Here is a 54,583-nt window from a genome sequence, read left to right as displayed (position 1 = left end):
AGGCCCGCAAGCCCGCGATCAAGCTGAAGATCGACTTCGGGCCGGTGATCGGCGTGAAGAAGTCCTCCGCCCAGATCACCAAATACTACAGCCCCGAACAGCTCGTCGGCCGGCAGGTGATGGCTGTCGTCAATTTCCCGCCGCGCCAGATCGGCAAGTTCATGTCGGAGGTGCTGACGCTCGGCTTCCCCGACGAGGAGGGCGCGGTCGTGCTGGCCGCGATCGATCTGAAGGTGCCGGATGGTGGCCGGCTGTTCTGAGCCGCCGGCTGTCCCCTACGGACGCTCCATCAGCCGCGCCACCTCCGTTAGCCCTTCGAGAATGACCCGCCGCCTGCCGGCCGGAAGTGCGGCGTACCGGCCGGCGAAGGCTTCGCCGAGGGAGAGCGGTGCCGACGCGACCATGGCTCGGCCCTTTTCCGTCAGGCGCGTGTAGACGACCCGCCGGTCCGTTGTGGAACGATAGCGCTCGACGATCGCCCGACCCTCCAGGTTCTCCAGGATCATCACAACCGTCGCCGGGCTGAGATCGGCATAGTCCGACAGCGCGTTCGTGGTGACCTCGCCCAGTTCGAGCACGCCGGTCAGCACCGCCAGCTGCGGCGCGGTGAGGCCGCTGGCGCGCGCGAGCGCCCGCGAGCGCACGTCGTTGGCCCGCACGATCCGGCGCACCGCCTTCATCAAGGTCCTGAATTCGCCTGCGAGATCCTCCGGCGGGTGGAACCCTTCTTCTTCCGGCACGTTCGCCACTTCGTCGCCCATGGACGTGTCGCCCTATCATTTGACTTCTAATGATTAGGGTTATAATTATCACGGCGACGAAGACAAGATCAACGACAACGGAGGCTCGGGCACGCATCGATGTGCGGAATTTGTGGTGAGATAAGACTGGACGGCACGGCGCCGTCTCCGATCGCGATCGCGAAGATGACGGACGTGATGGCGCCGAGGGGGCCGGACGGGGCGGGGCTCGTGATGCACGGCAATGCCGGCTTCGGGCATCGCAGGCTCAAGATCATCGACCTTTCGGAGCGCGCGCAGCAGCCGATGGTCGATTCGGGCCTCGGCCTCACGATCGCCTTCAACGGCTGCATCTACAACTATCCCGAACTGCGAGCCGAACTGGAACAGAAGGGCTATTCCTTCTTCTCGACCGGCGACACCGAGGTGATCCTGAAGGCCTGGCGCGAATGGGGCGAGGGCTGCGTGGAGCGATTCCACGGCATGTTCGCCTTCGTGCTGCAGGAGCGTGACACCGGCCGCATCGTCATGGCGCGCGACCGCTTCGGCATCAAGCCGCTCTACCTGTCCGAAACGCCGGGCCGCATCCGCTTCTCCTCCTTCCTGCCGGCGCTTCTTGCTGCCGGCGACGTCGACACGTCCATCGATCGGGTGGCGCTGCACCATTACATGAGCTTCCACGCCGTCGTGCCGCCGCCGCGAACCATCATCGAAGGCGTGCGCAAGCTGCCGCCGGCGACGATCCGCGTGATCGAGCCCGATGGAACGACCCGGGACAGCATCTACTGGAACCCGCCCTTCGGACGCGACCCGCACGATGCCGCCGTCTCGCGCGAGGAGTGGGCGGACCGCGTGCTCGAAGCGCTGAGGCTCGCCGTCAAGCGGCGCATGGTGGCGGACGTGCCGGTGGGCGTGCTGCTTTCCGGCGGCGTCGATTCCTCGCTGATCGTCGGTCTGCTCGCCGAGGCGGGCCAGCACGGGCTGATGAGCTTTTCGGTCGGCTTCGAGGAGGCCAATGGCGAGAAGGGCGACGAGTTCGTCTATTCCGACCTGATCGCCGAACGCTACGGGACGAAGCACCACAAGATCTTCGTCCCCTCCGACCAGCTGATGGATGCGCTGCCGGGCACCTTCGCGGCGATGTCGGAGCCGATGGTCTCCTATGACAATGTCGGATTCTACCTCCTGTCCAAGGAGGTGTCGAAGCACATCAAGGTGGTGCAGTCGGGGCAGGGTGCCGACGAGATCTTCGGCGGCTACCACTGGTACCCGCCGCTGATGGATTCCGACGACGTGGTGGGCGACTATGCCCGCGTCTTCCTCGACCGGGATCATGCGACGCTGAAGACGCAGCTGGCGCCCGGGTGGATCGACGGCCGCGACCACAGCCGCGACTTTATCGCCGAGCGCCTGCTGCGGGCCGGCGCCGACACGCCGGTCGACCGGGCGCTGCGGCTCGATTCGACGGTCATGCTCGTCGACGACCCGGTCAAGCGCGTCGACAACATGACCATGGCCTGGGGGCTGGAGGCGCGCGTGCCGTTCCTCGATCACGAGCTGGTCGAGCTCGCCGCGCGCATCCCGCCGGAGGAGAAGATCCGCGACGGCGGCAAGGGTGTGCTGAAGGACGTGGCGCGGCGGATCGTGCCGTCGGAGGTGATCGACCGGAAGAAGGGCTACTTCCCGGTGCCGCAGCTCAAATATGTCGACGGGCCCTATCTGGACCTCGTGCGCGACGCGCTCTCCTCGCAGGCCGCGCGCGACAGGGGCCTGTTCCGGCAGGAGTGGCTCGACACGCTGTTTGCGAACCCCTCCGACCACATCACGCCCCTGCAGGGATCCGAACTCTGGCAGGCGGGTCTCCTGGAACTGTGGCTGCAGACGCACGGGATCTGACGATGGCGAAGACGAAGACGGCGGAACCCCGCCGCAACACCGGCAAGGCCGAGCGCGCGCTCGGCCACCGGCTCAAGCGGCTGCGCACCGAATCGCAGAAGCCGCCGATCGGCCCGCATGCGGGCGAAGCCGGGCCGACGCGGCATTCGGTGGCGCTCGACTGCGGCTGGGGACGGCTCCTGTTCTCGCAGACCTATCCCGACAACCCGTCCATCATCGACGCCCTGTCGCACGAGGGTGACAAGCGGCGCGACATCGCCTTCTACGTGCGCGACCCCCATGTGCTGCTGTCGCTGGCGCCGCAGGAGACCTTCCTCGACCCCTCGCACACCTATCGCCTCGACCTCTCGACCTACCGGGCGAGCCGCCGCAAGCCGAAGAGCTTCTTCATCCGTCGCCTCGCCTCGCAGGTCGATGCGGATGCCGTCAACACCATCTATGCGGCGCGCAACATGGTGACCGTGAGCCCGGACTTCTTCTGGGCCAACCGCGACAGCCGTTCCATCACCTATATCGTGGCGGAGGACGAGACGACGGGGGACGTGATCGGCACGGTGACGGGGGTTGACCACCAGCGGCTGTTCGGGGACCCGGAGCGCGGTTCCTCCCTCTGGTGCCTTGCCGTCGACCCGCAGTGCCGTCATCCCGGCGTCGGCGAGATGCTGGTGCGCCGACTGGCCGAGCATTTCCAGGCGCGAGGTGCGGCCTTCATGGACCTGTCGGTCATGCACGACAACGAACAGGCCATCGCGCTCTACGAGAAGCTGGGCTTCCGCCGCGTGCCGATCTTCGCCGTCAAGCGCAAGAATCCGATCAACGAGAGGCTCTTCGCCGGGCCGATCCAGGGCTATGACGAGCTCAACCCCTATGCGCGCATCATCGTCGACGAGGCGCGCCGCCGCGGCATTCAGGTCGAGGTCACCGATGCGGCGGGCGGCTTCTTCAGTCTCGCCTATGGCGGGCGCTCGGTGCACTGCCGCGAGAGCCTGTCGGAAATGACCTCCGGCGTGGCGGTGTCGATCTGCGACGACAAGGCCGTGACGCGCCGCGTGGTTGAGCGGGCCGGCTTGAAGGTCCCGGACCAGATCGCCGTCGAGAGCGATGGCGACGAGGCCATCGCGGCGTTTCTCGCCAGGCACGGCAGCATCGTGGTCAAGCCCGCGCGCGGCGAGCAGGGGCGGGGCGTGTCGGTCGGGCTCGAGACGCCGGAGGACACGCGCGCGGCCATCCGGACTGCGCTCGAGGTCTGCGACAGGGTGCTGCTGGAAGCCTGCTTCCAGGGCGAGGACCTGCGTCTCGTCGTCATCGACTACAAGCTGGTCGCCGCCGCGATCCGCCGCCCGCCCTGCGTGATCGGCGACGGGGAACACGACCTGCGCACGTTGATCGAGCGCCAGTCGCGGCGGCGCGCGGCCGCGACGGGCGGCGAGAGCACCATCCCGGTCGACGCCGACACCGGGCGGTGCCTGGCAGGCCAGGGGCTGTCGCTGGACACGGTGCTCGAGGCCGGGCGCGAAATCGTCGTGCGCAAGACGGCCAACCTCCACACCGGCGGCTCCATCCACGACGTCACCGGCATCGTCCACCCGCGCCTGGTCGACGCCGCCTGCGCCGCGGCCCGCGCCATCAAGATCCCGGTCGTCGGCATCGACTTCATGGTCCGGCGCGCCACCGAGCCGGACTACGTCTTCATCGAGGCGAACGAACGGCCGGGGCTCGCCAACCACGAGCCGCAGCCGACGGCACAGCGTTTCATCGATCTCCTGTTTCCGCATTCCCGGCCGATTCCCGCGTCGCAGTCGCCATCCGGCCGCCCGGAGCAGTCGCCGTGACGAAGCTTTCCATCGACACCGGCTATCTCGCTGCGCAGCTGAAGGCGCTGCTTTCGATCGACAGCCCGACGGGCTTCACCGACACCGTCGTGCGGCATGTCTCGCGCGAACTCGAGCAGCTCGGCATGAGCGTCGAGCTCACCCGGCGCGGCGCCATCCGCGCGGTTCGGCAGGGCAGCCGGCGCCAGGGCGCCCGCGCCATCATCACCCATCTCGACACGCTCGGCGCGCAGGTAAAGCGCGTCAAGGAGAACGGGCGGCTCGAACTCGTGCCGATCGGCCACTGGTCGTCGCGCTTCGCCGAAGGGGCCCGTGCCAACATCTATTCCTACGAGGGCAGGCATCGCGGCTCGATCCTGCCGCTGATGGCATCCGGCCACACCTTCAACGACGGCGTCGATACCCAGCCCGTCGACTGGGCCCATATCGAGCTCAGGATCGACGCGCGCACCACGAGCAAGGCGGAGACGCTGGCGCTCGGCATCGACATCGGCGACATCGTCGCGATCGATCCCGAAACCGAGTTCATGGACAACGGCTTCATCGTCTCGCGCCACCTCGACGACAAGGCCGGCGTCGCCGCGTCGCTGGCCGCCCTGGAGGCGATGGAGCGGGCACAGGCGCGTACGCCGGTCGACATCCACTGGCTGTTCACGATCGCCGAGGAGGTGGGCGTCGGCGCGACCGCGATCGTGGCCCCGGAGGTCGCCTCGATGGTCGCCGTCGACAACGGCACCACGGCACCCGGACAGAATTCTTCGGAGTTCGGCGTCACCATCGCCATGGCCGACCAGACCGGACCCTTCGACTACCACCTCACCAAGAAGCTGATCGACCTCTGCCGCGACGGCGATATCCCGATGCAGCGCGACATCTTCCGCTTCTACCGCTCGGATTCCGCCTCCGCGGTCGAGGCCGGCCACGACGTCCGCACCGCGCTGATCGCCTTCGGCGTCGATGCCTCGCATGGCTACGAGCGCATCCACATGGACGCGCTGGTCTCGATCGCCGAACTCATCACCGCCTATGTGACCAGCCCGCTGGAGATCAAGCGCGACATCGAGGAGATCTCGGGCATGTCCGGCTTCACCGAACAGCCGAGCGCCCCGCATGACGGAAGTTCGGGGGAGGGGTAGTCCGACCGTCCCCGGAGCCAGGTTCCGTGGTGCCGGAACAAGAGCCGACGCCGGCGTCTCCCTCCCCTTCGAGGGGAGGGTAAGGGTGGGGGTTCGGACGTGAGACGGACGCAACCCGGGCGTCGCCGGGCTGCATGCATTCCTTGACTTGGCCCTGCGGGCCCACCCCCACCCCCACCCCTGACCGCTGCCCACAAGGGGGAGGGGGACCACCACCCTCTCAATCCGTCGTCACCACATAGTCCGCACGGCCCTCCCATACGAGCTTCCAGCGCGCGCCGGGCCGCACGTTCTGTACGCTGTGCGGTTCGAAGGCGACGAGGCAGGTGCCGCGGCGGCGGCGCGCGGACGGGTAGATCAGGCCGCGGCTGCCCGCCTCGCGCAGGCGCCGCGCCAGCGCCTGCCCGGCCGGATAGGCCGTCGCGGGATCATGGCCGAGGCAGTCCAGGGGGGCGGTCACCTTGCGCAGATCGTGGAAGTCGCCGATGAAGCCGGCGAGCAGCGACTGGTAGACCGCCTCGTCCTCGAAGCGGGCGATGCGGGCCAGTTCCCGGGTGCGGTGAAAGCCCACCTCGGCGATGGCGGTAAGCTCGTCGAAGGCGCAGTACCAGGCGCCGCGGTCGCCGGCGTTGAAGCGGTTGCCCTCGGGCCGCGTGTAGGCGAAGGCGGCGTTGATAGTGGTGTGGCCCCAGGCGCGGAACACCGTCTCGCGTGGATCGAGCGAGCCCGCCCCGACCGTCTGCGCCTTCAGACGGCGGTTGGTCAGCCCTTCGATCTCGGCCAGCAGCGCGAACTCCTCCTCCGTGTCCACGAGGGCGCGCAGCACCGGCGGCTTGAAATAGGCCGTGGAAATGAGCCTGACCGTCGCCTGCTCCGCGATCGTCGTGAGCGGCGGTATCAAACGCCGCCCCGCAGGGCGTCGACATGGTCGCGCGTCGACAGGATGGCGGGCAGACCGCCGTCGATCATCGCGTCGAGCGGGCTGCGGTTGCCGAAGGCGGGACCGGCGTTGGGGAGGCGCACCCAGTCGTCCGCGAGCGGCTCGGAAAAGTAGAGATGCAGCGCCTTGTACAGCCCCACGACCCCGCTCGCGCGCAACATCTGGTCGCGCGACAGGCGGCCGCTCCATCCGCCCGCCTTCATACGATTCCAGGTGCGTCCCGACACGTCGAGCAGGTTGGCGGCGTCGTCGCCGCGCAGTCGCCAGGCCTCGGCGATCCGCACGAAGGCCTTCGCCGCCACGGCGGCGGCTTCGGCGCTGCCGTCCAGCTGGCTCCCGGTCCGGATCCCGTCTGCGACTGCGGTCTGGGCCATCACCCTCTCCTTGCCACCTGGCTAAGTTTAGGGTGCCATTTGGCGAAGTTCAAGAGGCCCGGACTCCGAACGCTCAGGCCGGCAGCCGGATGGTTGCGCGCAGGCCGCCCATCGGGCTGTCCGAGAGCATGATGTCGCCGCCATGGCTGCGCGCGATGTCGCGGGCGATGGACAGGCCGAGCCCGGTGCCGCTGGCATCCTGGTTGCGCGCGTCGTCCAGCCGGACGAAAGGCTTGAAGACGTGCTCGCGCTTTTCCGACGGGATGCCGGGTCCGTCGTCGTCGATCACCACCGTCAGCGAGCCGCGGGTATGGGTGGCATGCACATGCACCGACTTCGCATAGCGGAAGGCGTTGCCGACGAGGTTCGACATCAACCGCGTGAAGGCGGCGGGCCGGACCAGAAGGTCGGGCGATCCGGTTATCTGGGTCGTCAGCTTGCGCCTGCGCAGCCGCGCCTCCTCCGATAGGCGCTCGAACAGGCTTTCGATGTTGAGCTGTCCGGTGTCCTCCGACGCCTCGCCGCGGGCGAAGGCGAGATAGCCTTCGAGCATCGACTGCATGTCGTCGATGTCCTGGTTCAGCGCCTCGGTCTCAGGCCGCTTGCCGGCAATGGCGAGCTGCAGCTTGAAGCGGGTGAGGATCGTGCGCAGATCGTGGCTGACGCCTGTGAGCATGGCGGTGCGCTGCTCGATCTGCCGCTCGATGCGCTCGCGCATCAGGATGAAGGCGGTACCGGCGCGCCGCACCTCGTCGGCGCCGCGCGGGCGGAAATCCGGCGGCGGCGGCCGGCCCTTGCCGAAGCTCTCCGCTGCCGCTGCGAGCTGCTGGATGGGCCTGATCTGGTTGCGCAGGAAGAGTACGGCGATGACGATCAGCACCAGCGACGTGCCGACCATCCACAGAAGGAAGATGTGGGTGTTGGAGGCGTAGGCCTGGCTGCGGCGGGCGAAGACGCGCAGCACCATGTCGTCCAGCCGGATGCGGATCTCGACGATGGCCGAGTCGCCCACCGTGTCGAGCCAGAAAGGACGATTGATCTGCCGGGTGATCTCGGCCGACAGCACCTGGTCCAGAATCGAGAAGAACGGCTTCGGTCCAGGGGCGGGGAGGGGGTCGGGCGGCATGATGTCCACCTTCAGCCCGAGCCGTTCCTGCGCGATGCGCAGCACGTTCTGGTAGCCGTTCTGGTCGGGATAGGTTTCGATCATGTCGATGATGGCGGCGATGTCGCGCGTGACCGCCATCGACAGGCGCTGGGTCACGGTCTGCCAGTGGCGTTCCATGAAGACGAAGGCCACCACCGACTGCAGCAGGATCATCGGCGCGATGACGATGATCAGCGAACGGGCGTAGAGCCGCTTCGGCATGAACAGCGAGACGCGGCGCCAGAAGCGGCGCCAGCCATCCGGCAGGATGCCCGCCATCCGGAGCAGCAGTGCGCCGCTCTCGTCCTTCCGTTCGCTGCGGGTCTCGCTGGTCGCCATACCGTCCTTCGTGCGTGCGGCGCGGCCGGTGCCGCGTCATGTCGCCACGCAGTGTAGTCGAGGGCCTCGCCCGACGGAACCGGCCGGAGCGCCGGCCGCGCCTATTCGACGCTGAGGCGATAGCCGACGCCGCGCACGGTCTGCAGCCAGACCGGATTGGCCGGGTCGCGCTCGATCTTGCGGCGCAGCCGGTTGATCTGCACGTCGATGGTGCGCTCGCCGACCTCGGCGTCCCCGCTCACCAGTTCGTGGCGGGGAATCGTCTCGCCCGGACGCTCGGCGAAGATCGCCAGGATGTCCTGCTCGCGATCGGTCAGCTTGATCGCCTCGCCGGCGTTCTTCAGCTCGCGGCGGGCGATCTGGAAGGTGTAGGGCCCGAAGACGATCTGCTCGGCCTTCGGCGTCTGCGGCGGACCGCCGCGGCGCAGGATGTTGTTGATGCGCAGGATGAGCTCGCGCGGATCGAAGGGCTTCGGCAGGTAGTCGTCGGCGCCCGCTTCCAGGCCGGCGATGCGGCTGTCGGTCTCCGACAGCGCGGTCAGCATCAGGATGGGCACTTCCTTGCGCTCGCGCAGCGAGCGGGTGAGGTCGACGCCGCTTTCGCCCGGCATCATCACGTCGAGCACGATGAGATCGAAGTCCAGTCCCTCGAGCTTGCGCCGCGCCTCCGCTGCGGTGGCGGCGACCGTGACGCGGAATCCGTTGGACGACAGAAACTGCATCAGGAGGGTCCGGATACGCGTGTCGTCGTCGACCACCAGCAGATGCGGCGCGTCGTCCGAGGGAACCACCATGTCATCGACCATCGTTCGCTTCTCCCTCGACCACCGGCGCATCGCCGTGCGGCAGCCGATCGATCTGCGCACGCAGCTCCGGGTTCACCATCGCCTTCAGGAACCGGCCGACGACGGCGCGTTCCTCCGGTCCGGTCTCCTGCAGAGCGGAACGAATGCGACGCGACTGTGGCAAGGCGAGGGCAAGCGCCAGGGCGCGGCCTTTCTGCGTCGGATAGAGTTCGCGCTGGCGGCGATCCTTCGGCCCCTGGATCTGGACGACGTGGCCGGTATCGATCAGCTGCTTGAGAACGCGCGCCAGGCTCTGCTTGGTGATCTTCAGAACGTCCAGGAGTTCGGCCACCGTCAGCCCCGGCATCCGGTTGACGAAGTGGAGGACGCGGTGATGGGCGCGGCCGAAGCCGTCGGTGGACAGGATCTGGTCGGGATCCGACGTGAAGTCGCGATAGGCGAAGAAGAAGAGCTCGATCAGGTCGAGTTCCAGCCCCTCGCGCGCGACGAGCGCTGCGCGAATGGGGCCGCCGTCGCCCGGAACGTTCTCCTTCATGTCGACTCCGTTTTCCGAAAAATATGTCAGCCATGTTGACATATCTCCGGCCCACTGGTAATTTTCATCAAGCTTTTCGGCAGATTGCGAACGAAAAGGCAAGTCTGGAGCGTCGTGGCGGCGGGTCCGACGGTTTGCTTTTTTCCCTCGATCGGCAAGAATGCTCCCCGCCGCAGGAGCGGCCGGGCCATATGGGTCATTGTTCCAACGATAGGCGGGCTGCGGCCCGCGGGAGGTCAGCATGGCATCCGTTCCCTTCGATCAGCTCGACGGCTACATCTGGATGAACGGCGAATTCGTGAAGTGGGCGGATGCGAAGATCCACGTGCTGACGCACGGCCTGCACTACGCCAGCGCGGTGTTCGAGGGCGAGCGGGCCTATGGCGGCGAGATCTTCAAGCTCACCGAGCACACCGAGCGGCTGCACGAATCGGCCCGCATCCTCGGCTTCAAGATTCCCTATTCGGTCGCCGAGATCGACGACGCCTGCCGCACGCTGCTGAAGAAGCAGGGCTTCACCGATGCCTATGTCCGGCCGATCGCCTGGCGCGGTTCGGAGATGATGGGCGTCTCGGCGCAGAACAACCGCATCAACTGCGCCATCGCCATCTGGCAGTGGCCGAGCTATTTCGATCCGGCGCAGAAGCTCAAGGGCATCCGCCTCGATCTGGCCGAGTACCGCCGGCCCGATCCGCGCACGGCGCCGTCGAAATCCAAGGCCGCCGGCCTCTACATGATCTGCACCATCTCCAAGCACGCGGCCGAGGCCAAGGGCTACGCCGATGCCATGATGCTCGACTGGCGCGGCCAGGTGGCCGAGGCGACCGGCGCCAACGTCTTCTTCGTCAAGGACGGCAAGCTGCACACGCCCAAGCCCGACTGCTTCCTGGACGGCATCACGCGCCGCACGGTCATCGACCTGGCGAAGCGCCGCAATCTCGAGGTGATCGAGCGGGCGATCATGCCCGAGGAACTGGAAGGCTTCGAGCAGTGCTTCCTCACCGGCACGGCCGCCGAAGTGACGCCGGTTTCGGAGATCGGACCCTACAACTTCGTCGTCGGCGAGATCGCCAGGACGCTGATGGAAGACTATTCGGCCGAAGTGCAGCCCCGCCGGGCGCTGGCCGCGGAGTAGCGTCGACAGACGCGATTCCCCTCCCCTTGCGGGGAGGGGTTAAGGGGGTGGTTGCGACACCCGGAAGGCAAGAAAAGACCCTTGCCCGAGCCGAGCCATCGCCGGTTCGCACCTTCGCCCCGACCCCCACCCCCGGCCCCGCAGGGGCGAGCCACCCGTCCCGCCCGTCCTTCGGACCCCCGCAAGGGGGGAGGGGAGCCCGGCGCGACACCCTCATCCCCCCATTTCCCTGTGGACGCCTCCGCCCCTCCCGCCTATGTCGGGGCGAACGCGACAGAAGGAAACGCCATGGGACAGCTCAACGCCGGGATCGTTCCCGTCACGCCCTTCCAGCAGAACTGCACGATCCTGTTCGACGCCGACGACAAGACCGCTGTCGTCGTCGATCCCGGCGGGGACGTCGACCGCATCCTCTCGGCCATCTCGGAGAACGGGCTCGACGTGAAGGCGATCTGGCTGACGCATGGCCACATCGATCATGCCGGCGGGGCGATGGAGCTGAAGGAGGCGCTCGGTGTCGAGATCCTCGGGCCGCATGCCGACGATACCCCGCTGCTGGCCAATCTCGAAAGCCAGGCGCAGATGTTCGGTCTCGGCGGAGCCGTGCGCAACTGCACGCCCGACCGCTTCCTGACGGAAGGCGAGACCGTCTCCTTCGGGGGGCACGTCTTCGAGGTGCTGCACTGCCCGGGTCACGCGCCCGGGCACGTCGTCTATTTCAACCGCGCGGCCCGGTTCGCCCATGTCGGCGACGTCCTGTTCGCCGGGTCGATCGGCAGGACCGACCTGCCGGGCGGCAACCACGACCAGCTCATCGCGTCGATCAGGAACAAGCTCTTCCCCCTCGGCGACGACGTCGGCTTCATCTGCGGGCACGGGCCCGGCGGACGGATCGGCGAGGAGCGGCGTACGAATCCCTTCCTGCGATAGGCTGGAGCCGCACGCGGCCGCGAGCCGGGCGACCGGCAGGCCGCCCGGCCCGGCTTCAGTCGGCCACGCAGAAATGGTCGTATCCGTCATAGCCGCGGAACGTGCCCGTCTGCGGATCGAAGGACCGGTAACGGGCCGCGCAATAGCGGTACCAGTCGCGGGTCCAGGGCTCGATCTGACCCTCATAGGCGATGGAATAGTCATCGTAGGGTGCCGGCGGATAGTCGTCCGTGCCGTAGTCCGCCGGTGCGTCGTCGATCGCGGTGGCGGCGATGATCCCGATGGCCAGCCCGAGCACGCCGGCCGCCACCAGATCGGCGGTGGCGTCGTGACGGTGATGATGCTGCGGGTGACGCGGCCGCTGCTCGCGCCAGCGCTCGCCCGCGCTCGCTTCCAGGACCGGAACGAGGGTGGCGGCGGCCGCGGCGGCCGACAGGACGAGGGTTCGGGCGAGACGGTTCATCGTGATCTCCTTGGGTCTGCCGGCCCCTCTGGTGGCCGGCGATGACGGGAGATCTAGAAGGGGGTTGCTGAATGCTGGCTGAATGAGCCGGTCACCTGCCGTTCGGGTGTCTTCCGGGAGGGGCCGGAACGCCTGCCGTCGCATCCGTGCCGCCGGCCCGGCGCCTCGCATGCCTCGCCCTCGCGCGACCGGCAGGTTGATCGCTCCGGGCCTCCGAGACATGTGGCGATCCCTCGGAAACGCTCCGCAGGCTTCAGGTCTTCGTTTCCGCGCAAGTCTCCAGCCCGAAGCCGACGCCTGCCCGCGGGGAGACATGCCGTCAGCCGCGCCTGCCGGGCAGGGGGCGAAGAAAGCGGTCTTGCGGTCCTCGATGCCGTCGGGCGCCGAAGTCCCGTAGCGCTGGCATGTGGACGAAGACGTACTTGCCGCCATCGTCGGGAGGGATGGAGCCAAGCCCGTGCTCTCGTCGAAGAACCTGACCTTTCCGGCCACCCAGGCCGCGGGCCTTGCCCTGTTCCGTCAAGTTGCCGCCGCGACGAGACCCCCGATGTCCGCCGCACCGTGTGCCGAGGAGCGTCTGCCGCCACCCGCCGGCGAGCCCTCCGCTCCGCGGCGCATGCTGCCGCGGCGGGAGACGTCCCGGCGGCAGGTGCATCATAGCAGGGAGGGCGATCAGGGGACGACGACCGGTGATCGATTGTCCGGACGGCCGGGCAAGATTTGTGGCCGCGCGTCGAGGCGCGGCCGTGCAGGTGCTGAAGACGATACGGTTCCCGGGCGCAGGCCCGAGCCTGCGCCATGTTTGCGTCCGTCGTGTTCTTCCGGCGCGCGCCTACGCGGGACGAAGGTTGACCGCCTTCGGCCCCTTGCCCATGCGATCCGGCTCGGTGTCGAACGTCACCTTCTGACCTTCGGCCAGCGATCCCATGCCCGACGCCTGAACGGCCGAAATGTGGACGAAAACGTCCTTCGCGCCGCCGTCCGGCTTGATGAAGCCGAAGCCTTTTTCGTTGTTGAAGAACTTGACAGTGCCCGTCTGGGGCATGGGAAACTCCTCTTCCCGTCGTGGATCGAAGGATCGGCGCCAGGCGTTGGCCACGGAGCCGGTCCGGGTCAGCGTTCGCGTCGAGTGTTCACACTTTCGGGGAAAGGTCGTCCTCTAACGTTCCAGTCTCCGGGCCTGCACATAACCCGAACAGTTCGGAACGTTGCACGAAAATCGGCGATTGGCAAGACGAGTCGTCGTTCACGGGATCGGGAGCGAAAGTAATTCTGAAAACTAACAGCGACTTATCGTGCCGATCGTCCGGCCGGCGGCCGGTCTGAGCCGACTTACGGCAACCGGGACCCGGGTTCGCTCGACCGGGTGACCCGCCGGATGCTGCAGTCCTGGCCCACGTGGCGGTGAAGGACGACGCCGAGACCGGGCACGAAGTGACGCTGCACGTCGCGATGACAGTCGAGCGGGACGATTTTTTCGCGTGCCGGTACCGGGCGGCAGTCGCCCGGCAGGTGACGGTGGCGCAGCGTCTCGCGAAACGCCGGCACATGGTGCCGCTGAACGTCGGAATGGCAGCCGCCGACGAGAACCGGTCGATGCCCATCCTCCAGCGCGGACGCTCCGCCGGTGGGCACTGAAGCGAGGACAGAAGCGAGGGTTGCGAGTGCGGCTGCGGCGATCATGGCGGAAAGCATGACCGCGCAGCGGGCGCGATGCAAGCCCGCGCGGCTGCTGCCGGTTCGCCCGGTGCGGCGGGTCGGTTCCTGTCATTCGTGCACTGCACCATCACGCGGTGGAAGCGCGGGTAACGGTTCTGCGGCAAAGTGTGATGGAAAGGGCCTGTCGCTTTCGCGCGATTGCGCTACACTGTCGGCGAGTGGGCATGTGTTCCGTCGCGATCGCGGCTGAACCGCCGGGCGTCAACAGAGGAGGCCGGTCATCATGAATCTTCTTCACGAAGACGGCCAGACCAAGACCAAAGGCACGGAAGTTCTCGCGGACGACATCCGGCCGGTCGTCGACGCCGTCTGCAACGAACTCGGCATTGCGGCACGCGAACGCCGACGCCGGGCAGCCGTCGAGGAGCGCATCCTCGTCGCGTGGCGCCGAGGTCCGCGCCAGCCGCTCGATCTCGTGCGCGCCGGCCTCGAGGGGTGAGGCGCCGCCCGTTCGATCGGGGGCGGGACGGGTCCGGACAATGGGAGAGACGCGGGACGCCGCCTCCGAAGTCTCGGCAATGAACAGATACCTGTTGCCGGACCGATCCTGGATGTCTCCGGCATGAGGGAGTTCAGGCCGGGAAAAGCCACGAAACTGCGGCTTGCCGGTTAAGATCGCTTTCCGGCTTGCAACATGGGCCGAACTGCCCCATATTGGAAGCAAGCGAGAAACCGCTTTTCGGGCGCAGGATGACCTGCAGCCGGAAATGCCTCCTCTGAACTGGGGGCGAGTGGTTCCTCGCCGGTGAGCGGAAGGGTCTGCCCGAGGGCGGGCCGCCGCTGAACCGGACGACCGCCGAGGGAACTGACCACGGATGTACTGGCAGCCTCCCGACGGCGGTCACGCGCCGGATCGCGAACCGGAAGCGGGGCACGGCCCCGCTTTTTGTTTTTCCGGAGGGTCGAAACGGAGGTCCGGTCGCGCGTACCGTGAGCGTGGCACGGCCGTACGGCCGCGTCGTGCGTTCATCCAGTTTCCGTGATCGGCATCCTGCGGCCGGTCGCCGTTCGGCATCGGAATGTGTCCGCAGGAGGACGGGACGGACAGGCGAATCGCGGCCCGCACCCGGCTCACAGTGGCCGGCGGGTTGCTATCCGTGGCGTTCATGACGGTAACGAAAGGGGACATGAGATGGCCAAAGGCCAGTTGCGCAGCAACAAGGAAGTTCGCAAGCCGAAGAAGGACAAGAAGGCGGCACCCGCCCCGACCCCCTTCGGCGCGCAGGTGAAGCAGGCCAACGAAGCGGCCGCCAAGAAGAAGTGAAGAACCGCCGGTCCGCCGGCGCGACCAACCGACGATCAGGACAAAAGGACAGGATATCCCTTGCAGGTACTCGTACGCGACAACAACGTGGATCAGGCCCTTCGGGTGCTGAAGAAGAAGATGCAGCGCGAAGGCGTCTTTCGCGAAATGAAGGCGCGCCGCTCTTATGAGAAGCCGTCCGAGAAGCGCGTCCGCGAGAAGGCCGAAGCCGTCCGCCGCAGCCGCAAGGCCGCCCGCAAGCAGGCGCAGCGCGAGGGTCTCCTCCCGGCGCCGAAGAAGAAGGTCTTCGCCGCCCGTCCGGGCGCGGCCCCTTCCACGCCCCGCTACTGATCGCTGAGCGGCCGCGCGACCATGCGCGCGGCACGCTCGCACCGTGGCGCTCCTTCCGGGCGCCCGTTCCCCAGACGGAAAGGAGACAGGAATGGCCTCCATGACAAAGGAAAAGCTGTTCAAGCCGACGGAAGCCGGCCGCAGCAGCAAGTCCGACACCACCACCAATGCGTCGCGCGCCATCATCGACGCCGAAGTCTCGGCGCGCGAGAAGAAGACCGAGCGCCTGCGCAAGCTGCGGCTGGAGCAGGAGGCGGAGGCCGAGGCGCGCGGCGAGACCGCCGCACCCGTGAAGAAGCCGGTTGCCAGGAAGGCGCCCGCGACGAAGCCCGCGCCGCGCCGCGCGATCACCCAGCGGCCGCGCTGATACACCGATATCCCGGACGCTCAACGCTTCGCGCGGCTCGTCTTCCGGAATGACGCGGGCAAGGCGGCAGGCCCGGAGACCGCCTCCGCTCCCGCACGGCGCCGGAAGGACCGGTGCGTCGTCCGCGCCGTCCCGCCTTTCGACGACGTCCGAGGCATGGATCCCGGGTCTGCGCCTCCGCTGCGCTCCGGCTTCGCCCGGGATGACGACGGTGAAAAAGCCGCTCCGCTCCGGCTTCGCCCGGGATGACGACGGTGAGAGGGGCGCCGCCCCTCCGCTTCGCGCCGGATGACGACGGTCAAGAGCCGCCGCCCCTCCGCTTCGTCATCCCGGAACGGCGTCCGAGCGCAGCGAAGGACGACGTATCCGGGATCCATGCCTCGCCGTCTGCCGTCGACCGGGACGATGGAGAAGGACCGGTGCGTCGTCCGCGCCATCCCGCCTCTCGACGACGTCCGAGGCATGGATCCCGGGTCTGCGCCTCCGCTTCGCTCCGGCTTCGCCCGGGATGACGACGGTGAGAGGGGCGCCGCCCCTCCGCTTCGCTCCGGCTTCGCCCCGGATGACGACGGTCAAGAGCCGCCGCCCCTCCGCTTCGTCATCCCGGAACGGCGTCCGAGCGCAGCGAAGGACGACGTATCCGGGATCCATGCCTCGCCGTCTGCCGTCGGGCGGGACGATGGAGAAGGACCGGTGCGTCGTCCGCGCCGTCCCGCCTTTCGATGACCGCCGAGGCATGGATCCCGGGTCTGCGCCTCCGCTTCGCTCCGGCTTCGCCCGGGATGACGACGGTGAAAAAGCCGCTCCGCTCCGGCTTCGCCCGGGATGACGACGGTGAGAGGGGCGCCGCCCCTCCGCTTCGCGCCGGATGACGACGGTCAAGAGCCGCTTCGCTCCGGCTTCGCCCGGGATGACGACGGTGAGAGGGGCGCCGCCCCTCCGCTTCGCTCCGCTCCGCTTCGCGCCGGATGAGGACGGTCAGGAGCCGCCGCCCCTCCGCTTCGTCATCCCGGAACGGCGTCGAGCGCAGCGAGAGGCCGCGTATCCGGGATCCAGAGCTTCACCCGTTGCTTCGCGTCTCCCGCCCGGCCCGCGGTCGTTCCGGGAACCGGCGCTGCCGAACGCGCTGCAGATTCTTCTGCTCCGCCCCGGCTCATGCCGCCGGGTACGCGCCGGGACCGGGCCTATCCCCCGTTGACCAGGTCCAGGATCAGCCGGTGGACATTCCCGCCGGGGCTCATCTCCTCGCGGTCGAAGGCGTTGGAGCGTGCGCGCTGCTCCAGCGAGGCTTCGCCGAGCGGCGTCTGCAATTGCTGCCTGATCTTCCTGCAGCCGGGATCTTCCGGCACGTTTACCCCTACCGTCGTTGCGATGATGCGATCGACCATTTCCTTGATATGGTCGCCATGCACCTTCTCGTGCGCGGTCATGCCGGTGATGAAGCGCTTCCAGTTCGCCGCCAGCGGCGCCGACAGCTTCTGTGAAGGCTTCGGCAGGCGGTAGGTGATCGTCAGCCAGGGCTTGCCCGACACCAGCGAGCAGGATCCGTCCGGCTGCGGCCGGTAGTCGCGCGACCACTTGAGGTCGAAGGTCGTATAGGCGATCGCCCGCGTTCCCCCCGACAGCAGCGGCCCTTTCGCGCCGATCGAGGCGTAGAGTTCCATCCCGGTCGTGCCGGTCACCGCATAGGTCTCCGTCTTCTCCACCGCCGTCCAGTCCGCGGCGATGGCCGGTAACGGGAGGAGGAACACCGGTGCGAGCGCTCGGGCGAGGCGAAGCATCATCTTCATGGCGCCGTTCCCGTCGTTTTTCTGCCGTCCGGTGCGTAGACGCGTCTCATCCGGCACGCAAGCGCCACCTGGTCCGGGCTGCGGCCAGGTCTGCCTGCGAATCCGAGGCTGCCGTTCATCCGCCCGCCTGATCTGCAATTAAGAATAGAATTCCATCCCCGCAAATACAGTCGTTGATAGAAAGCGCGGATTAATGCTATTATTGGTTGCGTTTCGGAAGAGTGCAACCTGAGGAAGCTGTCCGGCCGCATGACAACGACGAAGGAGCATGGTGATGGCCAGTTACCCGGAATTCGACTCCAAGCAGATCGCGGCGGCACTCGATGCGGCGCGTAGCTTCCACGACGTCGCCAGCCTGCAGAAGGCCGGTCCGGCCGCCGCCGTCGCCGACGACGGACATCTGGCGCTCGCCGGCGGCTGCATCTCGGTCACGGTCAGCAACGGTCAGGTCTGTCTCAACCTGCCGCTCGGTTTCGGCAGCGTCTGCCTGCCGGTCCCGGGCTTCATCCCCAACGGCACGGCGGCCCAGGCCTGCATCCACATCTGCACGACCTTCGGCATCCCCACCGGCCTGACCGTGACCGTCAGCGTCGCCGGCAACATGATCGTCCAGAAGTCGTTCGGAAAGTGCTGACTCCCGGCCGCTGACGCTGCGATGCCTGTGCGCCGCGATGCCCGTCGGGGCGTCCGGCGCACGGGACGACCGCGCCTGCGGCACAGGCTTGCGCGGTCCCGCTACCGCCCCGGCCGCCCCGTCTTGCCCGGCCGCCGCTTCTGCCGTTTCTCGTCGGCCGGATCCTCGTAGGACCCCGCGCCGACCTTGCCGCGCACCAGCGGGCGCGGGTCTTCGAGGGGCTTGGGCGGCTTGACCCCCTCCACCGGCTTTTCCGTGCGGCGCACGGTCATCTCGTCCAGCGTGTTCTTGCGGAACAGCGAGCGGTCGACGGCGCCGGCCGGCGTCGCGTGGTCGCCCGAGGTGCCCATTTCGTCGAGCGTCGGTTTGGCGAACAGGCCGGCGGGCTTTTCCTTGCCGATCTGGCCCGCCTTGCCGGCCGGACCGGTCGGCTTGCCCTGCGCCTTCGCCTTGCGGCTCGCCTGCGTGTTCTCCACGCCGGTGTCGCGCGCCATCGGGTCGTCGAGCACGGCGAGTTCGGTCTCGCGCAGGCGCTTGATCTCGTCGCGCAGGCGGGCTGCTGTCTCGAAGTCGAGGTCGGCGGCGGCGTTGCGCATCGCCTTCTCCAGGTGCTCGAGATGTGCCTTGAGATTGTTGCCGACGAGATTGTCCTTGCCGCTCTCGGTGAAGCCCGAAATGTCGGCGCGGACGTGGTCCTTCTCGTAGACCGAATCGAGGATGTCGGCGATGCGGCTCTTCACGCTCTCGGGCGTTATGCCGTGCTCGGCGTTCCAGGCCAGCTGTTTCTCGCGGCGGCGCGTCGTCTCGGCCATCGCGCGGTCCATCGAGCCGGTGATCTGGTCGGCATAGAGGATGACCTTGCCGTCGACGTTGCGGGCGGCGCGGCCGATGGTCTGGATGAGCGAGGTCTCCGAACGCAGGAAGCCTTCCTTGTCGGCGTCGAGGATGGCCACGAAGCCGCATTCGGGAATGTCGAGACCCTCGCGCAGCAGGTTGATGCCGACCAGCACGTCGAAGGCACCGAGGCGCAGGTCGCGCAGGATCTCGATGCGCTCCAGCGTGTCGATGTCGGAATGCATGTAGCGCACGCGAATGCCCTGCTCGTGCAGATATTCGGTGAGGTCCTCGGCCATGCGCTTGGTCAGCACGGTGCAGAGCGTGCGGTAGCCCTTGCGCGTCGTCTCGCGGATCTCGCCCAGCACGTCGTCGACCTGGCTCTTGGCGGGGCGCACCTCCACCGGCGGGTCGATCAGCCCGGTCGGGCGGATCACCTGCTCGGCGAAGACGCCGCCGGCGGCCTCCATTTCCCAGTTGCCGGGGGTGGCGGAGACGGCGACGGTCAGCGGCCGCATCGCGTCCCACTCCTCGAAGCGCAGCGGCCGGTTGTCCATGCAGGAGGGCAGGCGGAAACCGTATTCGGCCAGCGTCGCCTTGCGGCGGAAGTCGCCGCGATACATGCCGCCGATCTGCGGCACGGTGACGTGGCTCTCGTCGATGAAGACGATGGCGTCGTCGGGAATGTATTCGAACAGCGTCGGCGGCGGTTCGCCTGGTGCCCGGCCGGTGAGATAGCGCGAATAGTTCTCGATGCCGGCGCAGGACCCTGTCGCCTCCAGCATCTCCAGATCGAAGCGCGTGCGCTGCTCCAGCCGCTGCGCCTCCAGCAGTCGTCCAGCCTTTTCAAGCTCGTGCAGCCGGTGCTGCAACTCCTCCTTGATCGACTTGATGGCCTGATTCAAGGTCGGGCGCGGCGTCACGTAGTGCGAGTTGGCGTAGATCTTGACGCTCTTCAGGTCCCCGGTCTTGCCGCCGGTCAGCGGGTCGAACTCGGTGATGCTCTCGATCTCGTCGCCGAACAGCGTGATGCGCCAGGCGCGGTCCTCCAGATGGGCGGGGAAGATCTCGATCGTGTCGCCGCGCACCCGGAACGAGCCGCGCACGAAGTTGATGTCCTGGCGCTTGTACTGCTGGGCGACGAGGTCGGCGAGCAGCTGGCGCTGGTCGAGCCGGTCGCCGACCTGCATCTGGAAGGTCATGGCCGTATAGGTCTCGACCGAGCCGATACCGTAGATGCACGACACCGAGGCGACGATGATGACGTCGTCGCGCTCCAGCAGCGAGCGGGTGGCCGAATGGCGCATGCGGTCGATCTGCTCGTTGATCGACGATTCCTTCTCGATGAAGGTGTCGGTGCGCGGCACGTAGGCCTCGGGCTGGTAGTAGTCATAATAGGAGACGAAATACTCGACCGCGTTGTCCGGGAAGAACTGCTTGAACTCCCCGTAGAGCTGCGCCGCCAGCGTCTTGTTGGGGGCGAGGATGAGGGCAGGGCGCTGCGTCTCCTCGATCACCTTGGCCATCGTGAAGGTCTTGCCCGAACCGGTGACGCCGAGCAGCACCTGGGTGCGCTCGTTCTCCTTCACGCCCGAAACGAGGTCGCGGATCGCCGCCGGCTGGTCGCCGGCCGGCTGGAACTCCGCCTTCATGACGATCTCGATGCCGCCTTCCGACTTCTCCGGCCGCGCCGGCCGGTGCGGCGTCCACAGCTGGCCGTTCTTGTGCAGCGGATTGCCGCTCTCGATCAGGTCCGACAGCGCCTTCACGGTCGCCGTCACGCCGCTGTTCGACAGCGAGGCGGCGTCCTCGAGCGAGATGTCCATGCCGGCGACCGGGTTCAGGCCGGCGGCCGCCCGCTCCCTGGCCGTCGCAGCCCCGCCCATCGAGGTGCCGCGCGCGGTCCTGGTGGGCGCGGCGGACCGCTCGGGGATCTTCTTGCCGGACTTGCGCGCGACCTCCGGCTCCGCCATGCCGGCAGCCTCCTTCTCCGCGTCGATCGCCACCTGCACCCGGTGCTTGCCTGCCTTCGAGCGGATCGCGCGCATCTCGGAGGCCCGCAACTCCTCCTCTGCGGCGCGCTCCATCTCGCGCGCCCAGTCGGAGACCGAGCCGCTCAGCGGCATGCCGGACAGCCCGGCCTGCGGCGCCTCGCCGAAGCCCTGCGGCTCCAGCGGCTCGGAAGCGTCCATGAAGTCGAGGATGGGGCTGCGCCGCTTTGCGGCGGACGCGTCGCGCTCCGCCCGCAGAGGGCGCTTCTTTTCGGGAGATCGGGCCATGTGTCGAATATGGAGAGAGTCACCCGAAATGGAAAGGGCGACGCCGGACGCAACGTGCAGGCTGCCGGTGCTCCTGACGGGAGGGTGTCAGGAGGTGCCGCCGACGTCAGAGATCCCTCGGCCGGACGAAGTCGGTGAGCCGGGCACCGCCGCCGGCCAGGTTGCGCCATTCCGCCTCCACCACGAACCGCGCCAGCGCGCCGGTCGGGAACTTTTCACGCAGCAGCGCCAGCGCACCGGCATCGGACCGGTCCGAGGCGAGGATGGCCGCGAGGTCTTCCAGGCCTGGATTGTGGCCGATCACGAGAAGCCGCCGCGCACCGGGCGGCGCCGCTCGGATGGCGGCGAGGATCGCCGTCGCCGAAGCGTCGTAGAGGGTCTCGTCGTAGCGGGTCGCGACGTTGCCGAGGGCAGGGCGCGCGAGGTCCCAGGTCTCGCGCGTGCGGCGCGCGGACGACGCGATCACGTGGTCGGGCCGCCAGCCGCGCGCGTCCGCCAGGGCGCCCATCCCGGGCGCGTCCCTGCGGCCGCGTGCGGAAAGCGGGCGGTCGAAATCGGCGAGCGAAGGGTCGTCGCGGCTCGACTTGGCATGTCTCAGCAGCAGCAATTCCCTCATGCCGTCTCCGACCTGTCCCCGGGGCGCGTGATTCGTGGTCGGGCTCAGGGTGGCCGAAGCGGCGAAGGGGCGGAAGAGGCGGGCTCAGCCGTAGCGAAGCTTGAGGCCGACGATGGCCAGCACGAAGGCGAGCGTCACCGCGTTGGCGACGATCACCGGCCAGGAACCGATCATCAGCCCGTAGATCAGCCACAGGAAGACGCCCGACGCGAAGACCGCGTTGGTGGCCAGCGAAATCCCCCCGGTCTGCCGTTCGCGCAGGATCTTCAGCGTCTGCGGCAGCCAGCACAGCGAGGTGATGACGGCGGCGACGGCGCCCAGAAGTTCGACGGAGAGAGGCACGGCGGGACACTTTCCAGAAGAGATTTGTCGCACCGCAATACACCCTTTGCGGTGGGCGCCGGAAGGTGGTGCGGCCGGCATTTCGTCGCGCCGTCCGGCGCCGGGGAGAAGCCGCCGTTCCTGCCGTCAGTCGATGACGCGCAGCCGGATCGCCTTTGCGACCGCCTGCGTGCGGTTTGCCGCGCCGAGCTTGTCGACGCAGCATCCCACGTGGTGCTCCACCATCTGCTCGGACAGTTCCAGGATTCCGGCGATTTCGGCCGCCGTCTTGCCCGCACTGGTCCACATCAGGCACTGCCGTTCGCGCAGCGTCAGCCGGAAGTCTCCGGTATGGCGCTCCTCGTTCTGGATCGTGACGATGCGGTCGAAAAGGCCGTGGGCGAAGAGGCTGAGCAGCGCCGTTTCGGCGAGCGGAAGGAGGGGCCTGTCGCCGCCGAACATGACCACGCCGCGATCGCCGCCCCGGCCGGCGACCGGCAGCGTCACGCCCATCCGTACGCCCGCCCCGGCGAGCACGGCGCGGGGGTGGTCGAGCCCGCGCGGCGGGGGGATGTGCCCGTCCCACGCGAAGGGGCGGGCCGCCGCGCGGGCGGCGGCCATGGAGCGGCTGCCGCTCGCCAGGATCGCGCGTTCGTAGGCCATGACGATCTCGCGCGGAAAGCTCGTCAGGGCGATCTGGCGCGTCGGCCTGCCCTGCGGCTCGGGATCGAAGCGCAGGACGGCGTGATGAAGGAAGCCGTGGTTCCGCGCGAGCAGGCAGAGGAAATCATGCGCTTCTCCGAGTGTCCGGAGGCCGTCCAGATCATCGAGCAAGACGCCGCGGAGCGGTGTCGCGGCGCAGGTCGCCGACATCATCATCTTTGCCCTCCAGGGGGTCTGCATCGCAGGGGGAGCGCTTCATCTTCGTCCATGACGGAAGCAACGCGCCAATACAGGAGAAGGTTCTCTCCGCGAAGAGGCAATGCTGCATTGCAACCATGCGAAAACATGGAGCCGGTGCCCTGGAGGATGCTGTCGGAAGCCGGCCGTCGACGCCTGCGTCGGCGGAATTCTTCCGGCCCGCCCACCTTTTCTTTCCGGAAGGTCCTCCTCTTGGTCTCGCCCGGCCGTCGCCGTGACGCGACGTCGCGTCGCCGCTGCCGGTTAGGCCGGCGACCGATCCGGCGTCCGCCCGCCGTCAGCCTTCCGCGTGGGCGGGCGTCCGGGTGCTCCCGGCTTCGGCGGCATCGAGCAGGACGTCCGGTGCGCGCAGCGTCCAGGCGACGCCGGCCGGCTCGAACGTGTAGTCGACGGTGCCGGAAAGGTTCTGCGCGGTCAGCCTCTCGATCACCACCTGTCCGAAGCCCGAACGGGTGGGTTCGGCGACCGCGGGTCCGCCGCGTTCCAGCCAGGACAGATGGATCCCGGTGGTGCCGACCCGCTGCCACCGCACCGCCACCATGCCCTCGGATCCGCTCAGCGCCCCGTACTTGGTGGCGTTCGTGGCGAGTTCGTGCAGGGCAAGCCCGAGGCTCTGCACCGCGCCCGTCTTCAGCCAGACCTCCTCGCCGTCGATCTCGACGCGATCGGAATCCGTGTCGACGAAGGGGGCGAGCTGGCGACGCACCAGCTCGCGCAGGCTGCCGCTGGTACCGGCCGCGCCGAAGAGCAGATCGTTGGAGCGGACGAGCGCGGCGATGCGGGCGTCGAAGCTCTCCTGGAAATCCTGAAGCGAGGTGCTGCGACGCAGAATCTGCCGCGCGATCGACTGCAGGACGGCCATGACGTTCTTGTTGCGATGGGCGAGCTCGCCCATCAGAAGCCTGATCTCGTCGACCTGCCGGCGCGACTGCTCCTCACTGGCCTCCAGCGCCTGCGTGCGGTCACTGATGATGTTGGCGGCCTGACGGATCGCATCGACCACGAGGTTCGCCTCGGCGATCGGCTGGGGAGCCGCCTCGATGGCGCGGCCGGCCGCGAGGTCGCTCGCCGCCACGCGCAGCTTGACCATGGACAGGGAGATCCGGCTGGCCAGGACGGTCGCCAGCGCGGTGCTCGCGAGCCCGACCAGCAGCGCCAGCGCGCCGAGACCGGTCATGCTGTTCCAGAACGGCGCGTCGAGCAGCGACCGCGGCACGCGCACGGAGGTCCGCCAGCCCGTCGTCGGCGACCAGCGGTAACCCTCCACCCATTCGGTCGCGTCGGCCCCGGACCGTTCGATGATGCCGGATCCGTCGTTGGGCAGGTCTTCGATGGACCTGGGCACGGCGATCTCCGTGCCGTCCAGCCTCTGCGCCAGCACGTTGCCCTTCCGGTCGGTGACGCTGACGGTCCAGCCCCTGACGAGCTGCTCCTTGGCGATGATGTCGCCGATTCGCTTCGGCGAGAAGGTTATCAGCAGGATCTGCTCCACCCGTCCCTCGGAGAAGACCGGAATCTCGACGTTGACGACCGTCTCGCCGGAGACCTTTCCGGTGAAGACGTCCGAGACGTAGGGCCGGCCGGTGCGGAAGACCGACTCGATGCCGTCGGGTTCGCCCACTCCCGGCAGCGGCGTCCCAAAGGGAACACGCGTATTGAGGAGCTGCCGGTGATCGCGGTCGACGAGAATGACGTGGACGTCGCGGTTGCGAAGCGCCGCCCTGGCGCGCGCGTGGAAGCCGGCGAGGTCGCCCGCGCGCAGAAGCTCGGAGGTCGCGAGCGTGTCGAGAACGGTCAGCCAGCCGATGACGTCGCGGTCGACGGAAGCGGAAATGTCCTGGGCCAGCCGCTGCAGACGGGCTTCGTTGGCCGAGAGTTCGGCCTGCGCGAACCAGCTCACGGCCAGCGCGGCGATGACGAAGAGCGGCAGCACCAGGATCGCCGCGAAGGCGATCAGGTGAAACCGCAGCGTCCTGGGCGCCGACGTGAGCCGTGCCAGATGGCGCGATAGCCGCAACGATCGGTTCCTCTCCGCCGTCCGGCCACGCCGGACGTTTCCCCGTGTCGAGGCCGCCGACGCGCCGGACGACCTCCCGGATGACTTTATGCCGCCCTCGACCCATGGATGCAATGGAAGCGGCGTGGACCCAGCGGAAGCAGGGTCCGGCCGGCGGGGCAGGACCCGGGTCAGCGCGCCAGCAGCGCGAGCGCGCGGGCGGCGCCGCCCTGGACGCGGTCGATGGCCCAGCCGAGGCCGTCCCGGACGGCGACGACTCCGTCGGCCGTGCGATAGACGAGATACTCGCCGGTGCGGCCGGCATAGGCGAAGCCGTTGCCGAGAACGCCGCGGCCTTCGTCGCGCCCCGCGTCGCCCGCGGTCTCTCGCGGCGCCTCCGCGACGAGCAGGTCGGCGTCGTCCTGGCGTTCGCACTGCGCCTTGAGGAGGGGATAGAGGCGGCCGGTTTCCGACTCCACGGCCGTCGCCAGCGCGGCCTCGCACTCGCCGATGGTGGCGAAGTGCCGGACCGGCGCGTCGATCGGCACGCAGAGGTGCTCGTCGCAGTCGCATCCCATCATCGTCAGCGCGATCAGAGCAGGTTTCAGCATCGTCAGGTCCTCGGATCCTCCTTCTCCCGCATAGAGAGCGATAGAGGCTGCAATTGGCTCGAAAGCGGGAAGAACTGTGGCGCCGCCGGCGATGGCGGCACGTCCGTTGCCCATTTGCAGCAAACCGGAGCGGAGCCGGTCGAGACGTCGCGGCACCGGTGGCGGATCCCTGCCGGCGCGGCTTTGCGGCGGCAGCCATTCCTGTCACAAAGGGATGCTAGCGGTTGCGGCGGGGATGAACGGAAAGGAACCGATTCGATGAAGATTGCAGTTCTCGGCGGCGATGGCTTCGTCGGCTGGCCGACCTCCCTGCACCTGTCCGGGCTCGGACACGAGATCCACATCGTCGACAACCTGTCGCGGCGCTGGATCGATACCGAACTCGGTGTCCAGTCGCTGACGCCCATGGATTCGATCCAGGAGCGCACCCGCATCTGGCACCAGGAGACCGGCCGGCGGATCCATTTCCATCTGATCGACCTCGCGCGGGACTACGAGGTTCTGAAGCGCTGGCTCGCCGAGAACCGCCCCGACGCGATCATCCATTTCGCCGAGCAGCGTGCGGCGCCCTATTCGATGAAGAGCGACCGGCACAAGAATTACACGGTCAACAACAACGTCAACGCCACCCACAACCTGCTCAACGCGATGGTCGAGCTCAACCTTGACGCGCACCTCGTCCACCTCGGAACCATGGGCGTCTACGGCTATTCGACGGTCGGCGCGGCGATTCCGGAAGGCTATCTCCCGGTGGGGATCGAGACCATGGCCGGAGAGACGGTCAGCCAGGAGATTCTCTATCCGGCCAATCCCGGCTCGATCTACCACATGACCAAGTGCCTCGATCAGCTGCTGTTCCAGTTCTACGCCAGGAACGACGGCGTGCGCATCACCGACCTGCATCAGGGCATCGTCTGGGGCACGCATACCGACCAGACCCGCATGCACCCGCAGCTCGTCAACCGCTTCGACTATGACGGCGACTACGGCACGGTGCTCAACCGCTTCCTGATCCAGGCGGCGATCGGCTATCCGCTGACGGTGCACGGGACGGGCGGCCAGACGCGGGCCTTCATCCACATCCAGGATTCGGTCCGTTGCATCGAGATCGCGCTGAAGAGCCCGCCGAAGCGGGGCGAGCGCGTCAAGATCTTCAACCAGATGACCGAGACCCACCGCGTGCGCGATCTCGCCGAGATGGTGGCACGGATCGCCGGCGGGCGGGTCGCCTACCTGCCCAATCCGCGCAAGGAGGCGGCGGAGAACGACCTCGTCGTGAAGAACGAACAGTTCCTGGCTCTTGGACTGGATCCGATCACGCTGGAGGCGGGACTGCTCTCGGAGGTCATCGACGTTGCGAAGAAGTTCGCCTACCGCGTCGACCGCTCGCGCATTCCGGCGGTCTCGGCCTGGACCCGCGACATCGCGCCGACGCTGGAGCGCGATCCGGAAGGCAAACGCCTGAAGAGCGTCGGGTGAGAAGCGCCGCGGCCGCATCCGAAGGCACATGATGCGTCACGCCTACGTCACGCTTGTCACCAATGCCGACTACGCCCGCGGCGCGGCGGCGCTGGTGCGATCGCTGAAACGGACCGGCACCGCCGCCGACATCGTCGTGCTCCACACCGGCGGCGTCCCGCCGTCGGCGCTCGCGCCGCTGGAGGTGCTCGGCGTGCGGCTGGTGGCGGCCGGGCTGCTTCCCACCTCGCATGCCTTCGACGAGCGGCATGCGCGCGACAGGCTGCATGCCGACGCACCCTTCACGAAAGGGGGCAAGCCCGCCTTCCACACGCCGCTCAACAACTTCGCCAAGCTGAGGCTCTGGGAACTCGAAGAGTACGGACGGGCGGTCTTCCTCGATGCCGACACGATCGTGCTGCGGAGCATCGACCGGCTGTTCTCCTATCCCGAGTTCTCCGCGGCGCCCAACGTCTACGAGAGCCTCGCGGACTTCCACCGGCTGAACTCCGGCGTCTTCGTCGCGCAGCCGTCTAGGGCGACCTTCGCGGCCATGCTCGAGCGCCTCGATGCCCCCGGTGCCTTCTGGCGCCGCACGGACCAGACCTTCCTCGAAAGCTTCTTCCCCGACTGGCACGGCCTGCCGGTGTTCGACAACATGCTGCAATACGTCTGGTTCAACCTTCCGGAACTCTGGGACTGGTCGTCCGTTCGAGTGATCCACTACCAGTACGAGAAACCCTGGGAAGCCGGACATTCGAAGGCCGAGCGGCTGAAGCCGCTCATCGACCTGTGGAAGGCCTTCGACGCCGACCTGCCGGTGCCCGACCCCGCGCTCCTTCCAGGGCCCGCGGGCGCGAAGGAGTGAATGCGTGAAGATCATCGTATCGGGCGGCACGGGCCGCGTCGGCCGTTTCGTCGTCGGGGACCTCGTGGCTGCCGGCCATGAGGTTCGGGTCATGGCGCGATCCGCCCCGCCGGCGGGGACGCTGCCGGGCGGCGTCGCCGTCGTGACCGGCTCGCTCGATCCCGATCTCGACCAGACAGCCGTCTTCGACGGCATGGACGGGTTCGTTCACGCCGCGCTGGATCACCTGCCGGAGCGCTATCGCGGTGGCGAGGGGGACGATCCGAACGGGTTCCGGCACAGGAACCTCGACGGCTCGATCGCCCTGTTCGAGGCGGCCCGGCGCGCTGGCGTCCGGCGCGTCGTCTTCCTGTCCAGCCGCGCCGCCTACGGCACGCAGGCGCCGGGGCGGGTGCTCGACGAAACGGTGGTCGCGCATCCCGACACCGTCTACGGCCAGGTCAAGCATGCCGCCGAGCGGGCGCTCGACATGCTGGGCGGCGACCGCTTCATCGGCGTGAGCCTTCGCGCGACGGGCGTCTACGGCACGGCTGCGGCCGGCCTGCCGCACAAATGGTCCGGTCTGATCGGCGACTATCTGGCCGGCACTGCGATCGCGCCGCGGGTCGCGACGGAGGTGCACGGCCGCGACCTGGCCGCCGCCGTCCGTCTCCTCCTGCAGGCGGACGCGGCCGATCTCGCCGACCGCCTCTTCAACGTCTCCGACCTCGTGCTCGACCGCCACGACCTCCTCGCGATCGTGCGGGACGCGACCGGCTGTCCCCATCCGCTGCCGGAACCGGCGGACGCGTCCGCACTCAACGTGATGTCGACCCGGCGCCTCGCCGGCCTCGGCTGGCAGGCGGGCGGACGGGCACTGCTCGAGGAGACGGTGGCGGCGCTTCCCGAAGTGCGCGGCGCGACAAGGTCCTGAAACGTCGGCCCGGCGGTCGCTGCCGGCGCTTTACCGCGCAGATTCGACCGTGCCGCGTAGTCCGGCCGCCGAGACGAGCGGCAGCGGCCGGCGGGCCGGCGGCGCCGCGGCCGGGCCGGGCCCGTTGCGGCCGCCGAGGAAATTCGCGATCAGGCCGGCGACGTGCTGCGGCTTCTCGACATGGGGGAGGTGGCTCACGCCCTCCAGCACCTCCAGCCGCGCCGCCGGGAAAAGCCGAAGAAGCGTCTCGCCGACCGCGACCGGAACGACGCCGTCTTCCTTCCCCCAGACCAGCAGGACCGACTGAATGAAGCTGCGATAGTTGTCGGGGTCGGCCGAGAGCGACTGGCTCTCGTCGGCATAGAACCCGGTCATCAGCCAGTCACCGATGGCCTGGGTGGTGCCGCGCATGAAGAGGGGCAGGCCGTACAGGTCGCTCAGGTCCTTCGTCACGACGGAGGGATCGTGGACCAGGCTCTTCAGGCCGATGTTGATCGCCAGAGGGTTGGTGAAGGTGGAAGAGACCGCGAGCGGCCGCAGGAATTCCATGCCGAGCAGCATCCTGCCCAGCGATCCTCCGGTCGCCCGGCCGGGTTCGATCGCGCCGCCGATCAGCACCAGCCGCTCGATCCGGGCGGCGTTCGCGAAGGCCGTCTCGACCGTCGCACCCGCGCCGAAGGAGTGGCCGACCAGCGAGAAGCGCTCAAGGCGCATCGCGTCGGCAAAGGCCGCCACCAGCGCCGCCTGGCGCGCCCGCGTGTAGAGCGCCGCCGACGGGCGATCCGACATGCCGAAGGGCGGCAGGTCGGGCGCGATCACCCGATACCCCGCCGCCGCCAGCGGCTCCGCCAATGCGCGCCAGGTGCCCGACCAGCCCATCGCCCCGGAGAGGAACAGCACGGGACGGCCGTCCTTCGGCCCCCATTCCTCGTAGTGGATCCGCAACCCCTGCACGTCTGCGAAGGTGGCGCCGGGCCCGGCGACCGTCTCGGGTCCGTAGCTCTCCCGGCTCGACGCCAGGATGCGAAAGCCGATGGCCGTGACGACGACGGCGACGAGGGCGATCATGAAGAGGTTGCGGAGGGACGGCGACATGCACCCTTTTTACGCGCAGTCCTTCTAACAATCGTAAACACGCGCGCGCGGAACGGCAACGCAGCAAGCATGTGCAACGCGCTGGCGGGGCGGCGGAACCGCTGGAGCCCGCCGCCGTGCCGTGGCTGACCGCTCGAAGACCGGGCAGCCCCGGCCGGCGAGCCGTCAAGGCCGCCGGTTCGCCGCCGATCCTGGCTGTTGCTTGCGACCGCTCTGCCCGGCTACGGCATCAGCGGCGTCTGCATCATCTGCAGGTGCAGCGCCTTGCCGTCGTAGGGATGGGCCTCGCAGACCGCCTCGTCGAGCTCGACGCCGAGGCCCGGTTCCTCGGACGGGATCACGTTGCCGTCCTGCCAGACGATCTTCTTCTTCAGGAGCGTCTCGTGGAAGCCGTCCCACTGCTTCAGTGCCTCGAGGATCAGGAAATTCGGCAGCGTGACGGCAAGCTGGATGTTGGCCGCGCCGACGATCGGCCCGCAATAGCAGTGCGGCGCGACCTGGATGTGGAAGGCCTCGGCCATGGCGGCGATCTTCTTGGTCTCCAGGATGCCGCCCGAGCGGCCGAGGTCGGGCTGCAGGATCGTCGCCGCGCGCTGTTCGATGACGCGCGCGAACTCGAACTTGGTCGTCAGCCGCTCGCCGGTGGCGATCGGGATCGAGGTGCCGCGGGCCACCTGCGCCATCACTTCAGGCATGTCGGGCGGCACCGGCTCCTCGAACCAGAGCGGATCGTAGGGCTCGATGGCGCGGGCCATGCGCAGCGCGCCCGACGCGGTGAACTGGCCGTGCGTGCCGAACAGGATGTCGGCCCTGGTCCCGACGGCCTCCCGGATCGCCTTCATCATGCGCGCCGACAGGTCGATGTCGACGAGGCGCGGCTGGTGGCCGTCGAAGGCGGTGTAGGGGCCGGCCGGGTCGAGCTTCACCGCGGTGAAGCCCTGGCCGACGTAGAGGGCGGCGCATTCGGCCGCCATGTCGGGATCGTTGTAGACGTTCTTCGGCCCGACGTCCTCGGTGTGGACAGAGCCCTCGTGCGGGTAGAGATAGGTGTAGGTCCGGAGCGCCTCGTGCACGCGCCCGCCGAGCAGCTTCCAGACCGGCTTGCCCGCCTCCTTGCCGATGATGTCCCAGCAGGCGATCTCCAGCGCCGAGAAGCAGCCCATGACGGCGGCGTCGGGACGCTGCGTGAAGCCCGACGAGTAGCAGCGGCGGAAGAACAGTTCGACGTCGTGCGGGTCCTGGCCGATGAAGTAGCGCTCGGCCATGTCCTCGATCATCTTCGCCGTCACATGCGGCCCGAAGCTCGCATTGTAGGCCTCGCCGTAGCCGGTGACGCCGCCGTCGGTCGTCAGCCGGACGAAGATGAAATACTTGCCGCCGATGCCGGGCGGCGGATTGCCCACGACCCAGGTCCTGACGTCGGTGATCTTCATGATGGGTCTCCTGGTTAAATGAATGGACGCGTCGCAGTCGCCGCAAGCACCCCCTCACCGTCATGCTTCGCATGCCACCTTGCCGGGGCGAGCCGCCTGTCTCGCCCGTCCTGCGGCCCCCCCAGCCCGGGGGAGAGGAAACGCAGCTTCGGCGTCGAGAGCCGGTTCTGCTCGCTTCGTGCCGAATGCACCCTTCGTAAGTTGCGGTTCCTCTCCCTCACGAAGTGGGGGAGAGGTGGCATGCGAAGCATGACGGTGAGGGGGCCTGCGACGGTCATCGTTGGCGCTGCCTTGTGGTTCCCGGCACCACATACCGCAGGTCGGTGGCAACGACCGGGTCCAATCGTCCGTCGAGTGCCGCTAGGATCGTTTCACAGACGGGCGCCAGATTCTTCAGCACGTCGACATTCCACATCCGCAGGACAGACCAGCCGTCGGCAACCATGAAATCGTCGCGAAGCCGGTCGCGGTCGTCGTCGACATGCTGGCTGCCGTCGATCTCGACGACCAGTCGCGCGCTCCGACAGGCGAAATCGGCAGTGTAGGGGCCGATCGGCAGCTGGCGGACGAACTTGTGCCCGGCGAGCCGCCGGTCCTTCAGCTCCGTCCACAGGCGAGCTTCGGCGAGGTTACCGCCGCGCCGCAGCCTACGGGCGCGGGTGGTCGCTCCCTCCGGACGCCGGCTGCGGCTCGCTTCCGTCATCACACGCGATCCCCCGGCGCCATCTCCGCACCCGTTCTTGCGGGCGCCGCAAGCACCCCCTCACCGTCATGCTTCGCATGCCACCTCTCCCCCTGCCCGGGGGAGAGGAAACGCAGCTTCGGCGTCAAGCGCCAGTTCTGCTTGTTTCGTGACGGATGCACCTTCCGTATGTGGCGATTCCTCTCCCTCACGAAGTGGGGGAGAGGTGGCATGCGAAGCATGACGGTGAGGGGGAATGCGACGGTCATGACTGGTGCTGCCTTGCATGTCCAAGCCGCAGCCGTCGGGCGCGCGCAGGCACGTTCCGCCGCCGGCTCCGACATCCCGCAGTCATCACCCCTGGTCCTCCAGCACGATCTCCGCGCCCTTCCACCCGGTCATGATCGCCGCGGCATTCGTGTTGCCGGAGACGTTCGACGGGAACACCGAGGCGTCGATCACGCGCAGGCCCTCCAGCCCGTGCACCTTCAGCCGCGGGTCGACCACGGAGGTCGCCGCGTCCGGCCCCATGCGGCAAGTCGAGACCGGGTGGTAGACGGTGCCGGAGCGCCTCCGGAAATCGGCGACGAGGTCCTCGTCCGACCGGACCGACGGGCCTGGCAGCACCTCCTCGGCGATCACCGGGGCCAGCGCCGGCATCGAGGCCAGCTTGCGCAGATACTTCACCGCGTCGAGCATCTCGGCCACGTCGCTGTTCGTCGAAAACGCGTTGGGCACGATCCGCGGCGCATCGTTCGGATCGGCGGAGCGGACGTGGATCGCGCCGCGGCTCGCCGGACGGCAGTTGGACAGGCCGATCGAGAAGCCCGGCCAGGGGTCGGGCGACAGGATCGGCCGCTCGCCGGGCTTCGGCAGCACGGTCGAGAAGACCTGGAAATAGAGCTGCACGTTGGGGCGCGGCCGCGAGGCATCGGTGCGGAAGAAGCCGCCGCCCTGGTTCAGCGACATCGACAGCGGGCCGGAGCGGGCGAAGAGGTACTGCATGCCGACCAGCGCCTTGCCCCACCAGGGGCGCAGCACCTGGTTCAGCGTCTTCTGCCTGGCTTTCCACGTGTAGTTGATGCCGAGATGATCCTGCAGGTGCTCGCCGACATTGGCATTGGCGTGAACGACCGCGATGCCGTGCTGTTTCAGGATCGCCGGGTCGCCGACGCCCGACAATTCGAGCAGCTTCGGCGAGCACACCGCGCCGCCCGAGAGGATCACCTCGCGGCCCGCCCGCGCCTGCAGCGTGCGGCCCCCCTTCTCGTATTCGACGCCCACGGCGCGGCGGCCCTCGAACAGGACGCGCGTCACGTGCGCGCCGGTCTCCACCCGCACGTTGCCGCGCTTCATCGCCGGGCGCAGGAAGGCGCGGGCGGCCGACATGCGCCGGCCGTCGCGGGTCGTCAACTGGTAGACGCCGACGCCTTCCTGGCTCCTGCCGTTGAAATCCTCGTTGAGCGGCAGGCCCGCCTGCCGGCCGGCTTCGAGATAGAGCCGCGTCAGCGGATGGACCTTGCCGCGCATGTCGGAGACGTGCAGCGGCCCGCCGCGGCCGCGCCAGGCGTTCGGGCCGGCCTCGTTGTCCTCCAGCGCCTTGAATGCGGGAAGGACGTCGTCGTAGCCCCAGCCGGGATTGCCGGCATCGCGCCAGTCGTCATAGTCCTCGCGCGCGCCGCGCACCCAGACCATGGCGTTGATCGACGACGACCCGCCGAGGATCTTTCCGCGCGGCCAGTGATCGCTGTTGCCGGCGAGGCCCGGATCGGGTTCGGCCTTGAAGTTCCAGTTCACGGCCGGGTCGAAGAAGGTCTTGCCGTAGCCGAGCGGCATCTGGACGTAGAAGCGCCGGTCGCTGCCGCCGGCCTCCAGCACGAGCACGGAGAAGCGGCCCGATGCCGACAGGCGCTCGGCGAGCACCGAACCGGCCGAGCCTGCGCCGACGATGATGAAGTCTGCTGTCTGCATGGCTGCGTGTCCGGCGCGCGTCCCCCTGGCGTACGGTCCCGGAGACTAGACCCGCGCCGCCCGTTCCGTCTTGCCCCCACAGCGCCGCCGTCTGTGAGAAAAACGACGGCCGGCCAGGCTGGCCCGCGCGTTGACGCGGCCGGGGACGCTCGCTACCACCGGGAGAGCCTGAACGGAGCAGACCAACGGCATGAGCGAGACCGGACCGACCCTGGCGCCCACCGGCGAACTCACCTTGCGCACGCTCGCCATGCCCGCCGACGCCAACGCCGCCGGCGACATCTTCGGCGGCTGGGTCATGGCGCAGATGGACCTGGCCTGCGGCATCCGCGCCGCCGAACGCGCCAAGGGTCGCGTCGTCACCGCCGCCGTCAAGGAAATGTCCTTCGCCAAGGCGATGAAGATCGGCGACACGCTCTGCATCTACACCCACGTCACCCGCGTCGGCCGAACCTCGATGACGCTGAAGGTGGAGGCCTGGGCGCAGCGCTATCTGTCGGACCTGATGGAGAAGGTGACGGACGCCGATTTCATCATGGTGGCGCTCGACCGGGACGGCCGTCCGACGCCGGTGCCGGTCGACGGCGCGTCCCGCTGACGCCATGCTCGACGCGGCGCGCCTGCAGCGTCTGCGCGGGGTCGCCCGCCGGCACTGCCGCGCCGGTCAGGATGCCGACGACCTGCTGCAGGACGCGCTGATCGTGGCCATCGGCGCCGGACGGCTACGCGACCGCGATCTCGATGCCTGGATCACCGGCGTCATGCGCAACATCGCCGCCACCGCGCGCCGGGGCGCGGCCCGCCGGGCGCGGCGCGAGGCGGCGTTCGTGGAGGTCGCCGGCGCCGCCGGGTTTCCGGAGGACGGGCTTGCGGACGGACTGCCGGCCGCCTTCGTCGCCGCACTGCCGCCCTCGCTGCGGATCGTGGCGCTGCTCGCGGGCGCCGGCGCGACGCGGGCCGAGATCCGGCACGTCGCCGGCATCGCCGACGAGGCCCTGCGCCAGCGCATCGGCGCGCTCAAGGCCCGCTGGCGCGCCCATCGCGCCACAAGCGACGACGACGAGCCGGGGCAGGGGGCTTCGGCGCGGCTGCCGCTGCCCTTCGGCGCGATCCGCCGGGCGCTGCTGCCCATCGCGCGGCGGCCGGGAACCGCGCTCGCCAGCCACGATCCCGACGGCCATCTCATCGCCTTCGATTTTTCTCGCATCCGTCCTCACGAAACGGCGGTCGGCGGCGATTAGGGGCGTCTGCACTCACAAGGAGGGATCCATGCTCGGACAGGCCCGCATCGGCAACATCTGCTACTACGTCGCCAATCTCGACCGGACGGAGCGCTTCTGGCGCGACGTCGTCGGCCTCCCCGTCCAGCGCGTCGAGGACGGCGACGAAGCCTTCCTGATCGCGTCGACCGCCGGCGGGATCGACCTGATCTTCTTCGTCCGCGAGGCCCGCCCGGGCGATTCGCCGATCATCGTCTTCACCCTCGAAGACGGCGGCATCGACGACGTCGCCGCAGCCCTGGTCGACCACGGCGCCACCATCGTCACCCCCGTCAGCCACGCCCCCGGCGGCTGGTCCGGCGACTATGCCGACCCGGACGGGCACGTGCTGTCGCTGTATCAGGTGGTGGAGAAGCCGCGGAAGCGAGGGTGACGGTCGAACGGTGACCCGGTGCACGCGACCGATCAGGCGAGGGTGACGCGGCGCAGCAGCCATTCCAGCGGCCCCTGGCCAAAGCGCTGCGCCCAGGCCGCCACCAGCGCCATGGACAGAAGCGCGATGGCCACCGACAGCGCCAGGATGGTCATCTGTCCGAGGTCGCCGAACAGGCCGAGCCCGTAGCCGCCGAGCACCAGTCCGGCCAGCACGCCCTGCAGGACGTAGCAGGTCAGCGTGTTGCGCCCGGCCACGACGACGAAGGCGGGCATGCGGACGGTCCTCGCGACGCGAAGGATCAGGCCGAGATAGGCGGCCGCCAGCAGCGGACCGCCGAGGGCCAGGCTGGCGAGGCCAGCCATCGCCACAGGCAAAGCCTCGGATCGGCCGGCGCCGACATAGACGAGGTTCACGATGAGGCCGGCTGCCAGGAGAAACGGCACCGCGCGCGCCAGCCGCGCGGCCGCGGCGTTGCCTTCCTCGAAGAACCCGGTCCGTGCCGCCGCCATGCCGACGAGGAAGGCCGCCAGCGCCAGATGTCCCTGAAACAGCACGAGAAACACGAAGACCGGTGGCCAGTCGCGCCACCGCGCGAGCACGGTCTCGACGTAGCTCCCGCCGAGGCCGGGATGGTCGGGCGGCAGGGGCGCGTCGGCGAGAACGACCACGATCACGGCCAGACAGGCCGCAGCGACGGGCACGAGAGCCATCGCCATGCCGAGCAGTCCCCGCACGGATGCGCCTTTCAGAGCCCAGGCGATCAGGCCCAGCACCGCATAGAGCAGCAGGATGTCGCCGGTGAAGACGAGCAGCGCGTGCAGGATGCCGAACAAGGCGAGCATTCCCAGCCGCCGCGAGTAGCGCCGTGCGAAGGATGCGCCTGCGCGGCGTGCCTGCAGGCTCTGGATCTCCAGCCCCCAGCCGAAGACGAAGGAGAACAGGAGGAAGAATTTCGCCTGGAACAGGAGTTCGGTTCCTTGCACGGCCAGCCGGTCCGGCCAGGCCTCGGGCAGTGTGAGGAGGGCCTGGGACGGCAGGGCCATGAAGGGCAGGTTGACGACGGCGATGCCGATCAGCGCCGCCGCGCGCACGAGATCGACGGCTGGGTTGCGGTCCGGCTTCATCAGCGCTACCTCTGTGGATTGAGCATATGCTCAATATATTGAGCGATTGCTCAATCCGTCAAGGGAGGTACGCAGTGAGCAGCGTCAGCAAACGCGACCGGATTGTTTCCGCCACCGTCGACTTGCTCCTCGACGACGGCCTCCTGTCGGCTCAGACGCGCGCCGTCACCGAGCGCGCCGGCGTGGGCACGGGGCTGCTCAACCACTATTTCCGCTGGCCGGACTTGCGCGCCGCGGCATGGACGAGGATCTTCGACGGGGTCGCCGCGGACATGCGCCGCGACGGGGAGGGTCCGACCGAGGCGCTGGAACGCTTCTTCGCAGAGAGCTTCGCGGAGGCGGCGCGCCCGCTGTGGCGGCTGTGGATCGAGGCGGAGGGGCTGGCCGTCCAGGACCCCCCCATGGCGCTGGCGGTCGCCTCCGCACGGACCGGTCTTCGCAACCGGCTCACGGCGATCCTTGGAGAGGGCGTCGAGCAAGGCGAGTGGATGCTGACGTCGCCTCGCGCCACCGCGCTGCGGCTGGAAGCCATGCGCGACGGGCTCGCCGGCCTTCTCCTGGCGGACGACCCGGAACTCGATGCCGCCGCCGCAAGCGACCTCCTGCGGACGGCTTTTCGGCAGGAGACGGCGCTCAGCCGTTATAATATACACGGCGAAGATTGAACCTGTAGAAATCAAACCAAGTATATTCTAAAACATAGCGGAGCGGTCGCATTTATATTGAATGTCTCTTCGTGTTCATAGTATATTCCCTTTAACTTTCTTGCGTTCTCTATCCCTTTTTGTACCGCGCTATTTGGAACACTGAATACATCAATGTTCGTAAGATCTATCTTTACATGATTTTCATCTAGCCACCTAGGCCCGTCGCCGTGCAGAAACAGAGTTTCGACAAACAAAGCGCTAAGCATTGCCATATGGTCTTTTTCAGCAATTCGTTTTCTGTACTCTAAAAGATATGAGGAATTGTCCGATAGATTCTTTTTTCCGATAAGGAACTCGATAAATATATCTCGATAAAAACGATCTCCGAATGTGTTTGCTTGTATGGCGGCTGTTAGTATTCCGTTGAGGACAGGGCGAAGAACGTTTGCCCCGAACTGTTTCTCACAATTTGCCGTGGCCCTAAACAAGCTTAAAAGAGCATCCCAAATTTCATAGCGAGATGCGGTATTTTTAGCATCAGCAGCTAAAGCAATTAGATGGTGTACCCATGCGTGAATGAACGGCGTATCTTTGTCATGCAGTCCAGTTGAAACCAGAGTTCCTCCTCCAGCTTCGAAGTCGGGTACTTCGTAATGAGAGTATGGTAGAACTTGGCGTCTGAGTCGATTTAGTTCTGCGGCCAAACCCCACTCCGCGAATGGTCCAGAAAACTTTTCGCGTGAAAGCGAAGTGAAACCGATCGAGTAACGCTGCAATGCATAATTTATAGCCATACTGTCTGGAACATTATCATCACCAAATCCTGAATACGCAGAACTTGCTGCAAAAGGATCTCCACGACGGGTATATTCGCCGGAAATCAAATGTGCCATAAAGAATGAAACTTTCTTGTCTTCTTGAAAAGACATAATCTTACGAAGAAATTCTATCTCCGAATCTGCCAGCATCCGGCCATGATCAAATGCTAGAATGATTTTCAATAGTCGTTGTTCAGCTGTTGAGATGTGAGGATCATTGACGCTACTCTCTAGAGCAGATCTAAATTTTCTTTTCCGCGATAACTCCTCCAAAAACTCATGTCTTACGTCGATAGAATCTTTCCAGTCACTAATATTCTCATATACATATGGATACAGGAATCCTCCTGCGGTAGCGGATCCCAAGACGACGGCGGTCTTTACAACAGCTCGTCTGGAATATTTCTCTATTTTAGACCTTTTGTCGTAAATTGTTTCTCTCACATTCTCAGGTATATCTGCGTCAAGGAAAGAAAAATTATAGTAATCCTCATCCACTTTAGATGAATAGTATTCTGATCTATCTTTTAAATGATCAATTACATCTCTTTCTTTAGAAAAAACTCGTATAAAATACTTCCAAGTACTAAATCTCTTAATCGTCATGATTTACCTCCAGCTGGCGCTATTATAAAATAGTATGTCTTTGTTTTGCTTTCAACGGGCAATAAAATGGTAGGCTATTATAAAACAATTATATGCTTATATTTTCATTTAAACGGCGGCATTTCAGAATCGAATCTGACCCGCGCTGCCTCCACCCGCGCCATGTTCTTCAGCGCCCAGTCGCCCAGCGCCTGCACGGGCACCAGCAGTTCGCGCCCCAGATCGGTGAGTTCGTAGTCCACGCGCGGGGGTATGGTGGGGAAGACGGTGCGGGTGACGAAGCCGTCGCGTTCCAGCGCGCGCAGCGTGGTGGTCAGCATCTTCTGCGAGATGCCGCCGACGGCCGAGCGCAGTTCGTTGAAGCGCATCGGGCCGGCGCCGAGGCGGCTCACCACCAGCACGGTCCACTTGTCGCCGACGCGCTGCAGCACGGCGCTCACCGCACGGCAGTCGGCGGTTTCGTGCAGGTGCCTCGGTGTCGCCAAAGTGCCTCCTTGCGGACGATCCGCCCGGTCTCCTAGATAGCCTCGGTATCCATTCGATACCTCTTATCGTTCCCAAAGGAGACTAGCATGTCCAGACCGCGGATTGGAATAGTGATCGGCTCGACGCGCCCGGCGCGCTTCGCCGACAAGCCGGCGCAGTGGATCTTCGACCTCGCGGCCGCGCGCGGCGATTTCGAGGTCGAGATGGTCGACCTGCGCGACTATCCGCTGCCCTTCTACGAGGAGGACCGCTCGCCGGCCTGGGGGCCGCTGAAGGGCGAGGTGGCGCAGGCCTGGCAGAAGAAGGTGGCCTCGCTCGACGGCTACATCTTCACCGCCGCCGAATACAATCGCGGCCCGACCGCGGTGCTGAAGAACGCGCTCGACTACGCCTACAACGAGTGGAACGGCAAGCCGGCCGCCTTCGTCGGCTACGGCGGCGTCGGTGCCGCGCGGGCGATCGAGCAGCTCAGGCTGCATGCCGTCGAACTGCAGATGGCGCCGATCCGCGCGGGCGTGCACATTCTGATGGCCGATTTCGTGGCGCTGATGCAGGGGCAGGCGAAGCTCGGCGAGATCCCGCATCTCGAAGACGGCGCCAAGGCCATGCTCGACCAGTTCGCCTGGTGGGCGAAGGCGCTGAAGGCCGCGCGCGACGCCGACGCGGCGCAGGCGAAGGCCGCCTGACGGGCCGTCCGGCCGGCGCGGCGGCCCCCGTCGCGTCGTCTGCTGCGGCCGGCCGGCGTGGCCGGGACGGCACGATGGTCCGGCGATGCCTGCACCGCCGGAACCAAGCCCGGACCCGGCTGTTCTCCCCGCAGCGAAGGAGAGCGCCGATGTCCAGCCTGCCGAACCCCGACCTGTCCTGGGCCGTACCGGTGATGCGGATGGGCTATGCCGGGCGCGGCCTCGTCTATCTCACGGTTGCCGGCTTCTCCCTCTATGCGATCTGGCGCGGCGGCCGGGCGGAAGGGACGTCGTCGGCGCTGGCCGACCTCGAGAACACCACCGGCGGCGGCATCGTGCTCGCGCTGATCTTCATCGGGATGCTGGCCTATGCCGCCTGGCGCGTGCTCGATGCGATCTTCGATCTCGACGACCATGGCGGCGATGCGAAGGGCATTGCCGCGCGCGTCGCCATCGCCCTGACGGGGCTGTTCCACCTGTCCATCGCGGGCATCGCCTTCTCGCTGCTGTTTGCCGGCGGCGGCTCGGGCGACGGCTCCGACGGGTCGTCGCTGCGCAGCGCGCTGTCGGCACTGATGCAGTGGCCGGGCGGCCGCTGGGTGGCAGCGGCGGCGGGCCTGGCGGTGCTGGGCGCTGCCGGCTATTTCTTCGTCAAGGGCTGGAAGCAGACCTACCGGCGCCACCTCGTCGCCAACCACTTCACCACCCATTGGAACGGCGCGTTGCGCGCCGGGCTGTTCGCGCATGGCGCGGTCGTGGCGATCGTCGGCGGCCTGATCCTCTATGCCGCCTGGGCGGCCGATCCGAACGCGGCCGGCGGCACGCGCGAAGCGCTGTCCTGGCTTACCGGCCAGCCCTACGGGCGCATCCTGGTGGCCGCCGTCTGCGTCGGCCTCGTCGGCTTCGCGCTGTTCTGCTTCGTCAACGCGGTCTGGCGCATCGTTCCGAAAGTCGCCGGAGACACGCTCGAGACGCTGGCCGCCCGGCTCCAGGCGAAGGCCAGAGCCGCGATGTGACGTCGCCTCATCGGCAGGCCCGGTGGCCGTTCCTGCGTTCCTTGATGTCGAAGTGGAAATGGTCCTTGTGGGCGGCATCGTAGCCGGGTCCCAGCACCGTCGAGAAATAGCCGCAGGCGTCGGAACGGACGTTGTTCAGCAGCCCCTTCTCGCGGAAGGCGAACCAGCCGGGTTTGCGCACGTCGATGTCCTTGCCGTTCTTCAGCTCGATGCGCATCACGTCCAGCGCGTTGCCCTTTGCGTGCTCGGAGACCGTGCGGGTGCCGGCGATCGAGCGGCAGGAATAGCTGGAGCCCTGGTGGATGGTCTTGACGCCCGAGAGATAGCGCCAGCGCGCGGCAGGCGCCAGTTCGTCCTCGGTCCATTGCGCGAAGGCCAGCGCCATGTCGCAGGTCAGCGTCGCGGCCGGCTTCATCCCCACATTGCCCGAAAAGCCCGACACCTCCACCGGCCAGTCGATGCCGCAGGACGCCGAATCGCGGATCGGCGCGATGTCGCGGAAGCGCACGCCGAGCCGCTTCAGCTGGCGCCGGCACTGCACCTCCTCGGCAGGCATCACGGCCTCGGTCGACAGCGGTTCGTTGAGCCGCGGATAGCCCGACATGTAGGGGTTCGAGGGCACCAGCGCCTGCAGTCCGCGGGAGGGCAGGGCGGCGGTGCGCACGCCGACGTCGACCTCCGGCCGCAGCGTGTCGGCGACCGAGCAGGCCGAGAGGATGGCGAGCCCGCAGAGAAGGAGGCCCGAGACCACGAAGGTCCGGGGGCGTGCGGCGGCCGGGCGACGGCCCGCCGGGCGAAGGAACGACATACGCATGAACTTCGGTTCCCGTCCGTCAGACGGTCAACCATAGACGGCAAGGGTAAAGGAAAGCTCTGCGCCTGCGTTCACGCCTGTGGCGGAAGGAAGGCCTGGGTCCGTGGGCACCCGGACGGCGCCGCAAGGCCGAAATCCCGAGTCCCGTCAGGCGATTGCCGGCGTCGCCTGAGACGGCGAGTCAGGCTGGCGGACGCGTCAGGCGCCCAGCGCCTCGAGCCCCTCTTCGAGATAGTCGGCCAGCATCGGCATGCCGAGCAGGTAGGTCGCCGTGCGCTTGTTGGCGCGCTCGCGGGCGGCGGCCACCGCGTCCTCCCATTCGGCGGCGTCGTAGTCGCCGCGGCCCACCCAGACCAGCGCGACGAGATCCGCCGCCTCGTCGACGTTGAGGTCGGCGATGAGTTCGCGCAATTCCTCGGCCGTCAGGTCCTGCTCCTCTTCCTCGGCCAGCCCGTCATGGTGGTGGCCGGCATGGGTGTCTTCCAGTTCCACCTCGTGCTCGGCGCCGTCCTGGTAGTCGTCGTTGACCGCGGCGCTGATCGCCTTCGCCTTGAGGACGAACAGGCGCACCGTGTCCGGATCGATCGCCAGGTCCCACTTCTTCTCGACGGTCTTCCGCACGGCTGTCTCCTCGCTCCCGCGCGCCTCGCGGCGCGAACGCATTCTGTCGACAAGATGGTGCGCTGGCAACCGAGCGCGCAGATGCATCCGGACGTTGACAGCCGGTCGCCTGCGGACGAAAGCTCCGCCGCATCGTCACTGACCGGATGCCACCATGGCCGCGCTGCTGTCGCCCAAGATCCTCCCCATCCTGCTGCTCGTCGCCTCGAACGTCTTCATGACCTTCGCCTGGTACGGGCACCTGAAGTTCAAGACCTCGGCGCTCTGGGTGGTGGTGCTGGTCAGCTGGGGGATCGCCTTCTTCGAATACTGGCTCGCCGTGCCGGCCAACCGTCTCGGCCACGAAGTCTATTCCGCAGCCGAGCTGAAGACGATCCAGGAAGTGATCACGCTGACGGTCTTCGCGGCCTTCTCGGTGCTCTACCTCAAGGAGAGCTTCACGGTGAACCATCTGATCGGCTTCGCCATGATTGCCGGTGGCGCAGCGGTCATCTTCCGCGCCTGACCCTCCGTCACGTCAAAGTGAGTGCGTCCGGCACCGCTTTGTTCTAGCTTTCCCGGGATGCGGGCCGCCGGTGCGCCCGGTTCGGAGGGAAGGTTCCTGCAATGCTGAAAGTTCTCATGCATGGCGCGGCGATGGCCGCCGTCGGTCTGGCTCTGTCGTCCGCCCCGGTTTCGGCCGCCGGCGGCGAGTCCACCACGCCCACCTGTCCGAAGGGTCAGGTCTACAACAGCGCCAAGCAGAAGTGCGAGCCCAAGACCAGCGCGGCAGACCCGCAGTCGCTGTTCGAAACCGGACGGGCGCTCGCCTATGCCGGCCGCTACGACGAGGCGATCGCGACGCTGCGGCTCGCCTACGATGCGAAGATGCCCGGCGTCTTCAACATGCTCGGCTATTCCTACCGCAAGCAGGGCAAGCTGCTGGTGGCGCTCGGCTACTACGAGGAAGCCCTGCGTCTCGACCCGAACCACGTGCTGACGCGCGAGTATCTGGGCGAGGCGCATCTGCAGATGGGCGATCTCGCCGCCGCGCGCGAGCAGCTTTCGGAGATCGAGAAGCGGGCCGGCCGCCGGAGCGCCGAATTCGCCGAACTGTCGAAGCACATCGCCGCCTTCGAGGCGCAGAACGGCTGAGACCGCTCCGGGAAGCCGGCCGCAGGCGACCGGCTTCCCGACGTCTGGACGGGCCTTCGGGCCGAGGCCGTGACGGACCGCCCGCGGGCGGCACCGGACCTGGTCGCACGCGCTGCGGCGGATCGCCTTTGACAAGCGGCCGGGCCGCGTCTAACCGGAGGCCGGATCCCGGGGCGCCATCCGTCCCGGCAGCGTGCTGCCGCAATACGGTCCGCGCCGGTTGCCCCGCAGCGGGAGCATCCGGTGCGAAAGTCCTTCCGGAGCCCGCAGACCGGGTCCGGAGACCGCCATGACCGACACTGCCACGCGCCGCGACAATCCCTTCCTCGTGCGCCCCCTGCCGGGGCTGTTCCTGCGCACCGCCGCGCCGATCGTGTTCATCATGGGCATGAACGGCCTGCTGACGGTGGTGGACGCCTATTTCCTCGGCACCTTCGTCGGTGCCGATGCGTTGACTGCGGTCACGCTGCTGTTTCCGGTCTACATGCTGCTCGTCGCGCTCTCCACGGTCGTGGCGAGCGGGCTCGCCAGCGTGCTGGCGCGGCTGCTCGGGGCCGGCGACCATGCCGCGGCGCGGCGGGCCTACGTCGCCGCACACGCGCTGGCGCTCGTCCTCTGCGCGGCCGTCATCGCCGCCTTCCTCGCCGTCGGCGGTCCGCTGACGCTCTGGGTCGCCAACGGGTCGGTCCCGCTTGCCGCGATGGGGCACACCTACATCGCCATCCTCGTCTTCGCCGCGCCGGTGTCCTTCTTCCTCGGCCTCAATGCCGATGCGCTGCGCTGCGAAGGGCGCATGGGGCTGATGGCGGCGACGAGCCTGGTGGCGACGCTCGCCAACGTCGTCTTCAACTATCTGCTGATCGTCGTGTTCGATTTCGGCGTCGCCGGCTCCGCCTGGGGCACGGTGATGGCGCAGACGCTCGCGCTCGCCGCCGTGCTCGTGTTCCGCTTCGCCGGCGACACGCCGATCCCGCTCGCATCGCTGCGGCTCGACGGCTTCAACCGCGACTGGCCGCGCTTCCTGGCGCTCGGTGCGCCGCAGAGCCTGAGCTTCGTGGGCATCGCCTGCGCCTCGGCCGCCATCATCGCCATGCTCCAGCTCTGGGCGACGGACACCTATGCGCAGACGGTCGCCGCCTACGGCGTCATGACGCGCATCCTCACCTTCGCCTTCCTGCCGCTGATGGGGCTGAACATGGCGGTGCAGACCATCACCGGCAACAATTTCGGCGGCGGCCTCTTCCACCGGTCCGATGCCAGCCTGCGGCTCGGGGGCGCGATCGCGCTGGTCTATTGCGCGAGCATGCAGGCGGTCTTCTTCACGCAGGGTGCCGGCCTCGGCCAGCTCTTCGTCGACGACCCGGCCACGATCGCCGAGATCGCCCGCATCCTGCCCATCGCCACCATGGCCTACGTGCTGGCTGGACCCATTCTCGTTCTCGCCGGCTATTTCCAGGCGATCGGGGACGCGGGCAGGGCCGCAGTGCTGTCGATCACCCGCACCTATGCCTTCGCCATCCCGCTCACCTTCGCGCTGCCGGCGCTGCTGGGCGAAGGCGGCATCTGGCTTGCCGGTCCGGCCTCGGAGGTCCTGATGCTCGGCGTCGTGGCGGTGCTGCTCGCGCAGTCGCGCGCCCGAACCGGCTTGCGCTGGGGCGTCTTCCGCGCCTCGGCGGAGGGCTTCGAGAATGCGGCCCCGGCCGCTTCGATGCCGCAAGCCTGACGCAAGGGCCATCCGTGGTAACCTGTCTCACGGCAGGGCGAGGCGAATCAGGCGCATGCGGGGCGACAACGACAATCCGGACGTCGGCGCGGAAGGTTCGTTCCTCCCCTCCGCGCGGGCCGTCTTCCTTCCGACCGTCGTCATCGTGATCGGCTATGCGGTCGTACTGGCGGTGCTGTGGTTCTTCGGCCGCGGAGACGGCGCGCTGGCGCGGCTGTGCCTGGTCGTCCTGGCGGTCGGCGGGCCGTTCCTGATCGCGCACGCCATCCTGCGCCGCTTCACGGTCCGCATCGACGTCATGCCGCACGCCGTCTATGCGCATACCGGCTTTCCCCGCAAGGCTCCCGACGAGATACCCTATGCCCTGATCCGGCGGCTGACGCTGAGGCAGGGTCCTGTCGGCCGCCTCACCGACTCCGGGACGCTGCTGTTCGAGATATCCGGCGGCACCAGCATCATGGTGGCGGATCTGGCTCGGCCGCATCACGCGCTTCGCGTCATAGGCCGCCTGATCGAGGACGCCGCGGTGGGATTCGTGCCCGCCGCTGCCCTCGCGGAACCCGAGGATCAACGGTCGATTCTGCAGCGCTGACGCCCGTTCTGCGTGCCGGCTGCATATTTTGCAGATGAAAATCCGCGGCCCCGCTGCTATATTGTGCTGACTCAGATGGCACGGCTCCGCTGGCAGAGGCTCGCGGACCGTTTTCTTTTTGTGCCGTGCCGCGGATTGCGATGCGATCCGCGGCTGGCGTTGGCGAAGGAAAGGTCGCGTAGATGAACAAGGTCCCGATGACCGCAAGCGGTTTCCAGGCGCTCAAGGAAGAGCTGCGCTGGCGGCAGCAGGAGGAACGTCCCCGGATCATCGAGGCGATCTCGGAGGCGCGCGCCCATGGCGACCTTTCGGAGAACGCCGAGTATCACGCGGCCAAGGAACAGCAGAGCCTCAACGAGGGTCGCGTCGGCGAGCTCGAGGACCTGATTGCGCGGGCCGAAGTGATCGACGTCTCCAAGCTCTCCGGCGACAAGGTCAAGTTCGGCGCGACGGTCGTCATCGTCGACGAGGACACCGAAGAGGAGAAGCGCTACCAGATCGTCGGCGACCAGGAAGCGGACGTGAAGAGCGGCCGCATCTCGATTTCCTCGCCGATCGCGCGCGCCCTGATCGGCAAGGGCGTGGGCGACGCCATTGAGGTCAACGCTCCCGGCGGTGCACGCGGCTACGAGATCATCGACATCTCCTTCCGCTGATCCCGAGGGAGCCCGTGGATCCGACCGAGCAAGCGACCCCGCGTCCCCGCCTGCCGATCGGTGACGTCGACATCATCGCGCCGAACCTGAAGCTGCGCCTGTCGGGCGTCACCAGCACGATCGTCCAGCTGGTACCCGAGCAGGCGCGGACGCTGCGCATCGCGACGATCGGCGGCCGACTGCCGGCCGCCGTCCCCAAGATCGGCTTCGCTTCGCTGCCCGGCCTGTGGCGCCGGCCGGCCGGCCGGCCGTTCCGCATCTGGCACGCCAGGCGCAACATCGAGATGGTGGTTGGCCTGATCCTGCGCGACGTCCTGCGCGCGCCGCTGCGCATCGTCTTCACCTCCGCCGCGCAGCGCCGCCACAAGCTCTTCACGCGCTGGCTGCTGCGCAGGATGGACTGGATCATCGCGACGAGCGCCCATTCCGGCGCCTTCCTGGATGTGCCGCACACGGTCGTGCGCCACGGCGTCGATGCGCGCGACTTCACCCCTCCGGCACAGCCGGGCGGCGATTTCCCCGCCACGGGCCTTCCGGGCCGCCATGCGGTCGGCTGCTTCGGCCGCGTCCGCCACCAGAAGGGGACCGACCTCTTCGTCGACGCCATGATCGCGCTCCTGCCGCGGTATCCCGAGTGGACCGCGGTGATCGCGGGCATGGTCACGTCCGACAACGAAGGCTTCGCCTCCGGGCTGAAGAGCCGGATCGAGGCGGCCGGCCTTTCGGACCGGATCGTCTTCCTCGGCGAGGTGCCCGACATCAAGGCATGGTTCCGGCGCCTGACCCTGTTCGTGGCCCCTTCGCGCAACGAGGGCTTCGGCCTGACGCCGCTCGAGGCGATGGCGAGCGGCGTCGCCTGCGTCACCAGCGACGCGGGAGCCTATGCCGAGATGATCGAGCCCGACGAGAACGGCGCGGTGGTACCGGCCGGAGACGGCGATGCACTTCGCGCGGCGATCGAAACCTACATGGCCGACGTGCCGAAGGCTCTCGCGCATGGCCGGCGGGCGCTCGACCGGGTGCGGACCAGCTTCCGCCTTTCCGACGAAGCCGCCGGTGTCGGCGCCGTGTACGACCGGGTGTGGAGCGGGGCGAGGGCACAGGAAGTGCTCGTCGTCGGGCGCGACAACCACTACGGGCTGGCGCGCGACGTCAAGCTGCTGCGCGCGGCCTTCGGGCTGGAGCGCTCCGGATTTGCTCCCGTCCGCACGCGGGGGATCTTCTCCCGGCTGATGCGCCGGCGCCATGCGCGCACCATCGTGCATCTCGAGCGCGTGCATCCTGCCTGGGTCACTGCCGGCGAGCGCAACCTGCTGGTGCCCAACCAGGAGCGTTTTCCGCGCCGCCAGGCGCACCGGCTGCGCGATATCGACCTCGTGCTGGCCAAGACCGCTCACGCCGCCGGCATTTTCTCCACGCTCGGCCGCCCCACCCGGTTCATCGGTTTCTCTGGCGAGGATCGCCGCGACCTCTCGGTGGAGCGGGACTGGTCGCGCTTCTTTCATCTGGCCGGTGGAAGCACGCTCAAGGGGACCGAGGACGTCGTGGCGCTCTGGCGCAGACATCCCGAATGGCCGCAGCTGGTGCTGGTGCAGAAGGCCGGAAACGCGCCGGGCAGACTGCCGCCGAATGTCGTCCTGATACAGGGCTATCTTTCGGATGCGGAGCTGCGCCGTCACCAGAATTCCTGCGGCATCCATCTGTGCCCGTCGCGCGCGGAAGGCTGGGGCCACCACATCGTCGAGGCGCTGTCGGTGGGCGCGGTCGTCGTGACCACCGACGGCCCGCCGATGAACGAGCTGGTCGGTCCGGACTGCGGCGTCCTCGTTCCGGTCGCCTCGACCGAACCACGCCACCTCGGAACCTGCTACCATGTCGACGTCGCCGGTCTCGAGCGGTCGATCGAGACGCTCATCGGCTTGCCCGACGCGGCCAAGGAAGGGCTCGGCGCGGCCGCACGACGCCGTTACGAGGAGATGGCCGATGGCTTCGCCGAACGGATGAGCGGCCTCGACGTCTGAAGCCGGCGCGCCGTCACTCCTCCGGAAGCTCGGCGCCGCCCTGCAGACGGTAGAGCTTGGCCTCCGTCAGGAAGACGTAGATGCCGAGCAGAGCCGCATAGATGAAGCCGGGAATGCCGCAGAGAAAGTAGCGCTGCAGCAGGTAGATCTTCGCGAACCGCCACAGCGGCCGCAGCACGATGCGCGCCGGCCCGGCCCGCTCGCCCGACGCGCGCTTCTGACGCGCCTTCAGCGTGGCGTAGGCGTTGGCCTTGGCGAGTTCCTCACCCACCGAGAGATTGCGGAAGTGAAGCAGGCGTCCCGCGGGGATCGGCACGACGCTCCCGTCGATGACCAGCCCCTCGTGCAGCAGCGCCGAAAGGTCGTAGCGGGCACGGCTTCGGCGGAACAGCCGGGCATGGCGATGGGTGTGGACCAGACGCGGCGCGTAGCCGTAGCCAGGCAGCCAGTCGCGGCGGCCGACCGAATAGGCGGCGGGCTCCGGCCGGTCGAGCGGCAGCCGGGACATCGCCTGCCGCAGGTCGTCCGACAGGCGCTCGTCGCAGTCGATGCTGAGGCACCATTCGTTGCGGCACTGTTCCAGCGCGAACTGCTTCTGAGCGGCGAAGCCGGGCCAGTCGCGGTGAAAGAGGCGGATCGGCCAGCCGAGCGACCGGTAATGGTCGATCAGGTCGAGCGTTCCGTCGGTCGACCCGGAGTCGACGATGACCACGTCGCCGAAGCCGGCGAGACTGTCGAGACAGGCACCGATTGCCGTCCTTTCGTTCTTGCAGATGATGAAGGCGGAAACGGATCCGAGAGCCGACGCCGTCGACGACGTGTGTGCGGGAGCGCTCGCGACACTCCCTCCGGCTCGACCGACGCCCGGTCTCTCGCCGGAGCCGTTCGGGCCCGAGCCGTTCATGTCCATTGTCTGCCCACTGTTCTGCACCCTTCCACAGGATTTGTTTCCGTTCCGTCCTCGCCGCGGGCGGATGCGCGCGAACTCCCCTCCTGGTCGTCTCTACCGAGCCTCGGATCGAATGCGCCGTTCATCCCGGCGTCTCGCCGAGGAAGTCGGCGGAATTAAGCAGCTGCATCAATCGGCGTCGTAGAACATCGAGGAGAAGGGCTCGGGGTCGATCTGGCCGGTGCATTCGAGGTACTTCTGGAGCACGAGCAGCGACACCTGGCTTTCGCAATCAGGGCGTGTGAACTGATACACGTGCCGTTGCGCGTTGGCAACGATCGCCATCACCTGCTCCGGGTTGGCCTCGCAGAAGGCAACCTTCTCCTCGAGATCGGCGAAGTCGTCCTGCAGTTCGACGTAATGCACGCCCGGCACGAGCCGGCCCTCCATGAACCAGGTCTCGAAGCGGGGCCTGGGCATCAGGCACACGGAGTTCGATGCCATGATCCATTTGAGATTCGTGGCCACATCATTGCCTTCCACCGAGATCACATAGCGGAAAGCCAGATGGTCCCGAATGGAGAGACGCGCTTTGGCCAGCCCGGGAGGCGAACCGGCGCTGAAACCGATGTCGTGCCGCGGATGATCGACGAAACGCTCGACGAGCCGCATCCGGGCTGGATTGCCGATGCTCCCGCGCCAGACGGCAAAGGGCTGCTTGTCGTCGAAACCGCGATCGTCCCTCGGCATGAAGAAGTGGCGCAGTCGGTCGAGCTTCATGACCACGGAATTGGCATTGTCGCCGCCCACGGGCCGGCTCTTCACGATCGTGGGTTCGGGCGGCACCCTGATGACGTCGCCGAACCTGTGCCGGAGCCGCCGGTGCGGCCCGAAATGCTTGGCGTCTCCCTTGAGGTCATAGTAGTAGTAGCTGTGCTTCAGGGGGATCGACCGGATGGGAATCGCGCCTTCGGCGTCCCCTCCCGGTGACATCTTGTTGTAGTAGCGGACCCTGGAAAAGAGATCGGCGGCGTTCTCCGGCCGCTCCGCGAGACGCGCGAACAGCCTCCGGCGTCGTGCCTCGAACACGCGGTAGGGCAAGGCGTCGCGCATGATGCCTGCGAGGTAGTAGGCGATGCGGTCTTTCGGCCGTCCAAGCGATAGCTGCAAAGGTTTCTGTCCGTTCGGCTGGGAGTTCAGATCGCAAGGAGCCCTTCGTCCTTGACCTGTCGGATGGTGAGCGCCGTGCGCACGGTATCGACGTTCGGAGCCGCCGTCAGGCCCGACAGCACGAATTCCTGGAAGCTCGACAGGTCCCTGGCCACGCAATGCAGGAGGAAGTCGGTTTCCCCCGACATCATCCAGGCCTGGCGGACCATCGACCAGCCCAGCGCGAGCTCTGCGAAGGCGCGGATGTCGCCTTCGGCCTGTCGGTGAAGGCCCACGAGGCAGAAGGCCACGACGTCATAGCCGAGCGCCGGAGCATTGAGGAGCGCGCGGTAGCCGCGGATCACGCCGCTCTCTTCCAGCCGCTTCACGCGTCTCAGGCAGGGCGGCGCGGAGATGCCGACGCGTCGCGACAGCTCGACGTTGGTCATCCGCCCGTCCGTCTGGAGTTCGCGCAGGATCTTCCAGTCCGTCGCGTCGAGGTCTGCCTTCATGCGTCGTCCTTCCCGGCAGCCGCGCCGCGCAAGAATCTTTCGCCATGGTTGCCACAGGCATCTGCCAAAAGCGAGCGGGCGCGGTGACGGAAGGGCTCCTGCCGGGCGGCCGGCGACGGCGGCAGATGGGACATGGCCTGTGAGAAACGATCTTGCGCCCTTGCGCAGCCGGCCATGCAAACCTTAGATCATCGCACGGATGGAGCCCGTTCCCGCACCCGGCGGGAACGGGTCCCTTTTGCATTTTCGCTGGAAGGCTTGCGTCATGGCAACGAAGCACGCGCCCGTCATCATCATCGGTTCCGGCCCGGCCGGCTATACCGCCGCGATCTATGCCGCGCGCGCCATGCTGAAGCCGATGTTGATCGCCGGCATGCAGCAGGGTGGGCAGCTGATGATCACCACCGACGTCGAGAACTTTCCCGGCTTCGCCGATCCGATCCAGGGGCCGTGGCTCATGGAGCAGATGATGAAACAGGCCGAGCATGTCGGCACCGACATGGTGAGCGACATCATCGTGGAGGCCGACATCGCCCGCAGGCCGTTCCGGCTGAAGGGCGATTCCGGTACCGAATACACCTGCGACGCGCTGATCATCGCGACCGGTGCGCAGGCCAAGTGGCTGGGGATTTCCAGCGAGGAGAGGTTCAAGGGCTTCGGCGTCTCGGCCTGCGCAACCTGCGACGGCTTCTTCTACCGGGGCAAGGACGTCGTCGTCATCGGCGGCGGGAACTCGGCCGTCGAGGAAGCGCTCTATCTGTCGAACCTCGCCAGGTCGGTGACGGTCATCCACCGCCGCGACGAGTTCCGCGCCGAGCGCATCCTGCAGGACCGGCTGTTCAAGAAGGACAACGTCACGATCCTGTGGGACACGGAGGTGGACGAAATCGTCGGGGAACCCGGAAAGGCGCCGATGCCCCCGTCGGTCAACGGCATCCGCCTGCGCAACCGCAAGAGCGGCGCCGTCTCGGAACTGCCGATCGACGGGGTCTTCGTCGCCATCGGGCATGCGCCGGCGGTGGAACTCTTCGCAGGCAAGCTCAGGCAGAAGCCGAACGGCTATCTGTGGACCGCCCCCGATTCAACCCGTACCGACGTGCCCGGCGTGTTCGCGGCCGGCGACGTCACGGACGACGTGTACCGTCAGGCGGTCACGGCGGCCGGCATGGGATGCATGGCCGCCCTCGAGGCGGAGAAATATCTGGCGGAGATCGAGACGCATCGCGAAGCGGCGGAATAGGGCCGTCCTGCGACGGGGAAGGGGACCATGATGCCATTCGACTGGGACAAGCTGCGGGTCTTCCACGCCGCAGCCGAAGCGGGCTCGTTCACCCATGCCGCCGAGCGGCTGAACCTGTCCCAGTCGGCGATCTCGCGCCAGGTCAGCGCGCTGGAGCACGACATCGGCGTGCCGCTGTTCCACCGCCACGCGCGCGGGCTGGTCCTGACCGAGCAGGGCGAACTGCTCTACCGCACCGCGCACGACGTGCTCATGCAGCTCGACACGGTGCGGTCGCGGCTTCTCGAAACGACCGAGAAGCCGTCCGGCGTGCTGCGGGTGACGACCACCGTCGGCCTCGGCGCCGGATGGATGACACAGCGCGTGCAGGAATTCCTCGAGCTCTATCCGGAAGTGCAGATCCAGCTGCTTCTCGCCAACGAGGAGCTCGACCTGACCATGCGCCAGGCCGACTGCGCCATCCGGCTGCGCCAGCCGCAGCAGCCCGACCTGATCCAGCGGCGGCTCTTCACCGTGCACCTGCACGTCTATGCCGCGCCCGCCTATCTCAACCGCTACGGCAAGCCGAATGCGGTCGAGGATCTCGCCCGCCACCGGCTGGTAACCTTCGGCGAGCCGGTGCCGCAGTTCCTCAAGGACCTGAACTCGCTGCAGACCTTCGGCATGCCGGAAGGGTCGAAGCGGACGGCGTCGCTTCAGATCAACGACCTGATGTCGATCCGACGCGCGGTGAAGACCGGGGCCGGCATCGCCATGTTGCCCGACTACATGGTCGACAAGGATGCGGGTCTCGTGCAGATCCTGCCCGAGATGGAGGTACCGTCCTTCGACACCTTCTTCGTCTATCCCGAGGCGATGAAGAACCAGGCCAAGCTCAAGGCCTTCCGCGACTTCCTCTTCTCCAAGGCGCGCAGCTGGGCCTACTGAGCCGGGCTACGCGGGTGCGGGCTGCCTGCCGGATGGCCTGCTTTCCGTTTGCGCATCTGCACTTGTTGCTTGCCGATTGCCCAGACCGTCCATAATTGCATGGGTGAATTGCAAATCAGTTGCTTGCCAAAGTGGCAGTACGAGCACATATAGCCCTCATCTCGCGAGCGCATTCCTCCTCCCATTGGCGCTTGCGAGTGTTCCCCTCTGGAGGTTTCGCCTTAACAGGCAACTCCAACAACTCGGGCCGGTTCTTCGTGAGCCGGCCTTTTTTTGTGTCCGCGACAGCGCTTCCACGCGATGCTCGCGTCCGGCCGGATCGCGCCATCGGCCACACGCCGTGCTTCAGGTGTAGAGCTTCTCGCCGTCGAGCCCGGCATACAGCCCGGCCACCTGCTCGGCATAGCCGTTGAAAAGCAGCGTCGGCACCGTCTCGCCGGTGTGGAGGACGCGCTCCTGCGCCTGGCTCCAGCGCGGATGCGGCACCTGCGGATTGACGTTCGCCCAGAATCCGTATTCGGACGGCGCGATCTGCTCCCAGAAGCTCACCGGCCTCTCGTCGACGAAGGACATCCGCACGATCGACTTGATCGACTTGAAGCCGTACTTCCACGGCAGAGCGAGCCGCAGCGGCGCGCCGAACTGGTTTTCCAGAGGCTTGCCGTAGACGCCCGTGACGATGAAGGCGAGCTCGTTCCTCGCCTCGGCCATCGTCAGCCCCTCGACATACGGCCATGGATACCAGATCTGGCGTTGCCCCGAGGCGGCGTCCGGATCCAGGAAGGTCTCCAGGCGGAGATACCTGGCCGACGAGAGCGGCGCGGCAAAGTCGATCAGGCGGGCCAGCGGAAAGCCCGACCAGGGCACGGTCATCGACCAGGCCTCGACGCA

57 protein-coding genes and 1 pseudogene (2 of these 58 cut by a window edge) are annotated in these 54,583 nt (G+C 67.4%); 30 read left to right on the top strand and 28 right to left on the bottom strand.

Annotation, left to right across the window (positions count from 1 at the left end):
* Positions 1-260, top strand: the 3' portion of a protein-coding gene (locus IAI54_RS10210; protein WP_187972234.1) for a tRNA-binding protein. The gene continues 100 nt to the left of window position 1, outside the view; only the last 260 of its 360 coding nucleotides appear in the window; its start codon lies beyond the left edge, outside the window; the stop codon is at positions 258-260.
* A 15-nt stretch (positions 261-275) separates the two neighbouring features.
* Here IAI54_RS10210 and IAI54_RS10205 read toward each other — a convergent pair whose 3' ends face one another.
* Positions 276-761 carry a MarR family winged helix-turn-helix transcriptional regulator gene (locus IAI54_RS10205; RefSeq protein ID WP_187972233.1) on the bottom strand — a complete coding sequence of 162 codons (486 nt, stop codon included), beginning with the start codon at positions 759-761 and terminating at the stop codon, positions 276-278.
* Positions 762-860: 99 nt separating this feature from the next.
* Here IAI54_RS10205 and IAI54_RS10200 point away from each other — a divergent pair, with 99 nt between their 5' ends.
* Genes IAI54_RS10200 through IAI54_RS10190 form a run of 3 tightly spaced genes read left to right on the top strand, consistent with a single transcriptional unit; the run spans position 861 to position 5,604 of the window.
* Complete coding sequence (locus IAI54_RS10200) at positions 861-2,636, top strand: N-acetylglutaminylglutamine amidotransferase (RefSeq protein ID WP_187972232.1); 1,776 nt, start codon at positions 861-863, stop codon at positions 2,634-2,636.
* Between the two features lie 2 nt (positions 2,637-2,638).
* Complete coding sequence (gene ngg / locus IAI54_RS10195) at positions 2,639-4,468, top strand: N-acetylglutaminylglutamine synthetase (protein WP_187972231.1); 1,830 nt, start codon at positions 2,639-2,641, stop codon at positions 4,466-4,468.
* Positions 4,465-5,604 (top strand): osmoprotectant NAGGN system M42 family peptidase, encoded by a 1,140-nt coding sequence (locus IAI54_RS10190; RefSeq protein WP_187972230.1) that lies wholly within the window; start codon positions 4,465-4,467, stop codon positions 5,602-5,604. Before ngg ends, IAI54_RS10190 begins: the two co-directional genes overlap by 4 nt.
* A 220-nt stretch (positions 5,605-5,824) precedes the next feature.
* Here IAI54_RS10190 and IAI54_RS10185 read toward each other — a convergent pair whose 3' ends face one another.
* The 5 genes from IAI54_RS10185 to IAI54_RS10165 all read right to left on the bottom strand — a co-directional run bounded on the left by IAI54_RS10185 (position 5,825) and on the right by IAI54_RS10165 (position 9,745).
* Positions 5,825-6,505: an RES family NAD+ phosphorylase gene (locus IAI54_RS10185; RefSeq protein ID WP_235679319.1), complete on the bottom strand. Its 681-nt coding sequence runs from the start codon at positions 6,503-6,505 to the stop codon at positions 5,825-5,827.
* A complete protein-coding gene (locus IAI54_RS10180; RefSeq protein ID WP_187972229.1) occupies positions 6,502-6,918 on the bottom strand; it encodes an antitoxin Xre-like helix-turn-helix domain-containing protein in 417 nt (138 codons plus the stop codon). The genes IAI54_RS10185 and IAI54_RS10180 overlap by 4 nt, the downstream gene beginning before the upstream one ends.
* A gap of 73 nt (positions 6,919-6,991) precedes the next feature.
* The gene (locus IAI54_RS10175; protein WP_187972228.1) at positions 6,992-8,404 is read right to left on the bottom strand and encodes an ATP-binding protein; all 1,413 of its coding nucleotides are present in this window, start codon (positions 8,402-8,404) and stop codon (positions 6,992-6,994) included.
* Positions 8,405-8,505: 101 nt separating this feature from the next.
* Positions 8,506-9,210, bottom strand: coding sequence for a response regulator (locus IAI54_RS10170; RefSeq protein ID WP_187972227.1), 705 nt, complete (start codon positions 9,208-9,210; stop codon positions 8,506-8,508).
* Entirely contained in the window at positions 9,200-9,745 is a 546-nt protein-coding gene (locus IAI54_RS10165; RefSeq protein ID WP_187973103.1) for a MarR family winged helix-turn-helix transcriptional regulator, read from the bottom strand. The genes IAI54_RS10170 and IAI54_RS10165 overlap by 11 nt, the downstream gene beginning before the upstream one ends.
* A gap of 241 nt (positions 9,746-9,986) precedes the next feature.
* Between IAI54_RS10165 and IAI54_RS10160 the strand changes: the two genes are divergently transcribed.
* Both IAI54_RS10160 and IAI54_RS10155 read left to right on the top strand, forming a co-directional pair.
* Entirely contained in the window at positions 9,987-10,880 is an 894-nt protein-coding gene (locus tag IAI54_RS10160; RefSeq protein ID WP_187972226.1) for a branched-chain amino acid aminotransferase, read from the top strand.
* Positions 10,881-11,168: 288 nt separating this feature from the next.
* Entirely contained in the window at positions 11,169-11,810 is a 642-nt protein-coding gene (locus tag IAI54_RS10155; RefSeq protein ID WP_187972225.1) for an MBL fold metallo-hydrolase, read from the top strand.
* Positions 11,811-11,865: 55 nt separating this feature from the next.
* On the opposite strand, the gene IAI54_RS10150 is transcribed toward IAI54_RS10155, so the two are convergent.
* Together IAI54_RS10150 and IAI54_RS10145 are read right to left on the bottom strand one after the other, a co-directional pair.
* Positions 11,866-12,273, bottom strand: a complete 408-nt coding sequence (locus IAI54_RS10150) for a BA14K family protein (protein ID WP_187972224.1) — start codon at positions 12,271-12,273, stop codon at positions 11,866-11,868.
* An 832-nt stretch (positions 12,274-13,105) separates the two neighbouring features.
* Positions 13,106-13,318 (bottom strand): cold-shock protein, encoded by a 213-nt coding sequence (locus IAI54_RS10145; protein ID WP_187972223.1) that lies wholly within the window; start codon positions 13,316-13,318, stop codon positions 13,106-13,108.
* Between the two features lie 353 nt (positions 13,319-13,671).
* Between IAI54_RS10145 and IAI54_RS10140 the strand changes: the two genes are divergently transcribed.
* From IAI54_RS10140 to IAI54_RS10125, 5 genes are all read left to right on the top strand, one after another.
* Positions 13,672-13,911 carry a hypothetical protein gene (locus IAI54_RS10140; protein WP_187972222.1) on the top strand — a complete coding sequence of 80 codons (240 nt, stop codon included), beginning with the start codon at positions 13,672-13,674 and terminating at the stop codon, positions 13,909-13,911.
* A 304-nt stretch (positions 13,912-14,215) separates the two neighbouring features.
* Positions 14,216-14,431 carry a hypothetical protein gene (locus IAI54_RS10135; RefSeq protein WP_187972221.1) on the top strand — a complete coding sequence of 72 codons (216 nt, stop codon included), beginning with the start codon at positions 14,216-14,218 and terminating at the stop codon, positions 14,429-14,431.
* Between the two features lie 693 nt (positions 14,432-15,124).
* The gene (locus tag IAI54_RS29130) at positions 15,125-15,256 is read left to right on the top strand and encodes a hypothetical protein (protein ID WP_275403607.1); all 132 of its coding nucleotides are present in this window, start codon (positions 15,125-15,127) and stop codon (positions 15,254-15,256) included.
* 60 nt (positions 15,257-15,316) lie between these two features.
* Positions 15,317-15,586, top strand: coding sequence for a 30S ribosomal protein S21 (rpsU, locus tag IAI54_RS10130; protein WP_126697886.1), 270 nt, complete (start codon positions 15,317-15,319; stop codon positions 15,584-15,586).
* Between the two features lie 91 nt (positions 15,587-15,677).
* Positions 15,678-15,953: a hypothetical protein gene (locus tag IAI54_RS10125; RefSeq protein WP_420838272.1), complete on the top strand. Its 276-nt coding sequence runs from the start codon at positions 15,678-15,680 to the stop codon at positions 15,951-15,953.
* 1,184 nt (positions 15,954-17,137) lie between these two features.
* Here IAI54_RS10125 and IAI54_RS10120 read toward each other — a convergent pair.
* Positions 17,138-17,743 carry a DUF922 domain-containing Zn-dependent protease gene (locus IAI54_RS10120; RefSeq protein ID WP_187972220.1) on the bottom strand — a complete coding sequence of 202 codons (606 nt, stop codon included), beginning with the start codon at positions 17,741-17,743 and terminating at the stop codon, positions 17,138-17,140.
* A 274-nt stretch (positions 17,744-18,017) separates the two neighbouring features.
* Between IAI54_RS10120 and IAI54_RS10115 the strand changes: the two genes are divergently transcribed.
* Complete coding sequence (locus IAI54_RS10115; protein WP_187972219.1) at positions 18,018-18,377, top strand: hypothetical protein; 360 nt, start codon at positions 18,018-18,020, stop codon at positions 18,375-18,377.
* A 101-nt stretch (positions 18,378-18,478) separates the two neighbouring features.
* Here IAI54_RS10115 and uvrB read toward each other — a convergent pair whose 3' ends face one another.
* From uvrB to IAI54_RS10085, 6 genes are all read right to left on the bottom strand, one after another.
* On the bottom strand, positions 18,479-21,490 hold the full coding sequence (uvrB, locus tag IAI54_RS10110) for an excinuclease ABC subunit UvrB (RefSeq protein ID WP_187972218.1): 3,012 nt from the start codon (positions 21,488-21,490) through the stop codon (positions 18,479-18,481).
* A gap of 106 nt (positions 21,491-21,596) precedes the next feature.
* On the bottom strand, positions 21,597-22,106 hold the full coding sequence (locus IAI54_RS10105; protein ID WP_187972217.1) for a SixA phosphatase family protein: 510 nt from the start codon (positions 22,104-22,106) through the stop codon (positions 21,597-21,599).
* 84 nt (positions 22,107-22,190) lie between these two features.
* Positions 22,191-22,448, bottom strand: coding sequence for a SemiSWEET family sugar transporter (locus IAI54_RS10100; protein ID WP_235679318.1), 258 nt, complete (start codon positions 22,446-22,448; stop codon positions 22,191-22,193).
* Positions 22,449-22,574: 126 nt separating this feature from the next.
* Positions 22,575-23,306 (bottom strand): helix-turn-helix transcriptional regulator, encoded by a 732-nt coding sequence (locus IAI54_RS10095; RefSeq protein ID WP_187972215.1) that lies wholly within the window; start codon positions 23,304-23,306, stop codon positions 22,575-22,577.
* Positions 23,307-23,625: 319 nt separating this feature from the next.
* Entirely contained in the window at positions 23,626-25,365 is a 1,740-nt protein-coding gene (locus IAI54_RS10090; protein ID WP_187972214.1) for a sensor histidine kinase, read from the bottom strand.
* A 170-nt stretch (positions 25,366-25,535) separates the two neighbouring features.
* A complete protein-coding gene (locus IAI54_RS10085; RefSeq protein WP_187972213.1) occupies positions 25,536-25,955 on the bottom strand; it encodes a hypothetical protein in 420 nt (139 codons plus the stop codon).
* A 258-nt stretch (positions 25,956-26,213) separates the two neighbouring features.
* On the opposite strand from IAI54_RS10085, the gene IAI54_RS10080 reads away from it, so the two are divergent.
* From IAI54_RS10080 to IAI54_RS10070, 3 genes are read left to right on the top strand one after another with little or no spacing between them, the layout of a single operon-like run.
* Positions 26,214-27,434, top strand: a complete 1,221-nt coding sequence (locus IAI54_RS10080; RefSeq protein ID WP_187972212.1) for an NAD-dependent epimerase/dehydratase family protein — start codon at positions 26,214-26,216, stop codon at positions 27,432-27,434.
* 28 nt (positions 27,435-27,462) lie between these two features.
* Entirely contained in the window at positions 27,463-28,281 is an 819-nt protein-coding gene (locus IAI54_RS10075; protein ID WP_187972211.1) for a glycosyltransferase, read from the top strand.
* A 4-nt stretch (positions 28,282-28,285) separates the two neighbouring features.
* The gene (locus tag IAI54_RS10070) at positions 28,286-29,194 is read left to right on the top strand and encodes an NAD-dependent epimerase/dehydratase family protein (protein WP_187972210.1); all 909 of its coding nucleotides are present in this window, start codon (positions 28,286-28,288) and stop codon (positions 29,192-29,194) included.
* Positions 29,195-29,224: 30 nt separating this feature from the next.
* Here IAI54_RS10070 and IAI54_RS10065 read toward each other — a convergent pair whose 3' ends face one another.
* From IAI54_RS10065 to IAI54_RS10050, 4 genes are all read right to left on the bottom strand, one after another.
* Positions 29,225-30,289 carry an alpha/beta fold hydrolase gene (locus IAI54_RS10065; protein ID WP_187972209.1) on the bottom strand — a complete coding sequence of 355 codons (1,065 nt, stop codon included), beginning with the start codon at positions 30,287-30,289 and terminating at the stop codon, positions 29,225-29,227.
* Between the two features lie 221 nt (positions 30,290-30,510).
* Complete coding sequence (locus IAI54_RS10060) at positions 30,511-31,722, bottom strand: mandelate racemase/muconate lactonizing enzyme family protein (RefSeq protein WP_187972208.1); 1,212 nt, start codon at positions 31,720-31,722, stop codon at positions 30,511-30,513.
* Between the two features lie 274 nt (positions 31,723-31,996).
* On the bottom strand, positions 31,997-32,425 hold the full coding sequence (locus tag IAI54_RS10055) for an endonuclease domain-containing protein (protein ID WP_187973101.1): 429 nt from the start codon (positions 32,423-32,425) through the stop codon (positions 31,997-31,999).
* 333 nt (positions 32,426-32,758) lie between these two features.
* Complete coding sequence (locus tag IAI54_RS10050; RefSeq protein WP_187972207.1) at positions 32,759-34,375, bottom strand: GMC family oxidoreductase; 1,617 nt, start codon at positions 34,373-34,375, stop codon at positions 32,759-32,761.
* A 190-nt stretch (positions 34,376-34,565) separates the two neighbouring features.
* On the opposite strand from IAI54_RS10050, the gene IAI54_RS10045 reads away from it, so the two are divergent.
* Genes IAI54_RS10045 through IAI54_RS10035 form a run of 3 tightly spaced genes read left to right on the top strand, consistent with a single transcriptional unit; the run spans position 34,566 to position 36,028 of the window.
* The gene (locus IAI54_RS10045; protein WP_187972206.1) at positions 34,566-34,973 is read left to right on the top strand and encodes an acyl-CoA thioesterase; all 408 of its coding nucleotides are present in this window, start codon (positions 34,566-34,568) and stop codon (positions 34,971-34,973) included.
* 4 nt (positions 34,974-34,977) lie between these two features.
* Positions 34,978-35,616, top strand: a complete 639-nt coding sequence (locus IAI54_RS10040; RefSeq protein ID WP_187972205.1) for an RNA polymerase sigma factor — start codon at positions 34,978-34,980, stop codon at positions 35,614-35,616.
* Positions 35,617-35,644: 28 nt separating this feature from the next.
* The gene (locus IAI54_RS10035; protein WP_187972204.1) at positions 35,645-36,028 is read left to right on the top strand and encodes a VOC family protein; all 384 of its coding nucleotides are present in this window, start codon (positions 35,645-35,647) and stop codon (positions 36,026-36,028) included.
* Positions 36,029-36,060: 32 nt separating this feature from the next.
* On the opposite strand, the gene IAI54_RS10030 is transcribed toward IAI54_RS10035, so the two are convergent.
* Positions 36,061-37,155 (bottom strand): DUF418 domain-containing protein, encoded by a 1,095-nt coding sequence (locus IAI54_RS10030; RefSeq protein ID WP_187972203.1) that lies wholly within the window; start codon positions 37,153-37,155, stop codon positions 36,061-36,063.
* Between the two features lie 74 nt (positions 37,156-37,229).
* Here IAI54_RS10030 and IAI54_RS10025 point away from each other — a divergent pair, with 74 nt between their 5' ends.
* Positions 37,230-37,820, top strand: a complete 591-nt coding sequence (locus IAI54_RS10025; RefSeq protein ID WP_210321231.1) for a TetR family transcriptional regulator C-terminal domain-containing protein — start codon at positions 37,230-37,232, stop codon at positions 37,818-37,820.
* A gap of 11 nt (positions 37,821-37,831) precedes the next feature.
* Here IAI54_RS10025 and IAI54_RS10020 read toward each other — a convergent pair whose 3' ends face one another.
* Both IAI54_RS10020 and IAI54_RS10015 read right to left on the bottom strand, forming a co-directional pair.
* Positions 37,832-39,226 carry a hypothetical protein gene (locus tag IAI54_RS10020; RefSeq protein ID WP_187972201.1) on the bottom strand — a complete coding sequence of 465 codons (1,395 nt, stop codon included), beginning with the start codon at positions 39,224-39,226 and terminating at the stop codon, positions 37,832-37,834.
* Between the two features lie 104 nt (positions 39,227-39,330).
* Complete coding sequence (locus IAI54_RS10015; protein WP_187972200.1) at positions 39,331-39,711, bottom strand: winged helix-turn-helix transcriptional regulator; 381 nt, start codon at positions 39,709-39,711, stop codon at positions 39,331-39,333.
* 87 nt (positions 39,712-39,798) lie between these two features.
* On the opposite strand from IAI54_RS10015, the gene IAI54_RS10010 reads away from it, so the two are divergent.
* Together IAI54_RS10010 and IAI54_RS10005 are read left to right on the top strand one after the other, a co-directional pair.
* Complete coding sequence (locus tag IAI54_RS10010) at positions 39,799-40,398, top strand: NADPH-dependent FMN reductase (RefSeq protein WP_187972199.1); 600 nt, start codon at positions 39,799-39,801, stop codon at positions 40,396-40,398.
* A 149-nt stretch (positions 40,399-40,547) separates the two neighbouring features.
* Positions 40,548-41,414 (top strand): DUF1206 domain-containing protein, encoded by an 867-nt coding sequence (locus IAI54_RS10005; protein WP_235679317.1) that lies wholly within the window; start codon positions 40,548-40,550, stop codon positions 41,412-41,414.
* Positions 41,415-41,421: 7 nt separating this feature from the next.
* Here IAI54_RS10005 and IAI54_RS10000 read toward each other — a convergent pair whose 3' ends face one another.
* Together IAI54_RS10000 and IAI54_RS09995 are read right to left on the bottom strand one after the other, a co-directional pair.
* Positions 41,422-42,228 carry an extensin-like domain-containing protein gene (locus tag IAI54_RS10000; RefSeq protein ID WP_235679316.1) on the bottom strand — a complete coding sequence of 269 codons (807 nt, stop codon included), beginning with the start codon at positions 42,226-42,228 and terminating at the stop codon, positions 41,422-41,424.
* A gap of 198 nt (positions 42,229-42,426) precedes the next feature.
* Entirely contained in the window at positions 42,427-42,891 is a 465-nt protein-coding gene (locus tag IAI54_RS09995) for a DUF3775 domain-containing protein (RefSeq protein WP_420838271.1), read from the bottom strand.
* A 112-nt stretch (positions 42,892-43,003) separates the two neighbouring features.
* Here IAI54_RS09995 and IAI54_RS09990 point away from each other — a divergent pair, with 112 nt between their 5' ends.
* The 7 genes and pseudogenes from IAI54_RS09990 to IAI54_RS09960 all read left to right on the top strand — a co-directional run bounded on the left by IAI54_RS09990 (position 43,004) and on the right by IAI54_RS09960 (position 48,975).
* Entirely contained in the window at positions 43,004-43,354 is a 351-nt protein-coding gene (locus IAI54_RS09990) for a DMT family protein (protein ID WP_187972197.1), read from the top strand.
* Positions 43,355-43,455: 101 nt separating this feature from the next.
* Positions 43,456-43,983: a tetratricopeptide repeat protein gene (locus IAI54_RS09985; RefSeq protein WP_187972196.1), complete on the top strand. Its 528-nt coding sequence runs from the start codon at positions 43,456-43,458 to the stop codon at positions 43,981-43,983.
* A 289-nt stretch (positions 43,984-44,272) separates the two neighbouring features.
* Entirely contained in the window at positions 44,273-45,706 is a 1,434-nt protein-coding gene (locus tag IAI54_RS09980; protein ID WP_187972195.1) for an MATE family efflux transporter, read from the top strand.
* A gap of 55 nt (positions 45,707-45,761) precedes the next feature.
* Positions 45,762-46,298: a PH domain-containing protein gene (locus IAI54_RS09975; RefSeq protein WP_187972194.1), complete on the top strand. Its 537-nt coding sequence runs from the start codon at positions 45,762-45,764 to the stop codon at positions 46,296-46,298.
* Positions 46,299-46,480: 182 nt separating this feature from the next.
* A complete protein-coding gene (gene greA / locus IAI54_RS09970; RefSeq protein ID WP_187972193.1) occupies positions 46,481-46,954 on the top strand; it encodes a transcription elongation factor GreA in 474 nt (157 codons plus the stop codon).
* A gap of 50 nt (positions 46,955-47,004) precedes the next feature.
* Positions 47,005-48,054: pseudogene (locus IAI54_RS09965) on the top strand (glycosyltransferase family 4 protein); the annotation flags it as partial.
* A gap of 132 nt (positions 48,055-48,186) precedes the next feature.
* A complete protein-coding gene (locus IAI54_RS09960; protein WP_235679392.1) occupies positions 48,187-48,975 on the top strand; it encodes a glycosyltransferase in 789 nt (262 codons plus the stop codon).
* 13 nt (positions 48,976-48,988) lie between these two features.
* On the opposite strand, the gene IAI54_RS09955 is transcribed toward IAI54_RS09960, so the two are convergent.
* The 3 genes from IAI54_RS09955 to IAI54_RS09945 form a co-directional block, all read right to left on the bottom strand.
* Positions 48,989-49,879, bottom strand: coding sequence for a glycosyltransferase family 2 protein (locus IAI54_RS09955; protein WP_187972192.1), 891 nt, complete (start codon positions 49,877-49,879; stop codon positions 48,989-48,991).
* Positions 49,880-50,053: 174 nt separating this feature from the next.
* Complete coding sequence (locus IAI54_RS09950; RefSeq protein ID WP_235679315.1) at positions 50,054-51,034, bottom strand: glycosyl transferase family 90; 981 nt, start codon at positions 51,032-51,034, stop codon at positions 50,054-50,056.
* 26 nt (positions 51,035-51,060) lie between these two features.
* Entirely contained in the window at positions 51,061-51,525 is a 465-nt protein-coding gene (locus IAI54_RS09945) for an Lrp/AsnC family transcriptional regulator (RefSeq protein WP_187972191.1), read from the bottom strand.
* A gap of 265 nt (positions 51,526-51,790) precedes the next feature.
* On the opposite strand from IAI54_RS09945, the gene trxB reads away from it, so the two are divergent.
* Together trxB and IAI54_RS09935 are read left to right on the top strand one after the other, a co-directional pair.
* Positions 51,791-52,765 carry a thioredoxin-disulfide reductase gene (gene trxB, locus IAI54_RS09940; RefSeq protein WP_187972190.1) on the top strand — a complete coding sequence of 325 codons (975 nt, stop codon included), beginning with the start codon at positions 51,791-51,793 and terminating at the stop codon, positions 52,763-52,765.
* Positions 52,766-52,795: 30 nt separating this feature from the next.
* Positions 52,796-53,692, top strand: a complete 897-nt coding sequence (locus tag IAI54_RS09935; RefSeq protein WP_187973096.1) for a LysR family transcriptional regulator — start codon at positions 52,796-52,798, stop codon at positions 53,690-53,692.
* 345 nt (positions 53,693-54,037) lie between these two features.
* On the opposite strand, the gene msrP is transcribed toward IAI54_RS09935, so the two are convergent.
* Positions 54,038-54,583, bottom strand: partial view of a protein-methionine-sulfoxide reductase catalytic subunit MsrP gene (gene msrP, locus IAI54_RS09930; protein ID WP_187972189.1) — the 3' portion only. The gene runs 423 nt beyond the window's last position; only the last 546 of its 969 coding nucleotides appear in the window; the start codon falls outside the window, past its right edge; the stop codon is at positions 54,038-54,040.

It is taken from the genome of Aquibium microcysteis, from assembly GCF_014495845.1.
In the GTDB taxonomy this organism is placed as follows: domain Bacteria; phylum Pseudomonadota; class Alphaproteobacteria; order Rhizobiales; family Rhizobiaceae; genus Aquibium; species Aquibium microcysteis.
Note: the sequence above shows the minus strand (reverse complement) of the source record. Positions and strands in the feature narration are given on the sequence as shown.

What these genes read in the sequence shown, in the direction of transcription:
- IAI54_RS10205 (WP_187972233.1), bottom strand. Translation starts at nt 761, where the DNA reads ATGGGCGACGAAGTGGCGAACGTGCCGGAAGAAGAAGGGTTCCACCCG.
- IAI54_RS10200 (WP_187972232.1), top strand. Translation starts at nt 861, where the DNA reads ATGTGCGGAATTTGTGGTGAGATAAGACTGGACGGCACGGCGCCGTCT.
- ngg (WP_187972231.1), top strand. Translation starts at nt 2,639, where the DNA reads ATGGCGAAGACGAAGACGGCGGAACCCCGCCGCAACACCGGCAAGGCC.
- IAI54_RS10180 (WP_187972229.1), bottom strand. Translation starts at nt 6,918, where the DNA reads ATGGCCCAGACCGCAGTCGCAGACGGGATCCGGACCGGGAGCCAGCTG.
- IAI54_RS10175 (WP_187972228.1), bottom strand. Translation starts at nt 8,404, where the DNA reads ATGGCGACCAGCGAGACCCGCAGCGAACGGAAGGACGAGAGCGGCGCA.
- IAI54_RS10170 (WP_187972227.1), bottom strand. Translation starts at nt 9,210, where the DNA reads ATGGTCGATGACATGGTGGTTCCCTCGGACGACGCGCCGCATCTGCTG.
- IAI54_RS10165 (WP_187973103.1), bottom strand. Translation starts at nt 9,745, where the DNA reads ATGAAGGAGAACGTTCCGGGCGACGGCGGCCCCATTCGCGCAGCGCTC.
- IAI54_RS10160 (WP_187972226.1), top strand. Translation starts at nt 9,987, where the DNA reads ATGGCATCCGTTCCCTTCGATCAGCTCGACGGCTACATCTGGATGAAC.
- IAI54_RS10155 (WP_187972225.1), top strand. Translation starts at nt 11,169, where the DNA reads ATGGGACAGCTCAACGCCGGGATCGTTCCCGTCACGCCCTTCCAGCAG.
- IAI54_RS10150 (WP_187972224.1), bottom strand. Translation starts at nt 12,273, where the DNA reads ATGAACCGTCTCGCCCGAACCCTCGTCCTGTCGGCCGCCGCGGCCGCC.
- IAI54_RS10145 (WP_187972223.1), bottom strand. Translation starts at nt 13,318, where the DNA reads ATGCCCCAGACGGGCACTGTCAAGTTCTTCAACAACGAAAAAGGCTTC.
- IAI54_RS10135 (WP_187972221.1), top strand. Translation starts at nt 14,216, where the DNA reads ATGAATCTTCTTCACGAAGACGGCCAGACCAAGACCAAAGGCACGGAA.
- IAI54_RS29130 (WP_275403607.1), top strand. Translation starts at nt 15,125, where the DNA reads ATGGCCAAAGGCCAGTTGCGCAGCAACAAGGAAGTTCGCAAGCCGAAG.
- IAI54_RS10125 (WP_420838272.1), top strand. Translation starts at nt 15,678, where the DNA reads ATGGCCTCCATGACAAAGGAAAAGCTGTTCAAGCCGACGGAAGCCGGC.
- IAI54_RS10120 (WP_187972220.1), bottom strand. Translation starts at nt 17,743, where the DNA reads ATGAAGATGATGCTTCGCCTCGCCCGAGCGCTCGCACCGGTGTTCCTC.
- IAI54_RS10115 (WP_187972219.1), top strand. Translation starts at nt 18,018, where the DNA reads ATGGCCAGTTACCCGGAATTCGACTCCAAGCAGATCGCGGCGGCACTC.
- uvrB (WP_187972218.1), bottom strand. Translation starts at nt 21,490, where the DNA reads ATGGCCCGATCTCCCGAAAAGAAGCGCCCTCTGCGGGCGGAGCGCGAC.
- IAI54_RS10105 (WP_187972217.1), bottom strand. Translation starts at nt 22,106, where the DNA reads ATGAGGGAATTGCTGCTGCTGAGACATGCCAAGTCGAGCCGCGACGAC.
- IAI54_RS10095 (WP_187972215.1), bottom strand. Translation starts at nt 23,306, where the DNA reads ATGATGATGTCGGCGACCTGCGCCGCGACACCGCTCCGCGGCGTCTTG.
- IAI54_RS10085 (WP_187972213.1), bottom strand. Translation starts at nt 25,955, where the DNA reads ATGCTGAAACCTGCTCTGATCGCGCTGACGATGATGGGATGCGACTGC.
- IAI54_RS10080 (WP_187972212.1), top strand. Translation starts at nt 26,214, where the DNA reads ATGAAGATTGCAGTTCTCGGCGGCGATGGCTTCGTCGGCTGGCCGACC.
- IAI54_RS10075 (WP_187972211.1), top strand. Translation starts at nt 27,463, where the DNA reads ATGATGCGTCACGCCTACGTCACGCTTGTCACCAATGCCGACTACGCC.
- IAI54_RS10065 (WP_187972209.1), bottom strand. Translation starts at nt 30,289, where the DNA reads ATGTCGCCGTCCCTCCGCAACCTCTTCATGATCGCCCTCGTCGCCGTC.
- IAI54_RS10060 (WP_187972208.1), bottom strand. Translation starts at nt 31,722, where the DNA reads ATGAAGATCACCGACGTCAGGACCTGGGTCGTGGGCAATCCGCCGCCC.
- IAI54_RS10055 (WP_187973101.1), bottom strand. Translation starts at nt 32,425, where the DNA reads ATGACGGAAGCGAGCCGCAGCCGGCGTCCGGAGGGAGCGACCACCCGC.
- IAI54_RS10050 (WP_187972207.1), bottom strand. Translation starts at nt 34,375, where the DNA reads ATGCAGACAGCAGACTTCATCATCGTCGGCGCAGGCTCGGCCGGTTCG.
- IAI54_RS10045 (WP_187972206.1), top strand. Translation starts at nt 34,566, where the DNA reads ATGAGCGAGACCGGACCGACCCTGGCGCCCACCGGCGAACTCACCTTG.
- IAI54_RS10040 (WP_187972205.1), top strand. Translation starts at nt 34,978, where the DNA reads ATGCTCGACGCGGCGCGCCTGCAGCGTCTGCGCGGGGTCGCCCGCCGG.
- IAI54_RS10035 (WP_187972204.1), top strand. Translation starts at nt 35,645, where the DNA reads ATGCTCGGACAGGCCCGCATCGGCAACATCTGCTACTACGTCGCCAAT.
- IAI54_RS10030 (WP_187972203.1), bottom strand. Translation starts at nt 37,155, where the DNA reads ATGAAGCCGGACCGCAACCCAGCCGTCGATCTCGTGCGCGCGGCGGCG.
- IAI54_RS10020 (WP_187972201.1), bottom strand. Translation starts at nt 39,226, where the DNA reads ATGACGATTAAGAGATTTAGTACTTGGAAGTATTTTATACGAGTTTTT.
- IAI54_RS10010 (WP_187972199.1), top strand. Translation starts at nt 39,799, where the DNA reads ATGTCCAGACCGCGGATTGGAATAGTGATCGGCTCGACGCGCCCGGCG.
- IAI54_RS10005 (WP_235679317.1), top strand. Translation starts at nt 40,548, where the DNA reads ATGTCCAGCCTGCCGAACCCCGACCTGTCCTGGGCCGTACCGGTGATG.
- IAI54_RS10000 (WP_235679316.1), bottom strand. Translation starts at nt 42,228, where the DNA reads ATGCGTATGTCGTTCCTTCGCCCGGCGGGCCGTCGCCCGGCCGCCGCA.
- IAI54_RS09995 (WP_420838271.1), bottom strand. Translation starts at nt 42,891, where the DNA reads ATGCGTTCGCGCCGCGAGGCGCGCGGGAGCGAGGAGACAGCCGTGCGG.
- IAI54_RS09990 (WP_187972197.1), top strand. Translation starts at nt 43,004, where the DNA reads ATGGCCGCGCTGCTGTCGCCCAAGATCCTCCCCATCCTGCTGCTCGTC.
- IAI54_RS09985 (WP_187972196.1), top strand. Translation starts at nt 43,456, where the DNA reads ATGCTGAAAGTTCTCATGCATGGCGCGGCGATGGCCGCCGTCGGTCTG.
- IAI54_RS09980 (WP_187972195.1), top strand. Translation starts at nt 44,273, where the DNA reads ATGACCGACACTGCCACGCGCCGCGACAATCCCTTCCTCGTGCGCCCC.
- IAI54_RS09975 (WP_187972194.1), top strand. Translation starts at nt 45,762, where the DNA reads ATGCGGGGCGACAACGACAATCCGGACGTCGGCGCGGAAGGTTCGTTC.
- greA (WP_187972193.1), top strand. Translation starts at nt 46,481, where the DNA reads ATGAACAAGGTCCCGATGACCGCAAGCGGTTTCCAGGCGCTCAAGGAA.
- IAI54_RS09960 (WP_235679392.1), top strand. Translation starts at nt 48,187, where the DNA reads ATGCGCCGGCGCCATGCGCGCACCATCGTGCATCTCGAGCGCGTGCAT.
- IAI54_RS09955 (WP_187972192.1), bottom strand. Translation starts at nt 49,879, where the DNA reads ATGAACGGCTCGGGCCCGAACGGCTCCGGCGAGAGACCGGGCGTCGGT.
- IAI54_RS09945 (WP_187972191.1), bottom strand. Translation starts at nt 51,525, where the DNA reads ATGAAGGCAGACCTCGACGCGACGGACTGGAAGATCCTGCGCGAACTC.
- trxB (WP_187972190.1), top strand. Translation starts at nt 51,791, where the DNA reads ATGGCAACGAAGCACGCGCCCGTCATCATCATCGGTTCCGGCCCGGCC.
- IAI54_RS09935 (WP_187973096.1), top strand. Translation starts at nt 52,796, where the DNA reads ATGCCATTCGACTGGGACAAGCTGCGGGTCTTCCACGCCGCAGCCGAA.